49 protein-coding genes and 1 tRNA gene (1 of these 50 running past the window's edge) are annotated in these 57,671 nt (G+C 57.1%); 20 read left to right on the top strand and 30 right to left on the bottom strand.

Features of this window, described 5'->3' with window-relative positions; all coding sequences use genetic code 11:
• The 5 genes from D9N14_RS15015 to D9N14_RS14995 all read left to right on the top strand — a co-directional run.
• Positions 1-224, top strand: the end of a protein-coding gene (locus tag D9N14_RS15015) for an acyl-CoA dehydrogenase family protein (RefSeq protein ID WP_290581125.1). The gene continues 991 nt to the left of window position 1, outside the view; the window shows 224 of its 1,215 coding nt (coding positions 992-1,215); the start codon falls outside the window, past its left edge; its stop codon occupies positions 222-224.
• 20 nt (positions 225-244) lie between these two features.
• On the top strand, positions 245-1,072 hold the full coding sequence (locus tag D9N14_RS15010; RefSeq protein ID WP_290581123.1) for an SDR family oxidoreductase: 828 nt from the start codon (positions 245-247) through the stop codon (positions 1,070-1,072).
• 23 nt (positions 1,073-1,095) lie between these two features.
• On the top strand, positions 1,096-2,169 hold the full coding sequence (locus D9N14_RS15005; protein ID WP_290581121.1) for a phosphotransferase family protein: 1,074 nt from the start codon (positions 1,096-1,098) through the stop codon (positions 2,167-2,169).
• A gap of 13 nt (positions 2,170-2,182) precedes the next feature.
• Complete coding sequence (locus D9N14_RS15000) at positions 2,183-2,878, top strand: histidine phosphatase family protein (protein ID WP_290581119.1); 696 nt, start codon at positions 2,183-2,185, stop codon at positions 2,876-2,878.
• A gap of 62 nt (positions 2,879-2,940) precedes the next feature.
• Positions 2,941-3,711, top strand: a complete 771-nt coding sequence (locus D9N14_RS14995; protein WP_290581117.1) for an SDR family oxidoreductase — start codon at positions 2,941-2,943, stop codon at positions 3,709-3,711.
• Between the two features lie 569 nt (positions 3,712-4,280).
• Here D9N14_RS14995 and D9N14_RS14990 read toward each other — a convergent pair.
• A complete protein-coding gene (locus D9N14_RS14990; RefSeq protein WP_290581115.1) occupies positions 4,281-5,630 on the bottom strand; it encodes an alpha/beta hydrolase in 1,350 nt (449 codons plus the stop codon).
• A 261-nt stretch (positions 5,631-5,891) separates the two neighbouring features.
• On the opposite strand from D9N14_RS14990, the gene xseA reads away from it, so the two are divergent.
• The 4 genes from xseA (at position 5,892) to D9N14_RS14970 (ending at position 11,523) form a co-directional block, all read left to right on the top strand.
• The gene (xseA, locus tag D9N14_RS14985; protein WP_290581113.1) at positions 5,892-7,256 is read left to right on the top strand and encodes an exodeoxyribonuclease VII large subunit; all 1,365 of its coding nucleotides are present in this window, start codon (positions 5,892-5,894) and stop codon (positions 7,254-7,256) included.
• Positions 7,257-7,323: 67 nt separating this feature from the next.
• Complete coding sequence (locus tag D9N14_RS14980; RefSeq protein WP_290581111.1) at positions 7,324-8,286, top strand: LysR substrate-binding domain-containing protein; 963 nt, start codon at positions 7,324-7,326, stop codon at positions 8,284-8,286.
• 66 nt (positions 8,287-8,352) lie between these two features.
• Positions 8,353-10,713 (top strand): efflux RND transporter permease subunit, encoded by a 2,361-nt coding sequence (locus D9N14_RS14975; protein ID WP_290581109.1) that lies wholly within the window; start codon positions 8,353-8,355, stop codon positions 10,711-10,713.
• Between the two features lie 57 nt (positions 10,714-10,770).
• Positions 10,771-11,523 (top strand): DUF2914 domain-containing protein, encoded by a 753-nt coding sequence (locus D9N14_RS14970; protein ID WP_290581107.1) that lies wholly within the window; start codon positions 10,771-10,773, stop codon positions 11,521-11,523.
• Here D9N14_RS14970 and D9N14_RS14965 read toward each other — a convergent pair.
• The 14 genes from D9N14_RS14965 to D9N14_RS14900 form a co-directional block, all read right to left on the bottom strand.
• On the bottom strand, positions 11,511-12,167 hold the full coding sequence (locus tag D9N14_RS14965; RefSeq protein ID WP_290581105.1) for a class II aldolase/adducin family protein: 657 nt from the start codon (positions 12,165-12,167) through the stop codon (positions 11,511-11,513). The two genes, D9N14_RS14970 and D9N14_RS14965, sit on opposite strands and share 13 nt — an antisense overlap.
• 93 nt (positions 12,168-12,260) lie before the next feature.
• Entirely contained in the window at positions 12,261-13,682 is a 1,422-nt protein-coding gene (gene der / locus D9N14_RS14960; protein WP_290581103.1) for a ribosome biogenesis GTPase Der, read from the bottom strand.
• Positions 13,679-14,881, bottom strand: a complete 1,203-nt coding sequence (gene bamB, locus D9N14_RS14955) for an outer membrane protein assembly factor BamB (RefSeq protein ID WP_290581101.1) — start codon at positions 14,879-14,881, stop codon at positions 13,679-13,681. Before bamB ends, der begins: the two co-directional genes overlap by 4 nt.
• Positions 14,881-15,567, bottom strand: a complete 687-nt coding sequence (locus D9N14_RS14950) for a YfgM family protein (RefSeq protein ID WP_290581099.1) — start codon at positions 15,565-15,567, stop codon at positions 14,881-14,883. The genes bamB and D9N14_RS14950 overlap by 1 nt, the downstream gene beginning before the upstream one ends.
• 1 nt (position 15,568) lies before the next feature.
• Entirely contained in the window at positions 15,569-16,849 is a 1,281-nt protein-coding gene (gene hisS, locus D9N14_RS14945; RefSeq protein ID WP_290581097.1) for a histidine--tRNA ligase, read from the bottom strand.
• A 63-nt stretch (positions 16,850-16,912) separates the two neighbouring features.
• Entirely contained in the window at positions 16,913-18,037 is a 1,125-nt protein-coding gene (gene ispG, locus D9N14_RS14940; protein ID WP_290581095.1) for a flavodoxin-dependent (E)-4-hydroxy-3-methylbut-2-enyl-diphosphate synthase, read from the bottom strand.
• Between the two features lie 76 nt (positions 18,038-18,113).
• Entirely contained in the window at positions 18,114-19,184 is a 1,071-nt protein-coding gene (locus tag D9N14_RS14935) for a RodZ domain-containing protein (protein WP_290581093.1), read from the bottom strand.
• Positions 19,185-19,187: 3 nt separating this feature from the next.
• Positions 19,188-19,979, bottom strand: coding sequence for a type IV pilus biogenesis/stability protein PilW (gene pilW / locus D9N14_RS14930; RefSeq protein WP_290581091.1), 792 nt, complete (start codon positions 19,977-19,979; stop codon positions 19,188-19,190).
• 70 nt (positions 19,980-20,049) lie between these two features.
• A complete protein-coding gene (rlmN, locus tag D9N14_RS14925) occupies positions 20,050-21,183 on the bottom strand; it encodes a 23S rRNA (adenine(2503)-C(2))-methyltransferase RlmN (RefSeq protein ID WP_290581089.1) in 1,134 nt (377 codons plus the stop codon).
• Between the two features lie 107 nt (positions 21,184-21,290).
• Complete coding sequence (gene ndk, locus D9N14_RS14920) at positions 21,291-21,722, bottom strand: nucleoside-diphosphate kinase (protein ID WP_290581087.1); 432 nt, start codon at positions 21,720-21,722, stop codon at positions 21,291-21,293.
• Between the two features lie 115 nt (positions 21,723-21,837).
• Entirely contained in the window at positions 21,838-22,986 is a 1,149-nt protein-coding gene (locus tag D9N14_RS14915; RefSeq protein ID WP_290581085.1) for an IscS subfamily cysteine desulfurase, read from the bottom strand.
• Positions 22,987-23,081: 95 nt separating this feature from the next.
• Positions 23,082-23,570 (bottom strand): Fe-S cluster assembly transcriptional regulator IscR, encoded by a 489-nt coding sequence (iscR, locus tag D9N14_RS14910; protein WP_290581083.1) that lies wholly within the window; start codon positions 23,568-23,570, stop codon positions 23,082-23,084.
• A gap of 74 nt (positions 23,571-23,644) precedes the next feature.
• On the bottom strand, positions 23,645-24,439 hold the full coding sequence (gene cysE / locus D9N14_RS14905; RefSeq protein WP_290581081.1) for a serine O-acetyltransferase: 795 nt from the start codon (positions 24,437-24,439) through the stop codon (positions 23,645-23,647).
• Between the two features lie 44 nt (positions 24,440-24,483).
• A complete protein-coding gene (locus D9N14_RS14900; protein ID WP_290581079.1) occupies positions 24,484-25,266 on the bottom strand; it encodes an RNA methyltransferase in 783 nt (260 codons plus the stop codon).
• 159 nt (positions 25,267-25,425) lie between these two features.
• Here D9N14_RS14900 and D9N14_RS14895 point away from each other — a divergent pair, with 159 nt between their 5' ends.
• Entirely contained in the window at positions 25,426-26,223 is a 798-nt protein-coding gene (locus D9N14_RS14895; RefSeq protein ID WP_290581077.1) for an inositol monophosphatase family protein, read from the top strand.
• Positions 26,224-26,542: 319 nt separating this feature from the next.
• Here D9N14_RS14895 and D9N14_RS14890 read toward each other — a convergent pair whose 3' ends face one another.
• The 6 genes from D9N14_RS14890 to queA all read right to left on the bottom strand — a co-directional run bounded on the left by D9N14_RS14890 (position 26,543) and on the right by queA (position 34,887).
• Positions 26,543-29,188, bottom strand: coding sequence for an EAL domain-containing protein (locus D9N14_RS14890; protein ID WP_290581075.1), 2,646 nt, complete (start codon positions 29,186-29,188; stop codon positions 26,543-26,545).
• A gap of 250 nt (positions 29,189-29,438) precedes the next feature.
• Positions 29,439-30,356 (bottom strand): protein translocase subunit SecF, encoded by a 918-nt coding sequence (gene secF, locus D9N14_RS14885; protein ID WP_290581073.1) that lies wholly within the window; start codon positions 30,354-30,356, stop codon positions 29,439-29,441.
• Positions 30,357-30,367: 11 nt separating this feature from the next.
• On the bottom strand, positions 30,368-32,233 hold the full coding sequence (gene secD / locus D9N14_RS14880) for a protein translocase subunit SecD (RefSeq protein ID WP_290581071.1): 1,866 nt from the start codon (positions 32,231-32,233) through the stop codon (positions 30,368-30,370).
• Between the two features lie 72 nt (positions 32,234-32,305).
• Positions 32,306-32,641, bottom strand: coding sequence for a preprotein translocase subunit YajC (yajC, locus tag D9N14_RS14875; protein WP_317622629.1), 336 nt, complete (start codon positions 32,639-32,641; stop codon positions 32,306-32,308).
• Between the two features lie 21 nt (positions 32,642-32,662).
• Entirely contained in the window at positions 32,663-33,784 is a 1,122-nt protein-coding gene (gene tgt, locus D9N14_RS14870) for a tRNA guanosine(34) transglycosylase Tgt (RefSeq protein WP_290581069.1), read from the bottom strand.
• Between the two features lie 56 nt (positions 33,785-33,840).
• Positions 33,841-34,887 (bottom strand): tRNA preQ1(34) S-adenosylmethionine ribosyltransferase-isomerase QueA, encoded by a 1,047-nt coding sequence (gene queA / locus D9N14_RS14865; RefSeq protein ID WP_290581067.1) that lies wholly within the window; start codon positions 34,885-34,887, stop codon positions 33,841-33,843.
• Positions 34,888-35,015: 128 nt separating this feature from the next.
• Between queA and D9N14_RS14860 the strand changes: the two genes are divergently transcribed.
• Together D9N14_RS14860 and D9N14_RS14855 are read left to right on the top strand one after the other, a co-directional pair.
• A tRNA-Leu gene (locus D9N14_RS14860) sits at positions 35,016-35,102 on the top strand.
• Between the two features lie 15 nt (positions 35,103-35,117).
• Positions 35,118-35,615: an RDD family protein gene (locus D9N14_RS14855; RefSeq protein ID WP_290581065.1), complete on the top strand. Its 498-nt coding sequence runs from the start codon at positions 35,118-35,120 to the stop codon at positions 35,613-35,615.
• A 5-nt stretch (positions 35,616-35,620) separates the two neighbouring features.
• Here the strand turns inward: D9N14_RS14855 and lptG are convergent, their stop codons facing one another.
• The gene (lptG, locus tag D9N14_RS14850; protein WP_290581063.1) at positions 35,621-36,682 is read right to left on the bottom strand and encodes an LPS export ABC transporter permease LptG; all 1,062 of its coding nucleotides are present in this window, start codon (positions 36,680-36,682) and stop codon (positions 35,621-35,623) included.
• Positions 36,679-37,803: an LPS export ABC transporter permease LptF gene (lptF, locus tag D9N14_RS14845; RefSeq protein ID WP_290581060.1), complete on the bottom strand. Its 1,125-nt coding sequence runs from the start codon at positions 37,801-37,803 to the stop codon at positions 36,679-36,681. Before lptF ends, lptG begins: the two co-directional genes overlap by 4 nt.
• A gap of 104 nt (positions 37,804-37,907) precedes the next feature.
• Here lptF and D9N14_RS14840 point away from each other — a divergent pair, with 104 nt between their 5' ends.
• From D9N14_RS14840 to D9N14_RS14815, 6 genes are all read left to right on the top strand, one after another.
• The gene (locus D9N14_RS14840) at positions 37,908-39,401 is read left to right on the top strand and encodes a leucyl aminopeptidase (RefSeq protein ID WP_290581058.1); all 1,494 of its coding nucleotides are present in this window, start codon (positions 37,908-37,910) and stop codon (positions 39,399-39,401) included.
• Positions 39,398-39,814, top strand: coding sequence for a DNA polymerase III subunit chi (locus tag D9N14_RS14835; RefSeq protein WP_290581056.1), 417 nt, complete (start codon positions 39,398-39,400; stop codon positions 39,812-39,814). Before D9N14_RS14840 ends, D9N14_RS14835 begins: the two co-directional genes overlap by 4 nt.
• A gap of 16 nt (positions 39,815-39,830) precedes the next feature.
• Positions 39,831-40,760 (top strand): hypothetical protein, encoded by a 930-nt coding sequence (locus tag D9N14_RS14830; RefSeq protein WP_290581054.1) that lies wholly within the window; start codon positions 39,831-39,833, stop codon positions 40,758-40,760.
• A 218-nt stretch (positions 40,761-40,978) separates the two neighbouring features.
• Positions 40,979-43,831, top strand: coding sequence for a valine--tRNA ligase (locus D9N14_RS14825; RefSeq protein ID WP_290581150.1), 2,853 nt, complete (start codon positions 40,979-40,981; stop codon positions 43,829-43,831).
• A 34-nt stretch (positions 43,832-43,865) separates the two neighbouring features.
• Positions 43,866-44,507 (top strand): rhombosortase, encoded by a 642-nt coding sequence (gene rrtA / locus D9N14_RS14820; RefSeq protein WP_290581052.1) that lies wholly within the window; start codon positions 43,866-43,868, stop codon positions 44,505-44,507.
• A 15-nt stretch (positions 44,508-44,522) separates the two neighbouring features.
• Complete coding sequence (locus D9N14_RS14815; RefSeq protein WP_290581050.1) at positions 44,523-45,437, top strand: DUF1853 family protein; 915 nt, start codon at positions 44,523-44,525, stop codon at positions 45,435-45,437.
• Position 45,438: 1 nt separating this feature from the next.
• On the opposite strand, the gene D9N14_RS14810 is transcribed toward D9N14_RS14815, so the two are convergent.
• Positions 45,439-47,307: a 7TM diverse intracellular signaling domain-containing protein gene (locus D9N14_RS14810; protein WP_290581048.1), complete on the bottom strand. Its 1,869-nt coding sequence runs from the start codon at positions 47,305-47,307 to the stop codon at positions 45,439-45,441.
• A 170-nt stretch (positions 47,308-47,477) separates the two neighbouring features.
• Between D9N14_RS14810 and D9N14_RS14805 the strand changes: the two genes are divergently transcribed.
• On the top strand, positions 47,478-47,690 hold the full coding sequence (locus D9N14_RS14805) for a DUF1653 domain-containing protein (protein ID WP_290581046.1): 213 nt from the start codon (positions 47,478-47,480) through the stop codon (positions 47,688-47,690).
• Positions 47,691-47,692: 2 nt separating this feature from the next.
• On the opposite strand, the gene D9N14_RS14800 is transcribed toward D9N14_RS14805, so the two are convergent.
• A complete protein-coding gene (locus D9N14_RS14800) occupies positions 47,693-48,859 on the bottom strand; it encodes a hypothetical protein (protein WP_290581044.1) in 1,167 nt (388 codons plus the stop codon).
• Between the two features lie 138 nt (positions 48,860-48,997).
• The gene (locus D9N14_RS14795) at positions 48,998-49,714 is read right to left on the bottom strand and encodes a TetR/AcrR family transcriptional regulator (RefSeq protein ID WP_290581042.1); all 717 of its coding nucleotides are present in this window, start codon (positions 49,712-49,714) and stop codon (positions 48,998-49,000) included.
• 223 nt (positions 49,715-49,937) lie between these two features.
• On the opposite strand from D9N14_RS14795, the gene D9N14_RS14790 reads away from it, so the two are divergent.
• On the top strand, positions 49,938-51,656 hold the full coding sequence (locus D9N14_RS14790; RefSeq protein WP_290581040.1) for a hypothetical protein: 1,719 nt from the start codon (positions 49,938-49,940) through the stop codon (positions 51,654-51,656).
• 16 nt (positions 51,657-51,672) lie between these two features.
• On the opposite strand, the gene D9N14_RS14785 is transcribed toward D9N14_RS14790, so the two are convergent.
• From D9N14_RS14785 to D9N14_RS14770, 4 genes are all read right to left on the bottom strand, one after another.
• Positions 51,673-53,655, bottom strand: a complete 1,983-nt coding sequence (locus D9N14_RS14785) for a TonB-dependent receptor plug domain-containing protein (protein WP_290581038.1) — start codon at positions 53,653-53,655, stop codon at positions 51,673-51,675.
• Positions 53,656-54,001: 346 nt separating this feature from the next.
• Positions 54,002-54,790 carry a citrate/2-methylcitrate synthase gene (locus D9N14_RS14780; RefSeq protein ID WP_290581036.1) on the bottom strand — a complete coding sequence of 263 codons (789 nt, stop codon included), beginning with the start codon at positions 54,788-54,790 and terminating at the stop codon, positions 54,002-54,004.
• A complete protein-coding gene (locus D9N14_RS14775; RefSeq protein ID WP_290581034.1) occupies positions 54,787-55,617 on the bottom strand; it encodes a citryl-CoA lyase in 831 nt (276 codons plus the stop codon). The genes D9N14_RS14780 and D9N14_RS14775 overlap by 4 nt, the downstream gene beginning before the upstream one ends.
• Positions 55,610-57,349 carry a thiamine pyrophosphate-binding protein gene (locus D9N14_RS14770; protein WP_290581032.1) on the bottom strand — a complete coding sequence of 580 codons (1,740 nt, stop codon included), beginning with the start codon at positions 57,347-57,349 and terminating at the stop codon, positions 55,610-55,612. Before D9N14_RS14770 ends, D9N14_RS14775 begins: the two co-directional genes overlap by 8 nt.
• Positions 57,350-57,671 lie beyond the last annotated feature (322 nt).

Genomic DNA, 57,671 nt, shown 5'->3' with positions numbered 1-57,671 from the left:
TGTCAGGGGCCATGACAGAAATTGCCGCCATCAAAGTGGTAGCGCCAAATGTTGCAACAAAAGTGATCGATGCGGCCATTCAAATTCATGGTGGAGGTGGTGTATCTAATGACTTCCCATTGGCACTGTTATATGGCTACGCCCGGACCCTGCGTCTGGCGGATGGGCCGGATGAAGTGCACCGTGCGTCGGTTGCCCGTATTGAGCTGAAAAAATACAAGTAATCAGGTGTGAGTAAGCAGATATGAGCAATTCAAAGAAAACCGTCGCCATCACCGGTGGTGCAAGCGGATTGGGCAAGGCCATGGCACTGCGTTATGCCCGGGCCGGCTGGGGCGTCGCCATCGCCGATCTGAACGATGAACGGGGTGAGTCCACACTGCAGGAATTGAATGACCTCTGCGGTGACGCCTGCTATCACCATGTGGACGTGCGCGACGCCGGCGCCATCGAAGGCTGGCGCGACGCCATTTTGCAACGCTGGGGCCACATCAATGTGGTCATCAACAATGCGGGCATCGCGTCCCACGGCGGCATCGCGGAAAGCTCCCTGGAAGACTGGGACTTCACCATCGACATCAATCTGATGGGGGTGGTGCGGGGTTGCAAGTTCTTCAGCCAGACCATGAAGCAACAGGGGTACGGTCACATCGTCAACATCGCCTCCATGGCGGGCCTGATCCACTCACCGGAGATGAACAGCTACAACGCCACCAAGGCAGCGGTGGTGGCGTTATCGGAAACCATGCAGTTCGAACTGGCCCCCTTTGGCATCGGCGTCACCGTGGTGTGCCCCGGCTTCTTCCAGACCAATCTGGCGGAATCCACCCGTTCACCGGACTCCCATGCCCAGGCCCATGTGAGTAAAATGTTGGCCACATCCGACATAACAGCGGATGATATAGCAGACCAGGTGTTCAATGCGGTGGACAGTAACCAGTTTATGCTGCTGCCCCACAAGAGCTATCGCAACACCTGGTACTGGAAACGGTTTATGCCGTCTCTGTATAACAACAAAATGGGACAATACGGCGCCAAGCTCGCTGCCATGCGCCGCCAACCTAAAGCGTAAAAGATCAAATTTGGAGTGACTACATGAGCGAAGTGTTAGACCAGGCCGGCAAGGTTCGGGAAGGTGAAGAACTGGACCCGAAGATCATCACGGATTTCGTAAAGTCCGTGGTGCCCGATGTCCAGGGTGAAGCGGTGATTACCCAGTTCCCCGGTGGCGCCTCCAACCTCACCTATTCCATCAAGTTCGACAACAAGGACTACATCCTGCGCCGCCCGCCGTTTGGCACCAAAGCCAAGTCTGCCCACGACATGGGCCGCGAATACAAGGTGATGAGCAAACTGAAACCGGTGTATCCCTTCGTGCCCGAGATGGTGGCATTTTGCGAAGAGGAAGGCAGCCCCCTGGGTTGCGAGTTCTACATCATGGAACGGCTGGTGGGCATTATTCCCCGGGATGAACTGCCTGCGGGCCTGGACCTGACCCCGGAGCAGGTACGCAAGCTGAGCGAAAACGTGGTGGACCGCTTTGCCGAACTGCACAACGTGGATTATGAAGCCGCCGGCTTGCAGGATCTGGGCAAAGGCATGGGTTATGTGGAACGCCAGATCAGCGGTTGGTGCAAGCGTTTTGCCGCCGCCAAAACCGACGACGTTCCGGATTTCGAACAGATCATGGCCTGGCTCAACGCCAATATGCCCGAGCAGGTGAAAGTCACCCTGATCCACAACGACTACCGCATGGACAACGTGGTGCTGAGCGCAGAAGACCCCACTGAAGTGATCGGCGTGCTGGATTGGGAAATGGCTACCCTGGGTGATCCCCTGATGGATCTGGGTAACTCCCTGGCCTACTGGATTCAAGCCGATGATCCGGCTGACGAACTGGCCATGCGTCGCCAACCCACTCACCTGCCCGGCATGCTGACGCGGGAAGAAGTCATTGCGCGCTATCTGGAAAAAACCGGTCTGCAGTGTGACAACTTCCTGTTCTACCACGTGTACGGTGTGTTCCGCCTGGCGGTGATTCTGCAGCAGATCTACTACCGCTATTACCACGGCCAGACCAAGGACGAACGCTTTGCAGCCTTCGGCCCCGGTGTACGCACCCTGGAAAAACAGGCCATGAACCTGTTGCGGGAAGCAGGCCAACTGTAATGGGAAAAGAGTAATGGCTGCCATTTACCTGATTCGCCACGGTCAAGCCTCACTGCACAGTGAGAACTATGACCAGCTGAGTCCCACCGGCGAGCGTCAGGCCGTTGCGCTGGGTGCTGCGTTAAAGCAACGCGGCATCCAGTTCGATGCAGTGTATGCCGGTTCCATGCGCCGTCACGCACAAACGGCGGCCGGCTGTCTGCAGGCCATGGACTGCGCCCTTGCGCCAACCATTCTCGACGGGTTTAACGAATACGATCACGAAGAAGTGATGGCACGCCATCGCCCGGAATTCAGCGATCACCTGAGCCGGTCGGAATACCTGTCCAAACACCCCAATCCCAACAAGGCATTCCAGATTGAATTTGAACTGGCTCTGCACCGCTGGCGCATGGGGGAATACGATCACGAGTACGCAGAGACCTGGCAACATTTCAGCCAGCGTTGCAAAGACGCATTGGACCACGTGCGCTACAACAGCGGCACTGCCAAATCCATTGCGGTGTTTTCCTCCGGCGGCCCGATTTCCATCGCCACTGGCTCGTGTCTGGGCCTGACCGATGAACACATCGCCGAGCTGAGTTGGTCCATCATAAACTGCTCCGTCACCTGCCTATTGTTCAACTCGAAAAAAATGACCCTGCGTTACTTCAACGACTACTCCCATTTTGAATACGCTGAGGATAAGTCGTTGTTCACCTATCGTTGATAGACGAAATATATAACGAAAACAAAGTCCCATTCACATCCATTTCAAGAGAGGCCCAATCCATGGATATGAAGAACCCCTTTGACCTCAGTGGTCGAATCGCCCTGGTTACCGGCGCATCCCGCGGCATTGGCGAGAGCATTGCCAAATTGCTGGCCGGCCAAGGTGCCCATGTCATCATCTCCAGCCGCAAAATCGATGATTGCCAGCGGGTGGCCGATGACATCAAAAACGCAGGCGGCAGCGCTGAAGCCTATGCCTGTCACATCGGTGAGATGGAGCAGATCGCTGCTATTTTTTCTCACATAAAAGAGACTCACGGTAAACTGAATATCCTGGTGAACAACGCCGCGGCCAATCCCTATTTTGGCCACGTGCTGGATACGGATCTGGCAGCCTATCAAAAGACCGTGGACGTGAACATTCGCGGTTACTTTTTCATGTCCGTGGAAGGCGGCAAGCTGATGCGCGACAGTGGCGGTGGCTCCATCATCAATGTGGCCTCGGTCAACGGCATCGTACCCGGCGCCATGCAGGGTATCTATTCCATCACCAAAGCGGCGGTGATCTCCATGACCAAAACCTTCGCCAAGGAATGCGGTGGCGTGGGTATTCGGGTCAACGCGTTGCTGCCCGGCGCCACCGACACCAAGTTCGCCTCGGCCCTGGTGAAGAACGATGCCATCCTCAATCAATTGCTGCCCCATGTGCCCCTGAACCGGGTGGCGCAACCAGATGAGATGGCGGGTGCGGTACTGTATCTGGCGTCCGATGCCTCCAGCTACACCACCGGTACCAGCCTGGTGGTGGACGGCGGTTACCTGATCGGTTAATCCCGCTTGCCAGCCCCAGCCGGATGCGCCGGTTGGGGCTTCCCTCTCCGCACTGTACGATTATTAATCTTTTTATTCCTTTCTGTTGTAGCCAGCACCTGATCATTCGCTTTGGTTATTGACTACAAATCCTGTTACAAAGCCCCCGGTTGACCCTGTGACCGTATAGTCGCAAGATGTTGACTGCCAGCGCGCAATTCTGCCGCTGACCCCGGCATCACGCACAACGACGGGCAAGCATGCCATCGTAAGCGGAAACGTCAAACCGGAAACGTCAAAAAAGGGAGCACCCCATGAAGATCACATTCAACACAGACGTCCTGTTCAGCCTGACCAGCGCGGAAGAAGAAAAAATGCTGGAAGCCCTGCACGAGTACCTGGACAACATGTTTTTTGCGAATTGAAGTATAGAATTCGAAAAAGCTCCCTGACCGTTACCGGCAGGGAGCTTTTTTTGTTTTAACATTCTCCGCTCACTGATCACCTACCCCCATTCCAGGAACCGAAGTCGCAGACCCGGGGTTCTGAAGCCTTGGGTCCAGCAGCAGAGTTTTCTGAGCCGACCGGAATTACAAAGAATCCAGCCAATCCGCAATGGCCGGGAATGCGACCGTGGGTGACGCATTGCCATTGACCACATCAATGTGACCGGAACCGGGCACTTCGATCCAGGCGTCCTTGCTGTTGTAGGTCTTACCGTTGTACAGGGTGTCCACCATGGTGTCGGTGTCCACCAGGCCGGAGGCATCCGAGAACACCGAGAACGCCGGCACCGTCATGCGGGACATGTTGGTATCGAAATAGTAGTAGCCGTCACCGGGGGCCTGATCCGGCGGATTCACCAGATTCTGGTTCTCTGCTCCGTTCTGCCAGAATTCACGGAACACACCATTGGTGCCCCAGTCCGCGTATTGGGCAAACCCACCCAGATAGAAACTGGAGAACGCGATGCGGGCGTGGAAATCCTCCACGTAGCCGTTCATGTTACCCGTGCGCCAGAAGTCCAGAGCGCCAAACAGATCCGCCCAGTGCGGGAAGAAACTGGGGAAGGCATCCGCCAGTTGCGTTACCAGTTTGAACACCAGGTCAATGGCACCGGAGGTGATCACGGGCGGCAACAGGGACATGGCGTAAGGCAGGATGGTATCCAGGTCGATGTACCACTCCAGGGCCAGGATGTCCCAGATCAACGGGTTGTCGATCAGCCATTCATACGCCAGGATCGGCGCACCGGCAGGATCGATCCCCAGGAAGCCCGCCACGTTGGCATTGCGCTGCGCCGCCAGGGCCGCACTGGCGGTGGCGTGAGGAATGTAATCCCCCTGCTTCACGATGCTGGCGTCGAGGGAATAACCCTGCAGATACAGATAGGCACACAGGCCTCCGGTGGAATGACCACCGATCACCGGTTTTTTGCCAGTGACGGCGCGCACCTTGTCCACTGCTGCGGGGTAATCCAGCGCACACCAGACATCCAGGTTGGTGTTGGGGTGGCCTTCATCGCTGTCGAAGTCACCGCGGCCCACACCCCGGTAATTGGCCATCCACACATCATAGCCCCGCAGGTACAAATAGTGGGCCATGCTGAAGTACTTCAGATTGTCATCCTGGATGATGGGATCGTTTTTAGCCCAGGCCGGTGCGTCGGCGGGCAGCTTGTAGTGGTAGCTGTTGAGCCAGGGGGGAGAGTACACATCAAACTGGTTGAAGTTGAGGGTGATGCCCGGGAACAGCAGAATGGGTGTGCTGTTGCGGAAGCTGTGGTTGGGGGTTGGCCGATAGCGCTTCATTTTGATGTCCAGGCCATCTGCCGTTTTGGCTACATACAGTCCTTTGGGATTGCTGTCACCACCGCACCCGGTCAGCACGGTGGCCAGACACAGCACCACGGCCGTGCCCAGCGTTCTTAACGATTTCATAGTTAACCTACCCTAAATATTGTTATCTGATTTGTTGTTATTGAGGTATGGCTCCATCCCGGGAGCCACCATTTGATGCTAACAAAGTTCAATTTCGTGGGTTTGTCTGCGCGGGACAGATGCCAATGGCCGCTGTCCCTTTCCAGCCAAAACCGGGGAAAAGCCGGTAGTTTTTTGTAATCGTGAGTAAGCCCGGGGTATAAGAATGCTATTAATGCAGGTGCTGTAGCTGTGCGGCGGGGAATTCAGTATGATGCCGCCATGACCGATCACCAAGCCCCCACTCAACAGCGCCATATCTTTTCCGTCGCGGAACTCAACAACAGCGTCAAGCGCCTGCTGGAACAGCAGTTTCCGGCCATCTGGCTGGAAGGTGAGATCTCCAACCTGGCCCAGCCCCGCTCCGGACACCTGTACCTGACCCTGAAGGACGACCAGGCCCAGGTTCGCGCCGCCATGTTCCGCGGCAACAATGTTCACCTCAAGTTCAAACCCAAAGACGGCCTGCAGGTACTGGTGCGGGGGCGCCTGAGCCTGTTTGCCCCCCGCGGGGATTACCAGCTCATCATCGACCATATGGAAGAAGCCGGACTGGGAGCCTTGCAGCGGGCGTTCGAGCAACTGAAATCCCGCCTCGGGGCCGAGGGCCTGTTTGATGAAGCGCGCAAGCAGCCAGTACCGAGTCGACCACGCAGAATCGGTGTGGTCACCTCCCCCACCGGAGCGGCCATTCACGACATCCTGTCGGTGCTGCGACGCCGTTTCCCCCTCACGGAAGTGGTACTGTATCCCTCCCAGGTGCAGGGCGAAGGGGCAGCCGCCAGCCTGTGCCAGGCTATTGAAACCGCCAATCGGCGGGCCGAGTGCGAGATATTGATTGTGGGCCGGGGTGGCGGTTCCCTGGAGGACCTGTGGTGTTTCAACGATGAGCGGCTGGCCCGCTGCATCGCCGCCAGCGCATTGCCCGTGGTGTCCGCAGTGGGCCATGAGATCGACTTCACCATTGCAGATTTTGTCGCCGACGTCCGCGCCCCCACCCCATCGGCCGCTGCGGAATTGCTGAGCGCCGATGCCCGGGAGCTGCTGGACAGCCTCAACAGCTACCAGGCCTGGCTCAGTGAGCGGGTCCGACGCAGCCTGCGGGAGCGGCAGCAATCCCTGGACTGGCTGAGCCGCCGGCTCAAGCACCCGGGCAAACGCCTGGAAGAACACGCCCAGCGCCTGGATGAACTGGAGCTGCGCCTGCGTCAGACCGTCCAGCGACGCCTGCAGCTACAACACAGCAGGTTGCAGACTGCCCAAGCCCGCCTGCACAGCCGCAGCCCGCAAGCCCGCCTGCAATCGTTACAAAAAGAAGTGACCAACCTACAGGGGCGTCTCCAGCGCAGCACCCACCAGAGCCTGGCGCAGCGGCAGTCCGACCTGCGGCACCTGGCCTTGCGCCTGAACAGTATCAGCCCCCTGGCCACCCTGTCCCGGGGCTACTCCATCGCCAAAACCGCCGACGGCAACATTCTGCGCCGCGCCGATCAGGTACAGGTGGGTGATCCGATCCAGACCCAGCTCCACCAGGGCACCCTGAGTTGCACGGTCACCGGGGTGGAGGTCGCAGAGAAACCTCAATAGGCCGTTCATGCTGCTATAATCGGGTGACAAATACTCATCCGATCCGGCATCAGCGGGGTACCACTGCATGGCCTACAAAGGCCCTCCTCTCCAACACCTGCGGGTTTTCCAGGCGGCAGCCAGGGAACTGAGCTTCAAACGGGCGGCCACCGAACTCAACGTGACGCCTTCCGCCGTCAGCCACCAGATCAAGGCCCTGGAGGAGCAACTCCAGTTCAGCCTGTTCCGGCGCCTGAACCGGGCCTTGAAGCTGACCCCCGCCGGAGAGGAACTGCTGGAAGCCCTGGACCTGCACCTGTCCCAACTGCAACGGGCCCTGGAGCACCTGAAGCGTCGCCATGGTGCCCCCTCCATCCGCGCCCATATCCTGCCGTTTATGGCCACCGAGATCGTCATCCCCCGCCTGTTTGAATTCCAGCAGGCGCACCCCGAGATCGAGCTGCGCATTGAAACCAGCTACCGCCCCACCGACATGTTTGCCCTGTCGGATTGCGATTTGGGGGTCCGTTTCGGCCTGGGGGACTGGCCTGGACTGGTCTCCGAGAAGCTGATGACTCTGCGGGTGACGCCGGTGTGCTCCGCCGAATTCCAGAGCCAGCACAACATGCAAACCCTGGCGGACATCCGTGGCAAGACCCTGATCAACCTGCCCATGGACCCTAACCCCTGGCAGCGGCTGGCGGAAGAAGCCGGGCTTGCGCCCCTGCCCCCGCACCAGGAGATCACCCTGGACAACTACCTGAGCAACCTCACCGCCGCCGAACAACACCTGGGCATTGCCCTTGGCCTGCTGCCGATGGCCTTTCCCATGCTGCAGAAAAACCGCTTGATCGCCCCGTTCGACGTGCACTTCACCATAGATGAGTCATACTGGGTGGTGTACCGACCACAGGATGCCGAGCGCCCGGAGGTACAGACTTTCAAACTCTGGCTGATGGAGATCTTCTCCTCCCTGCAGAACAGATCAGATGAATTTTATTCATTCGAAGCGCAAAAGGTTTCGTTTGTGGCAACGTCGAAATCCCACTAGCCTCAATAACCTTGTGTTGTGAAAATTCGTACTTCGAATAATGACTTGAATAGAGCGTTTGTATTTATGCTGCAGGATCGTCTGAACCATTACCTGGTCAACCATCCCCTATTGATCGTGGCGGCCTGCATCGTGCTGGTCGGTGTGCTGGCGGCCGGCCTCCCCCCCCAGATCACCACCGACTTCGAAGAATTTTTTCCCGATGAGGATGAAAACCTGGTGGCCTACCACCACCTGCAGACCACCTACACCAATGTGGACAACGTCTATTTCGCCATAGCCCCCAAAAGCGGCGTGGTATTCAGCCAGGACACCCTCAGCATCATCGCCGAAATGACCGAGGCCGCCTGGCAACTGCCCTATTCCCAGCGAGTGGATTCCATCACCAATTTCCAGCACACCATTGCAGAGGAAGATGATCTGCTGGTGGAGGACCTGGTGCTGAACCCGGCCGAGGCCGACGCCGCAACCCTGGCGGCCGCCAAAGCCATTGCCCTGACGGAGCCGCAACTGGTGAACCGGCTGGTAGCCCCCGATGCCAACGTGGCCGGGATCAATGTCATCGTCAACTTCCACAACGCCGGCGACAAGAGCCTGGCCATTCCGGAAGTGGTGGCCGCTGCCCGGGCCTTTCGCGAGCAGTTTGAGGCCCGCTACCCCCAGGCGGACTTTTACCTGGTGGGTAAGGTCATGAACAACAACGCCTTCAAGGAAGCCACCCTGTATGACATGAAAACCCTGGTGCCCATCGCCTTCCTGTTTGCGCTGGGCTGCATCACCATTTTCATGTTCGTGGCCAGCGGCAGCATCGTTACCAGCATCATGGGCACCCTGGCCACCCTGGCGGTGATCATCACCTCGGTGTTGGCAGGCATGGGGGCCATGTCCTGGTTGGGGATTCACATCTCCCCACCGGTGGCCAACGCCCCCACCATGATCCTCACCCTGGCCATTGCCGACAGCATGCACATCCTCGCCACCTACTTCCAGAACATGCAGCGGGGCATGGAAAAACACGCCGCCATGGAGAACAGCCTCAACCTGAACTACCAGCCGGTGATGCTCACCAGCCTCACCACCGTCATTGGTTTTCTGTCGCTGAACTTCAGCGAGTCTCCACCGTTCAGGGATCTGGGCAACGTGGTGGCGATCGGCGTGTTCGCCGCCTGGCTGTTTTCCATCGCCCTGTTGCCGGCCCTGGTCATGTTGCTGCCGTTCAACATCAAACCCCATAAGATCAAGCAAGGTGGCAGCAGCGACGCCCTGGCCAATTTTGTCATTCGCCGGCGGGTGCCCATTTTCATCGTCTCCTCGGCACTGATCCTGTTCTGCACCGCTTTCCTGTTGGACAACCGGCTCAATGATGTCTGGGCGGAATATTTTGACGAGCGTACCGAGGTGCGCGTGCACTCCGATTTCGTGCGGGAAAACCTCACCACCAACAACACGATATCCTTCTCCCTCGACTCGGGCGAAGAAGGCGGCATCAGCGACCCCCGTTTTCTGCGGATCGCGGAAGACTTCGCCCAATGGTTGAACGCGCAACCGGAGGTGATTCATGTGGCGACCTACACCGATATCATGAAGCGTCTCAACAAAACCATGCATGGGGATGATCCCGCCTGGTACAAGCTGCCGGAGGATCGGGAGCTGGCCGCTCAATACCTGTTGCTCTACGAATTCAGCCTGCCCTTCGGCCTGGACACCAACAACCTGCTGGATGCCGGCAAATCCTCCACCCGGCTCACGGCCACCGTGGGGGATTCCTCCACCGATAACATCCTGAATCTGCAGCGCCGCGCCCAACAATGGCTGCGAGATCACGCCCCGGAGACCATGTTCCACCCGGGCACCAGCTCCGACATCATGTTCGCCCACATGGGCTACAGCAACATCCGCAGCATGCTGGAAGGCTCCGCCCTGGCCCTGGTGTTGATTTCATTGATACTGGGTTTTGCCCTGCGTTCATTGAAGTTCGGACTGATCAGCCTGATCCCCAACCTGATCCCGGCTGCCGTGGGTTTTGGCGCCTGGGGCCTGCTGGTGGGGCAGATCGGGCTGGGATTGTCGGCGGTGGCCGGAATGACAATGGGGATCGTGGTGGACTATACCGTGCACTTCCTCAGCAAATACCTGCGGGCAAAACGGGAACAACACCTGAGCGAGCCGGACGCCATTCGCTACGCGTTCCGCACTGTGGGCACAGCCTTGTTTGTCACCACGCTGATCCTGACCGCCAATTTCGGCGTACTGGCGCTGTCCGATTTCCGCCTCAGCTCTGACATGGGCATCCTCACCGCCGGCACTATTATTGTGGCCTTGCTGGTGGACTTCTTCTTCCTGCCACCCTTGCTAATGTTCGTCTCCCGCAAACCGGTTGCCAGGGAAGCGCTGGAACAACAGGTCACCCCGGTGGAAACGTTGTGATCCAATCCCTTTGTGGTTATGCTCTGCGCCTGGAACAGCCGGCACAGAGCACTCTCCATGCGCAAACAGGACACCCCCGACTTCAATCACTACCAACATAACGCCCCGGAGTTCACCGAAGAGATTCTCTGGCACCGGGTATATGCGGCAGGTGCAGCGGCCCTGCTGGTGGTTGCCCTGATCGGCTGGGGTCTGTATGCCGCCCTGGGCGGCGCTTCCGAAGACCGAAGCGAAGCGCCCTTCAATGAAGCCCCCTTCAACGTGGAAGCACTGGCGCCGACGGCGGCCCTGCCTGCGCTTACGGAGGAACCAGAGGTGGTGGAACCGCAAGCCGGTGTGGAACCCGCAGCGGAAGTGGCAACGCCTGGCCCGGCCGAGCAGCCTGCCCCTATCGAGTCTACCTCAGCCCAGCCAGTTGCCCCCCAGTCCGTTGCACCCCAGCCCGGCAATAACAAAGAATTCGCGGTAAAACTCAGCATTCTGAGCCAGGACATCACCGACGCCGCGCTGACCAACGCCATGAGCGATCTGGAGCCTGCCACCAAACTCACCAGCACAGAGGATCTCGGGAACGGGTTTCTCAAACTGTATTTCTATACGGATTTGCAGGGCCGGGCCGGGGATGCCTTACTGTACAGCTGGTACCGGAATGACAAACGGGTGGCCCGGATACGCATTCCGGTGGGCAGTGACCGCTGGCGCAGCCATGCCAGCAAGAACATCAGCGCCAACATGCGGGGGGACTGGAAAGTGGTGGTAACCGATCGCCAGAGCAAAACCCTGGCAACCGCGGAATTCTATTTGAAATAGTGCTCATCAAACTGGTGAGCGTCCATCACTGCCTGTAACAGACGGGCGCCGGCCGCCTCCACATCCGCACCATAGACGATAATGCCATCCTCATGGCCGAGCATGGCAATCACCCCTTCGCTGCCTTCCCCCTCAGCCACCAGCCGGGTGACCGCCTCCGCCATGGCCGGCGTGCCGTAGCTCACCTGCTCCGGGGTGGTGGCCAATTGCAGCTGCCGCGCACGCTGCCAAAGCAAGGGGGAATGCACGTGGATGACCGCCTGAATGGCGTCGCTGGCCAAATACAAAGCGGCGTGGGTGAGGGCTTCCGATGAGGGGGGAATAGGGCCACGGGCGCGCAGGTAATTGTCCTGCACATTGGTGTCCTCCACCAGGACATAGTGCTCTCGGCACAACAATGGCAAATGCCCGGTCTGAGTACCGGAGATCACAAAGGCATCCTGCTCGGCCCGATGACTGACATTGCCGTATCCCAGCCCGTCATAGCGATCCGGGTCCTGACCGATCAGGCCCAGTCGATGCAGATAGCTGCGCCAGCCGTTAAGCGACGCAAACTGGGGGCAATCAATATCGTGGTCAATCTCGAACTCCAGCTGGTACTGGATAACACCTTCTTTCGGGTTGCTTATTGCTTGTGGTCCCATGCCAGCACTCCGCGTTAAATGCTCGTCTGACGGCTAAAGCCAGCCTCTTGGGGTGCGCTTTAACGGCCTGGTTAAGGCACTGAACCACTGACCTTAGCGTTTTTTCTTTTTCTTCTCCAGCTTTTTATGATGGGCCACCATCCGCTTCTTCTTGTGAATTTGCCGTGGCGTCAAAGTGTTACGGCGGCCAGCAAAAGGATTTTCACCGGTTTTGAACTCAATGCGGATCGGCGTGCCTTCGATGTCCATCACCCGACGGAAGGTGTTTTCAAGATAGCGCTTATAGGATTTGGGTACACTTTCGGTCTGATTCCCGTGGATCACCACCAAAGGTGGATTGCTGCCTCCCATATGGGCATAGCGCAGCTTGATGCGGCGGCCATTGACCATGGGTGGCTGGTGGTCCGACAGGGCGTCTTCGAGGATTTTGGTCAAAAACGGCGTGGACAGCTTCTTGAACGCGCTCTCATAGGCTTTCTGGATGGATTTGTAGAGCTCACCCACCCCGGTACCGTGTTTGGCGGAGATAAAATGGATCTTGGCAAAATCCACAAACACCAGGCGGCGCTGAAGTTCAATCTTGATGCGTTCCTTGGCCTCGGCCTCCATGCCATCCCACTTGTTGATGGCAATCACCAGTGAGCGGCCAGTTTCCAGCACAAAGCCCAGCAAATGCAGATCCTGCTCCACAATGTTTTCCCGGGCATCCAGCACCATCACCACCACATTGGCGTCTTCCACCGCCTGCAGGGTTTTGATCACCGAGAACTTTTCCACCGCTTCATTGACCCGTCCGCGCTTGCGCACACCGGCGGTGTCAATGATGGTGTAACGCTGGCCGTGGCGCTCATAGGGAATGTAAACACTGTCGCGGGTGGTGCCGGGCATATCGAACACCACCACCCGATCCTCACCCAACATGCGGTTCACCAGGGTGGATTTGCCCACATTGGGGCGCCCCACAATGGCCATTTTGATGCCCTTGTCCGCCACTTCCTGCGCTTCTGCCGACAACTGCAGGGCTTCCGGCAGCTCTTCAAACACGTGATCAATGAGCTGGCTCACGCCACGCCCATGTGCCGCTGCAATGGCCAGGGGATCACCCAGCCCCAGGCTGAAGAAATCCGCCACCACCACGTCCTGGTTCTGGCCGTCGATCTTGTTGACCACCAGCATCACCGGTTTCTGGCGGGCCCGCAGGATCTGCGCCAGGGTCTCGTCCGCCGCCGTCACGCCGGCCTGGGCGTCCACCATGAACAGTACCATGTGCGCTTCTTCCACCGCCTGCATGGACTGATCACGCATGTAGCTGTCGATGCCCTCCTCATCGCCGGAAATACCACCGGTATCAATGACGATGAATTCCCGCTCACCGACCCGGGCATCACCATACTGGCGGTCACGGGTCAGCCCCGGCATATCCGCCACAATGGCATCCCGACTGCGGGTTAAACGGTTAAACAGGGTGGATTTGCCCACATTGGGGCGGCCGACCAGCGCAATTACCGGTTTCATTTTGCCTCGACAACTTTATAGGCAGCCAGCTCCCCGCTGTTGCCCTGTACATACACGATATCATCATACACCACCGGCTCTGCCCGCAGGCCATCTGCCGGATCCGTTACGTGACGCAGGGACTGCGCTTTCGAATTGGCATATTGATAACGATTGATTCCCACTTTGGCACGCGCCAGGAACTTGCCATCCCGATAGGACAGCCAGTAGAGAAACCCTTCAAAGTCCCCCACCAGAACATAACGATCGTAGGCGGTGGGAGCTCCCAATCCACGCCCTTTGAGGCTCTCCTGCTGCCAGATATCGGTGCCGGACACCGAATCCTTGGCGTACAACACGCTGTCCTCGTCCACCACATACAGCTGGGACAGGAACTCAGAGACACCAGCATAGGAGGATACCGGCTTGGTCCACAGCACCCGGCCGGAAGGAATATCGATGGCCGCCAGACCGCCCTGATAAGTCACTGCGTAGACAATCTTGTCGGATACCCAGAACCGGCCGTCCAGGTCGATCAAGCGTTCCAACTCGGACCGTCCCTTGGGTTCACCAATGAGACGCTCCCAGGCCACAAAGCCGGTTTCAGTGTCCAGTGCCACCAGCTTTCCGTTGGCGAAGCCCGCCAGGGTCGCGCCCCCCATGACCACCGGGCTGCTTTCGCCGCGCAGGGTCAGGATCGGAATGCTGGTATCAAACAGCCAGACCACGGAGCCATCGGTACGATCCAGGCCGTGCAGCCGGCCGTCAATGGTCTGTACCACCAACCGGCTGCTGCCAAATGCCGGCGCCGACAGAATCTGCCCACCCAGGGATTTCTCCCACAGGGTACTGCCGTCCTCTTCGTTCAACACCAGGATTTCGCCGTTGGCGGAACCCACCGCCACCATGCCGTAAGCCGCCGCCACACCGCCGGTGATCCGACGCTTCAGGTCCACACTCCACTCCCGCTTACCGGTGCTACGATCCAGCTTGTACACCAGACCTTCATGGGAGGCCGCAAACACCCAGCGTTCGGTGACCGCCGGTTTGAGATTCAGATAAATCTCCCCGACCCCTTCGCCAACGCGGTTGGTCCACAGTTTCTTGATGTCGATCTCAGCCTTGAACTGGGGTAAGGGGGCAGGCTGGATGACGCTATCGTCGCTGCTGCAGCCCCACAGCAACAGGGGCAGCAGACATAACAGGAACCGGTTGCGCATCAGTTACCCGCCACCAGCAGATTGTCGTATTTGAACTTCAGGATCGGACGGCTCTGGCCTTCATTACGGTCTGCGCTCAAATCCATGGCTTTCTTATAGGCGTCGCGGGCTTTGTCCTGTTCGCCCATGGCCACATAAATATCGCCACGTACCTCTTCATAGGCATCCCCCTGCACGCCAGGCTCAACAGCATCCAGGGCCTGCAAGGCAGCATCGTATTGCCCGCGGGCAGCCAGCACCCGGGCCAGGCGCAGATTGGCGATCAGTCGGGTGGCGTCGCTCACGGTGTGCTCCATGGCCCAGCGCAACTGGGTTTCCGCCGCTTCCGGCTTGCCCTCCATCACGGCCTGTTTGGCCAGCATCAAGGCGCCAAATACAGCGTATTCACTGCTGGCAAAATCGGATTTGAGCTGCTCGCCCAAATGGTTCAGAGTAGCCAGTTGGCCTTCCAGCTCAGCATTATTGCCCTGTAAGCGGTTTTGCTCAGCCTGATTGGCGGCTTCCACCACCTGGCCGTAGAGCACCGCGGCCGCTTCACTGTTTGCCTGCTCATTCTGAGTCCAGTACTGGTAGCCCAGCACCGCCGCAATGGCCAGGGCGATACCGATCAGCACACTGTTGCCATTGGTCTGCCACCATTTTTTGATCGCTTCTATTTGTTGTTCTTCGGTAGTGTAAACGTCCACGTTATGACTCCTGGCTGATCAGGTTTTCTGCAAAAAAGGTTTGAATTTGGTCCTGCGGGATAACCACCTGGTCGCGCTGCTCACGCAGGAATTTGACGGTCACCTGCCGGTTCTGGATTTCGTCGGCTCCCAGCAACAAAGCAATGCGGGCACCGGAATCATCGGCTTTCTTGATCTGTTTCTTGAACTTGCCACCGCCGCAGTGGCATTGGACACGCAGGCCGGGCAATTGGTTTCGTACACTTTCTGCCAACAGTAATCCCTGGATGGCGTCCTCGGACATCACATAAATATCCGGCGTACGACGGATGTGCCCCACCACATCACAGGCTTCCAGCAACAACACCAGACGCTCAATACCCATGGCGAAGCCCACTGCCGGCGTGGCTTTCCCACCCAATTGCTGCACCAGGCCATCGTAACGGCCACCGGCACACACGGTGCCCTGGGCCCCCAGTGCATCGGTCACCCACTCGAAAACGGTTTTGCAGTAGTAATCGAGGCCACGTACCAGATTCGGGTTGATCTCATAGGCCACCCCGGCCGCGTCCAGAGCCGCCCTCAATTGCTCAAAGTGCGTACGGGATTCATCGTCCAGGTAGTCGTGGAGGCTGGGGGCGTCCTGCAACACCGCCTGGGTGCCTGCGTCCTTACTGTCCAGCACCCGCAGGGGGTTGGACTCCAGGCGCCGCTGGCTGTCTTCGTCCAACTGGTCGAAGTGCAGTTTTAGGAATGCCACCAGGGCATCGCGGAATTCGGCACGGGCTTCGTTGGAACCCAGGCTGTTCAACTGCAATGTCACCTGATCGGCAATACCCAACGTTTTCCACAAGCGCGCCGTCATGATAATCAGCTCGGCATCGATATCCGGTCCGGCCATGCCAAAGGTTTCCACCCCAATCTGGTGGAACTGGCGATAACGGCCTTTTTGCGGCTTCTCATAGCGGAACATGGGGCCCATATACCAGAAACGCTGCACCTGGTTATAAAGCAGGCCGTGTTCCTCGCCGGCCCGCACGCAGCCGGCCGTCCCCTCAGGTCGCAATGTCAGGCTCTCCTGATTGCGGTCCTCAAAGGTGTACATTTCTTTTTCAACGATGTCGGTGACTTCGCCGATGGAGCGCTTGAACAGGTCCGTGGACTCCACAATCGGCAACCGGATCTCGCCGTAGCTGTATTGGTTCAACAGCGCACGCACGGTCCCTTCAAAGTACTGCCATACAGCAGAATCCTGCGGCAGGATATCGTTCATGCCGCGGATCGCTTTAATTCGCTTGCTCAATGCTGATGTTCCTAACTGATTTCGCTGACACGGAAGTTTAAAAGCGGCCGATTATATGCCAGATCAGGCGCCGAGTGTTATTTTTACGGGGCCATCACCGCCAGCAGCATCCACCTCTTCCGCCTTGGCCCGGATCACTTTTTCCAGCTCCTCGATCAGGTCGGCGTTATCCACCTTATGGCTGGGTTTACCTTCGCGAAAGATAAGGTTGTTGGGGCTGCCGCCGGTCAGTCCGATATGGGCCTCCTTGGCTTCGCCGGGACCGTTCACCACACAGCCGATGATGGCCACGTCCAGGGGCGTCTTGATGTCCTCCAGGCGGGATTCCAGGGCATTCACGGTACTGATCACATCAAAGTTCTGACGTGAGCAGCTGGGGCAGGCAATGAAATTGATGCCCTTGGTGCGCAGCCCCAGGCTTTTAAGAATATCAAAGCCTACTTTGACCTCTTCCACCGGGTCCGCCGCCAGGGAAATCCGCAGGGTATCACCAATGCCGTCCAGCAGCAGGGCCCCCAGGGCAATGGCGGACTTGACGGTGCCCGAACGCAGGCCGCCCGCTTCCGTCACCCCCAGGTGCAGGGGATTGTCGATCTGGGCGGCGATGAGCCGATAAGCGTCCACCGTCATAAAGACGTTGGAGGCCTTGAGGCTCAGCTTGAAATTCTGGAAGTCGAGTTTGTCCAGGATGTCCACGTGACGCATGGCCGATTCCACCAGTGCCGCCGGCGTGGGCTCGCCGTATTTTTTCTGCAGGTCTTTTTCCAGTGAACCGGCATTGACGCCGATGCGGATGGGAATGTTCTTGTCCCGCGCGGCATCCACCACCGCCCGCACCCGGTCTTCGCGCCCGATGTTGCCCGGGTTGATGCGCAGGCAGTCGACGCCTTTTTCGGCCACGGCCAGAGCAATCTTATAATCAAAATGGATGTCCGCCACCAGGGGCACAGATACCTGTTTCTTGATCTCGCCAAAGGCGTCTGCGGCCTCCATGCTGGGCACGGACACCCGCACGATATCCACCCCGGCGTCTTCCAGGCGCCGGATTTGGCCCACGGTAGCCGCCACATCACAGGTTTCGGTATTGGTCATGCTCTGCACACTGATCGGGGCTCCACCACCCACGGGCACATTCCCCACCATGATCTGGCGGGATTGACGGCGTTTAATTGGTGACTCGATGTGCATGATGAACTCCTACCCGGTTTGCAGGGCGGTATGTTAAGGCTTATTGCGGTGTAATGCCATGCAGGCGGCGGGCAATCTAATCCCCCAGACGCACCCGCACCACGTTATGGGGAGGAATATGGAACGAAACCGGCTGATCATTGTAGCTGAGGGAGACGACATTCCCGTTACCCAGCTTGGCCTCGAGAGGCGGCATGCCCTTGACGGTGAGGGATTCCCCATTGCGCTTGAGGTTGGAATAGATCAGGGTGCCGGCCCCGTCACGAACCTCCACCCAACAGTCCCCGGTGAAATGCATGGTGACATGGCCTTCTGCTCCGGCCGGGTCATACGCCCCTGGCGCCGCAGGAGCCACAGACCCCGCACCGGACGGCAGAGCGCGCTCGCTGGGGGGCAATTCAGCAGCGGTTGATGCAGAGGGAGCCGATGCACCAGCCACCGCCTCTGAAGGCACCGACTCAAAAGGCTCGGGCACCACCGCAGAAGCCGGACCCGAAGTCACCGGCGTAGAGGCAACCACTGGCTCCACATCCACCCATTGGTTGTCCGCCCCCGCATCCCCCGGCAGGTCATGGGGGCTGGGTTCTGCCGAATCGATCGCGGCCTGCTCCAGGTCCGCACCGGACCAGTCTTGGGGGGCCTCCTCCGCTACGGTCACGACCTCCTCCAGCCCACTGCTGTGCGCCTCTGCGGGCTGCGCCGGTTCCTCCTCGGAGGCCGCAGGCCAGAAATACCATACTGCCGCCAGCACCAGGACACCCAGCACACCAAACCGGATCGGCCCGGCAAAGCGGGGCCCTGTGCGCGGTGCTTCGATGGGGGTAACCGGTTGGGGTTTGTTGGTGCCGGTGATCGACTCATAGGTACGCACCAGCTCCTCCCCCGGTATCCCCAGCAGACGGGCGTAACTGCGCATGTAGCCTTTTACGAATGTGGCATTGGGCAGGGACCGAAAATCATCCGCCTCCAACGCCTTGACCACGCCCGGGGACAAATGCAGGGCATCGGCGGCTTCCGTCACACTCAGACTGGCCGCCTCCCGCGCCCGTTGCAAACGCGCACCGGGGGAAGACGCCAACAACTTGTCCATCCCGGTACCATTGTCCGGGGTGGCGTTCGCTGCGGGTTTTCCGGGTAATGCCGTCATGACTTAGAGGGATGCCTTATATGCTTTGTACTCTGCGGAACCGGGGAACATATTCTTTAAGGCTAGTTCATAACTGGCCAGTTTGTTCTTGTCCCCCAGTTCCCGCTGCAGCCGGATACCCAGCCACAACTGGCGCGGGCTGGGCGGGGCGATGGATTCATACTTCTTCAGGTAGCGGGACGCCAGCTTGTTATCGCCCTCGGTGAGGGATAATTCCGCCATCTCCAGCAACGACACCGGCAGGTTGGAATTCAGTTGCAGGGCACGATTGAAAGCGGCCTTGGCCGACTCCGTATCCTGCTTTTTCAGGTAGCAGATGCCCAGGTTTTCATACGCTTTGAAACGACGGGCATAACGGTAGTCCTTGGTGACCCGCTCCAGCTGCACGATGGCTTCGTCGTATTTGCCTTTTTCGAAAAGGTACACCGCATAGTTGTTGCGGGCCTGGGAAAACTCCGGATCCTCCGCCAGGGCTTTCTTGAAGTGGCGCTCCACCTGCTCGTCGTTGCCCTCGATGGAATAGAACAACGCCAATGCATTATTCACCGCAGGGTCATTGGGGGCGATTTCGTGGGCTCGGGTCAGGGTGCGGTTGGCATGCTCCATGTTACCGCGCTGCATGTACATGGTGCCGGCTTCCACGTAGGCCTGGGCGGCTTTCTTGGGATCCCGGTTCTGCGCCAACGGGTCATTGGTTTCTGTGACACACCCGGTCAATCCCAGCAGGACCAACATCCCCAGCACCAGTGCTCGACGGGAGCCGGTGAATATCGCCTTGCCTATTGCTTGGTACAATGCTTCGTGACCTGTCCTCATCTTCAATCTGACTCTATCCTCACGTGTCAAATACAGACGGCCTGAGTGATCAGGAGCCCGTCTGCTGAACCGGTATTTTTTTTCCTTTTGCGGCGACCTTGGCCTGCCATTGCGCCGAGCGTCGAGTTCGATCCTGAACTTTGCCCACCAACTGTCCGCAGGCTGCATCGATATCATCCCCACGGGTGGTGCGGATGGTGGTGACAAATCCCGCCTTCATCAAACGGTCCTGGAAGGCCTTGATGCGCATGCCGTTAGGACGCTTGTAACCCGAGTTGGGAAAGGGATTAAACGGAATCAGGTTGATTTTGGAAGGCACGTTCTGCAGCAGTTCAATCAGCTGCTCCGCATGCTCGTATTTATCATTTACCCCGTCAATGAGCACATATTCCATGGTAACCCTGCGGGTGTCCGGGAACTTGTCCACATATTCACGGCAAGCCGCCATCAATTCCGACAAAGGGTACTTTTTGTTAACCGGAACAAGCACATCCCGCAACGCATCGTTGGGGGCATGCAGGGAGACCGCCAACGCCACGTCAATGCGGTCATACAATTCATACATCTTCGGCACCACGCCGGAGGTGCTGAGCGTCAGGCGCTTTTTGGCCACACCATAACCCAGGTCATCTTTCATCAGCTCCATGGCACTGATGACGTTCTCGAAATTCAGCAGGGGCTCACCCATTCCCATCATCACCACATTGGTGATGTTGCGGATACCCCGGTTGTCCGGTGCGCCGAATGAACGCTGCGCGATCCACATCTGCCCGATGATTTCCGCCACGGTAAGATCACGATGAAAGCCCTGTTTGCCGGTGGAGCAAAAACTGCAGTCCAGGGCACAGCCCACCTGGGATGACACACACAGGGTGCCGCGCTTGCCGTCGGGGATGAACACGGTTTCGACTTTGTTACCCTGATCCAGCTCCACCACCCACTTGCGGGTGCCGTCATTGGAAAAATGTTCCAGAGCCACTTTCGGACCACGGATTTCGGCGGTTTCGGAGAGCTTGGCACGCAGTGCCTTACCCAGGTTGGTCATGGCCTCAAAGTCGTCCGCCCCGAAGAAATGGATCCACTTCATCACCTGATGGGCACGAAAACGCTTTTCTCCGATGGACTCGAAGAAATCCTCCATTTGCGGGCGCGTCATCCCCAACAGATTCACTTTTGAGCTCATTTTGACACCTGTCCTGGCCCCAAAACCGGGCCTTTTAGATACAACAAATGGAGCCATGAAGACTCCATTTGTCATTAAGCGTAGCGTAAATTGCTGTTTTTTAGCAATTATCGCGTGCGTGGGCACAGCTCGCTTTCGGCGAAGAAATAGGCGATTTCGCGGGCGGCAGAGGTTTCGGAATCCGAACCGTGTACCGCGTTCTCATCGATGGTTTGAGCGAAATCAGCGCGGATAGTTCCCTCAGCCGCTTCCTTGGGGTTGGTGGCCCCCATCAGCTCCCGGTTCAGGGCAACGGCGTTTTCACCTTCCAACACCTGCACAACCACCGGGCCGGAGGTCATGAACTTCACCAGATCCCCATAGAAAGGACGCTCTTTGTGTTCCGCATAGAAACCACCGGCAGTCTGCTCAGACAGGTGCACCATTTTGGAAGCAACGACTTTCAGGCCGGCTTTTTCAAAGCGGGTCAGGATTTCACCGATCACATTTTTGGCAACGGCATCGGGCTTGATGATGGAAAAAGTACGTTGTACCGCCATGGTTATCTCCAAATTATATTCAATATCAAAGGGTTAAAAACTGGAACGGAGCACCGCGAACAGCTGGCCCGCGGAAAGCGGCGATTATACGCAGGTTTTATGACGAAGCATACAATCAACCGCGCAGACGGCTGACTGTCTCGGTCACCCGCTGGATGGCGAAGTCGATGTCCTCTTCTGTGGTGAACCGCCCCAGGGAGAAACGCACCGACGCCAACGCCAGATCGTCCTCCAAGCCCAGGCTTTTCACCACATAGGACGGGGCCACCGTCGCCGAGTTGCAGGCACTGCCGGAAGACACCGCCAGATCATCCAATGCCAGCAGCAGGGTCTCCCCGTCCACGCCGGCAAAGGCCACATTCAAGATACCGCACACCCGCTGCTGCGGGTCGCCATTCAGGCGCACGCCGTCGAGGCCCGCCAGGCCTGACCACAAACGCTGTCGCAGGGCCGCAATGCGGGGTACCTCCTCTGCCATCATTTGCCCCGCCAGGCGGAAGGCTTCCCCCATGCCCACGATCTGGTGGGTGGCCAAGGTACCCGAACGCATGCCCCGCTCATGGCCACCGCCATGAATCTGGGGGCTGACCCGTACCTGGGGGTTACGGCGCACATACAACGCCCCCATCCCCTTGGGGCCATAGACTTTGTGGGCAGAAAACGAGATCAGGTCCACCGGGGTTTGCGCCACATTGATGGGCACCTTGCCGGCGCTCTGGGCGGCGTCCACATGCAATAGCACTCCGCGCTCACGGGTCACCCGGGCAATGGCATCCACATCGGTTAATGTGCCCAGCTCGTTGTTCACCTGCATCAACGACACCAGCACGGTATCCGGCTCAATGGCACCCATCACCTGCTGCGGGGTGATCAAACCGTCAGCGCCCGGTTCCAGGTAGGTAACCCGGCACCCCCGCTGTGTTTCCAGGTAACGACAGGTATCCAGCACCGCTTTATGTTCTATGGTGGAGGTGATCAGGTGGTTACCCTTGTCGGAATAGGCTTCCATCACCCCCTTGAGGGCCAGGTTATCCGCTTCCGTAGCCCCGGAGGTCCATACGATCTCGCGGGACTCCGCGCCGATCAGGTCCGCCACCTGACGACGGGCGGTTTCCACGGCCTCTTCCGCCAGCCAACCATACATGTGGGAGCGGGAAGCCGGGTTGGCAAAGAGCCCATCCAGGGTCAGGCAATGTCCCATTTTCTCCGCCACAACCGGATCAACGGGAGTGGTGGCAGCGTAGTCGAGATATACCGGTCGCATGGGAAGTCTTCTACTAACAGGAATGTGGGGCTGGATTATAAGACAGGCCGGTGGACCGGTAAAACCGATCCAAGCAGCCTGAGGTCATTATGGGATCAGTTGATTTCGCTGATGGGCAGCCGCACGGGGCTGGCGGCGCGTTCCTGCTGGTATTTATCCTGGCGCTCAGCCACGTCTTTCACATGCTGGCGATCCACCAGATTCTGCAGGCTGATGCCGGACAGGAAGTCGTGCAGCTGCTGGCTCAGGTCCTGCCACAGGTCATGGGTCAGGCAGGTTTCCCCGTCCTGGCAGTCGCCGTTTCCACTGCAGCGGGTAACGTCAACTTTCTCATCCACCGCGTCAATGATCTGGGCCACATAGACCGCTGCCGCCTCACGGCTCAGGCGGTAGCCCCCACCCGGCCCCCGCACGCTGGACACCAGCTCATTCTTGCGCAATTTCGCGAACAACTGCTCAAGGTAGGAAATGGAAATGCCCTGACGCTCCGAGATATCCGCCAGACTGACCGGCCCGGCTTTGGCGTGCAGTGCCAAGTCCAGCATGGCAGTCACCGCATAACGACCTTTGGTGGTAAGTTTCATAATCAGGGCCTCCCGTTTCGACATCATTGCCAGGCAAATGGCAAACTGGACCCATTTTGCTATCCCCTACTAAATCAGTCAACTTTTGTTGGCGCCACCGCCGGATCGCCCCGCGCCTCTTCTTCGAACAAGTCATCATGAATCTTCGGCAGGGAGCTGCCGCAATCACTGCCCATGGCCTGTAAGGCCTTGTTCATGGTATTGATTTTCTCATCCACCATGTGCATGTGATCGAGCATATTCTGGATCGAACGGGCGATGGGGTCCGGCATGTCCGGCGTCATGCCATAGGCATCGAAGCCCATTTTGCTGGCCATGGCCTGGCGCTGCTGCTCCCGGGCACAGTCCGCATCGCTGTCTTTGCAAATGATACGGCCCGGAATACCCACCACAGTGGCTTCCGCCGGCACGTCCTTGGTGACCACCGCATTGGAGCCCACCCGGGCATTTTCACTGATGGTGATGGGGCCCAATACCTTGGCTCCGGCGCCCACCACCACACCGTTTAACAAGGTAGGATGGCGCTTGCCTTTATTCCAGGTGGTCCCTCCCAGGGTAACACCGTGATAGATGGTCACATCATCGCCCACCTCTGCGGTTTCCCCGATGACAACCCCCATCCCATGATCAATGAAGAAGCGCCGGCCGATGGTGGCACCGGGATGAATCTCAATACCGGTCAACCAACGGGAGAAACTGGACACGCAGCGGGCCAACAGTTTGAAATTCAGGCGCCAGAGCTTGTGGGCCAGGCGATGCAGGAGCACGGCGTGCAGGCCCGGATAGTTCAGCAGCACTTCCAGGCTGGTGCGGGCCGCTGGGTCCCGGTGAAACACCGATTGAATGTCTTCGCGAATACCTTCGAACATGAGGATTCCTTTGGTTACCCTTTGATTAGCCTTAACTTGGCAACTTAGCGATCATTTTCCTTAATACGCTTCTGTACTGTGGACAACACGCCACGCATCAAATTCATTTCCAGTCGGTCCATGCGGGTGCGCATGAACAAGCGCCGCGCCCGGGTCATCAGCTGTTTGGGATTGTTGGGGTCGAAAAAGCCGATATCAAGCAGTGTTTCCTCAAAATGCTTCATAAACCGCTCCATATCCTCTGCTGACACCAGGGGTTCATCCCAATCCGTGATCTCCAGGGGCATCACGGGCTTATCCGATGCCTGCGCCTGCCCGCTGGACGCGGCCGCCTGTGACAGTGCCGCCATGCGCATTTCATAGCAGATCACCTGCACCGCCGCGGCCACGTTCAGCACCGAATACGCCTCATTGCCGGGAATGCAGATGTGATAATGACAGCGTCGCAGCTCTTCATTGTTTAAGCCAGCGTCTTCCCTGCCAAACACAACGGCAATATCCGCACCTTCAGGCTCATTAAGGACAAGCTGCGTGGCCTCCCGTGGGGACATCAGCGGCCAGGGAATGGTGCGCATGCGGGCGCTGGTACCGAACACCATCTGACAGTCGGCAATGGCTTCATCCAGGGTCTCCACCACCCGGGCCTGGTGCAGCAGGTCCGCCGCCCCCGAGGCCCTGGCGGTGGCTTTGGCGGTAGGAAACTCCTTGGGCGCCACCAGCACCAGATCACTCACTCCCATGGTTTTCATGGCCCTGGCAGCCGCCCCGATGTTGCCGGAGTCACTGGTATTGATCATTACGATGCGGATGCGTTGCAGTAATTCCATCGGATTTCGCCAATCTGTAGTGAATGAGTAAAAAAGGGCGTCGATGGTACCAGATTTTGCTCCGGATCGCGGGCGCTTTCTGCTATCATTCGCCGCCACAGCCCCTACGGCCCGCTCTTTAACTTTGATCCGTTCTTTACACGATAAGGTAGTCTATCAATGCACCCCATGCTGAACACCGCTTTGGAAGTGGGCCGCACCACGGCCGAGATGATTTATAAAGCCTATGAACAGGTGGAATCCATCGATGTCCAGGCCAAAGGCACTAACGACTACGTCACCAAAGTGGATCGGGCCTCAGAGGAACGGATCATTGAGGGATTGCGCAAGCGCTACCCCCAGCACTGCTACCTGGGAGAAGAGAACGGCCTGCAGGAAGGCGCCGACAAGGACTACGTTTGGGTCATCGATCCACTGGACGGCACCACCAACTTCATCCACGGTATCCCCCAGTTCGCCATTTCCATTGCCCTGAAGATCCGGGGCCAGCTGGAAGTGGGCGTCATCATCAACCCGGTGACCAAAGACGAGTTCACGGCGGTGAAAGGCCGCGGGGCCTCAATGAATGGCCGCCGCATTCGGGTCAGCAAGCGTACCAAACTGGAAGGCGCCCTGCTCTCCACCGGTTTCCCTTTCCGCCCGGACCAAAGCAAAATCCTGGACAGCTATATGGGCATGTTCCGCGATTTCACCCTGACCACCGCCGGTATCCGTCGGGCCGGTGCGGCCTCTCTGGATCTGGCCTACGTCGCCGCAGGGCGCTATGACGGCTTCTGGGAGTTTGGTTTGTCCGAATGGGATATGGCCGCCGGCGCCCTGATGGTGGCCGAGGCCGGTGGCCTGATCGGCGACCCCAAAGGGGGAATGGACCACCTGAAAACCGGTAATATCGTCTGCGCGCCGCCTAAGTTGTTTAAGGCCATGTTACAGACCATTCACCCACATCTGCCGAAATAGGATTTTTTCGCTATACTGAAAGCAATGCGGCAGGAAACAGCCGTCCACCATGAGGGATTTCAGTATGAATTGGCAAGAAATCAAAGCGTCCTTAACGGCTTTTTTCCAAAGCTTCGCTCTGCCCTTTTGGCAACAGAATGAGCCCGAGTTGAAGCCGATCCCCATCAAGGTGGAGGCGCATAGACAGGACCCACATCGCTATTGAGCATGCCGGTTTGCGGTCGTCGATGAGCGGCCCGAAATCTGCCAGCCCATAAAAAAAGCCGACGCAGGTCGGCTTTTTTTATGGCGCGAAATGAATGCATTTGCAACGGGAGCATCAGAGCCCGGCCATACTGCCCCGGTAAGATTGATCACCGCCCGTGACACGACCTGCAATCCACTTCAGGAAGTCCTGCCCCGGCATGGGGCGGGCAATGTGATAGCCCTGCGCCAGATCGCAACCCATGTCTTTCAGAATACGCAGGGTCGCCTCATCCTCAATTCCTTCGGCCACCACCACCATACTCAGGTGGTGTCCCATACTCAATGTGGTTTTCACCAACAGCTGATCCTCGCTGTTACTGGCCATCTCCATCACAAAACTGCGATCGATTTTCAGTTCGTCCACCGGCAGTTTCTTCAGATACGACAATGAGGAATACCCCGTGCCGAAATCATCGATGGAAAGCCGAATCCCCGCCTCATTGAGGGCATTCATCATGGTCAACGCTTCGTCTGGATCCGTCATGATGGCCGTCTCCGTCAGCTCCATAATAATATCGTGCAAGTCCACGCGCTGCTCCTCTGCCATTTGGCAGATGCTGCGCTTGAACTCCGGATCCTGCAGATTACGGGCGGAAATGTTAATGGAAAGATTTAGCGGGTAGCCTTGCGTCGCCAGCTCCCGCTTAAACTCAAAAGCCTTGCGACAGATCCAGTACGTGAGTGAATGAATCACTCCCGTGCGTTCCGCCAAGGGAATGAACTCATCCGGGGGAATAAAACCGTACTCCGGATGAATCCAGCGAATCAACACTTCCGCCCCACTGACCTGCCCGGACCCCAGTTGCAACTGGGGTTGAAAATACAGCTGCAACTGATCCTGCTCGATGGCATTACGCAACTCCCCGATCAGAGAGATACGGCGCTCACTATAGGGGTCGATCTCCTGCGAATAAAGGGCTGACTTTTCCCGGCGCCCGGAGGCGGCTTCCAGGGCAATATGGGCATTGCGGATCAGGGTTTCACAATCGCGCCCATGGTGGGGAAAACAGGCCAACCCGGCACTGGCATCGATGTCCAGTGTGAGCCCCTGGAACGCCAGCGGCTGCTCCAGTTGACGCAATAAATCCAGCACCGTTTCCTGCACACGACTGACATTGTCCTCACGCACGAAAAACCCAAAGGTGATGCCTTCAATGGCCGCCAGATAATGCACTCCGTCGCGGTGCTTTTCCAGCATCATGATGTGCTCGACGTCACCACAGAAGCGGTTGATTCGTTGGGTCACCTTACGCAAGACTGCGTCGCCATTGGAGTGGCCAAGGGTCTTGTTGATTTCGTGAAAACTGTTCAGGCTGATCAACACCAGCACAAACTCTTCTTCGGCATCATTGAACGCGGCGTCCAGGGCTGAGCGCAGGAAAATCCGGTTGGGCAATCCTGTGATGCCACTGTGTAACGCCCGGTGCATCAACTTGTGCTCGGTATCCTTGAGTTGCAGTGTGGCCGCATGCTGAGCTTCCAGGGCCTGGTATTTGGCACGACGTTCCGTATTGATCCGGTCCGCCAGACCCAGTGAAAGCAACAGGGTTTCCATGGCGGCCCCCACCAACACCGCATTGGTAGTCACCCCATTGGTGGACAACCAGCCCAGCATGCTCAGGGTATAGAGCAGAATCCCCACCAACAGCGCGCCCCAACCCAACAGGAAGAAACCGGCGGAACGGGAGCCTTTGCGGTAGCATTGAAAGGTCATGACCGGCATGGCCGCGCTGATCAGGGCCACGTAGGCGGTTATGACTTCGCTGAGAAAATACGGGGTCAACAACTTGATGGCAATCAACAACCAGCCAACGCCCACCATCAACGAAATAAACTGATCGATATAACGATAATACTGCCGCACATTGATGAAATGCCGCACGAACAACAGCCCGGTAATGGCCGCCAGCGTGGAAGGAATCTGCAGGCTGTATTCGTTAATCAGGGGGAACTCACCCCACACAAACAAATAGCCGTAGCCGGTGGTGGTGAGGAAGGCACAGCCTACCGACACAATGTAAAGAATGTAGTAAAAGTAGGCCCGACTCCCCACCGACAGAAACAGGTAAGAGTTGTACACCACCATGGCCAGCAAAATGCCAAAGAACAGACCGAAAACATAGTTGCTCTCGATTTCATTCAACAGAAAAGCAGAGGGGCGGTACAGCTTGATCGGCAACTGCACACTTCCATTTTTGCGTTGCACATTGATGTAGACCTGATATTCCTTACCTGCGGCCAAACGAATCGGCTGCACAAAAAATCGATTCTGGACATCGCGGGCCGACATACGATGGGCATAGCCGAGGTCGTATTGCTGCAACACCTCTCCGCCCTGCACCACGTAGATCTGCACCCGCTTCAATAGGGGGTAGCCCACTTCCAGAAACCAGGTGTGTTCCGGCTCTGCCTGCGACGCCCGCTCCAGGCTGAGGTCGGCTTCCTGCGATGGAGAGGTCTGAACCGAGAAGGTTGCCCAGACTGAACTGGCGGTATGTCCCAGGTTGATGATGTCCGAAGTGACGGGGGTGAAATCCGTGTTACGATTTGTAGTGACTTGGTAAATCGACAGGGAATCGGTGGGGTCATCCAGCAGTTGCAGGTATTCGCCGGTTACCGCCAACTGGTCAACGCCCTCATCCAGCGAGACCACTGCGGCGGCCACGGCCGTATTGCACAGACACAACAACGCTCCGGCAAGCCCCCAAAAGATGCCCATAACCCGCTGTTTTAACATAGAAACTGGAACTCGATTACTGCTCGCGAAGACCCTTATCCCAAGAGTACGGCACTACCCAATGTCACTGCCCCAAGCTCCGCCGGGGCGACTTCTGATTGTGCCACTCAGTATAGTCCAGCCACGGACTTAACGGATAAGGCCAGGGGCGCCCCCTCCAAACCACAGGAACAAAAAAGCCGGCAGTAACGCCGGCTTGAAATGGATCATGATCAGGTAGGCACCAACGCCCTCAGGGCATATCGTCCAGCACCTTCTCCTGCTCGAGAAAATCGTCGCGACTGATGTTCTGCACCAACAGCAGGTTACTGGCCACGTAGATGGAAGAGTACGTACCCACCACAATACCCACGATGAGCGCCACCGCAAAGGCGTAGATCAGTTCACCACCGAGAAACGCCAGCGCAATCAGTACCAGTAACGTGGTGAAGGATGTCATCAAGGTCCGGCTCAGGGTCTGGTTCAGGGAGTTGTTGATGATCTCCACCGGGGTACCGCCACGATCCGTGCGAAAGTTTTCCCGCACCCGGTCAAACACCACGATGGTGTCGTTAAGGGAATAACCGATGACCGCCAATATCGCCGCCAGGGCGGTAAGGTCGAAGGTCAAACGCGACACGGAAAAGAAACCCAGGGTGATGATGACATCATGGAATAATGCCACCACGGCCCCCACCGCAAACTTGAAACGGAAACGCAAGGTGACATAAATCAGCATCAGACCCAACGCGATGAGCAGGGCGATACCACTCTTGTCCCGCAATTCTTCTCCCACCTGGGGCCCAACGAATTCCACACGCTTTAGCTTAACGCCGGGATCCTGGGCCCGCAGTTGAGCCAGCACCTGCTGCCCCACTTTGTCTTTATCCTCACCCTCGATGGGTGGCACCCGTACCAATACCTCCTCCGGTCGCCCGAAGTGCTGCACGCTGGCGTCGGAATAGGCGCTGTTTTTCAGCACCTCTCGAATGGGCTCCAGCTGGGCAGCGGTTTCATATTCCACTTCAATCTGGGTTCCACCGGTGAAGTCCAGCCCCAGCTCGAGGAAATTAATGGCGATGGAGACCAGGGACCCGATCACCAACAGGATGGAGAGAGCACCCAGGAACTTACGGGGCGCCATGAAATTATAACTGGAAGTTTTCGTCATAGCGGGGCCTCCTAAATGCTCAGTTTCTGCAGCGCACGGCCGCCGTAGATCAGGTTGACGATGGCTCGGGTACCGACGATGGCCGTGAACATGGACGTCAGGATACCGATGGAGAGGGTCACGGCGAAACCTTTGACCGGGCCGGAGCCGAACGCGAACAACACCAGCCCCACCAGCAGGGTGGTAATGTTGGCATCCAGAATGGTGAGAAACGCCCGGTCATAACCGGCGTTGATGGCCGCATGGGGGGTTATCCCGTTGGCCATCTCTTCGCGGATACGGGCAAAGATCAGTACGTTGGCGTCCACCGCCATACCCACCGTCAACACGATACCGGCCATACCCGGCAAAGACAGGGTCGCACCGGGGATAATCGACATAAAGGCCACCAGTAGCAGCAGGTTCAGCACCAGAGCAACGTTGGCAATCAGGCCAAACAGCTTGTAGTAGCCCACCATGAACAACAACACCAGGGCAAAACCGGTTACCAATGACATCAAACCGGCTTCGATATTCTGCTGCCCCAGGCTGGGGCCCACGGTGCGTTCTTCCACAAAGTACATGGGCGCTGCCAGGGCGCCGGCCCGCAACAACAACGCCAGTTCTTTCGCTTCCGCGGGGCTGTCGAGGCCGGTGATGCGGAAACTGTTACCGAGGGCACTTTGGATGGTCGCCACGTTGATGACTTCCCGAGTTTCTTTGGTGAAGACTTTTTCTACTTCTTTACCGTCCACCACCACCGTGCGTTTCTCTGGCTCCAGCTCAATGAACACCACCGCCATGGAATCCTTCACGTGTTTGTTGGTGGTGCGGAACATGCGCTTGCCACCGACACTGTCCAGTTCAATGTTCACCTGGGGGCGTCCGTTTTCGTCATAACCGGTACTGGCACCCACCACCCGGTCACCGGTCACAATCACGTCTTTCTTCAACAGCACACCCTGGCCGGTACTGCGCATGGGCAGGAATTCGGAACCCACCGGCGCCCGGCTGACAGACAGGGGATCGTTTTCCCAATCCACCATGCGGAACTCCAGGTTGGCCGCCCGCCCGATGATCCGTTTGGCTTCTGCAGTGTCCTGGATGCCGGGCAGCTGGATCACAATGCGGTCGGCCCCCTGGCGTTGTACCACCGGCTCCGCCACACCCAACTCATTCACCCGGTTGCGCAGGCTGGTGAGGTTCTGGCTGACGGCATAGTCCTTGATCTCTTTAACGGCCTGCTCAGACAGCGTCAACAGCAGCGTGGTAACATTGTCCGCCTGCTCTTCCTGGATCAGGTAATCACGAAACTCTTTCTGCAGCAGACTGCGCGCCTGGCTGACCCGCTCTTCGGTGGTGAACGACAGCCGCAACTGATCACCTTCCTTGCTGGCCTGCTTGTATCGAACCTTCTCTTCCCGCAACCCGTCACGAATATTATTCAGGTCATTTTTGAGTTTGTTCTCGGTGGCCTTGGCCATGTCCACTTCCATCAGGAAGTGGACACCACCGCGCAGATCCAAACCCAGTTTAACCGGGCCTGCCCCCAGGGAGACCAGCCAGTCGGGAGTATTGGGCGCCAGGTTCATGGCCACCACATAATCGTCACTGACAGCGCTCTGCACCACGTCTTTGGCGTTGATCTGGTCATCCACATTATTGAAGCGAATCAAGGCCGAGCCTGGCAGCAATTCCGAGCGTTTGACGCTGATGCCGGATTTCTCGAGGGCGGCAACGGCGCGCTCCAGCACGTCCGGTGCAGTCTCAGCACCGGCTTTTTTGGCGGTAACCTGTAAGGCTGGATCATCCGGATACAGGTTAGGCAGCGCGTAGATGATTCCGAACAGTGCCACCACGAGCACTAACAGATACTTCCACAGGGGGTACTTATTCATGGGGAAACCCTATTGTTTTTCTTGGTCGGTCCTGACGCGCCACCATCCCTGGCAGCACTCGCTAGATGCAGATCAGATGCTTTTCAGGGTGCCTTTTGGCAAGGTGGCGGTAACCGCCCCTTTCTGGAAGGAGATCTCGGTGTTGGCAGCCACTTCCACCACCACGTATTCCTCTGTCACCTTGGTCACTTTGCCCATCATGCCGCCGGAGATCACCACTTCATCCCCTTTGGCCAACCCTTCCATGAGGGCCTTGTGTTCCTTGTTTCGCTTGGACTGGGGGCGGATGATCATGAAGTAGAAGATCGCCACCATGAAAATCATCATGCCCCAGAAGGTCAGGGGGTTGCCCTGCTGGGCGGCGGCAGCGCCGGGTTCGGCCATTGCTTCAGCGATAAAGAAACTCATATATACCTCAAGTTGATGACATTAATTGGATGCCAGCGGCGGCACGGTTTCGCCCCGCTGCTGGTAGAACTCCGTTACAAAGCGCTCAAATGTACCCGTTTCAATGGCGGTGCGCAAACCGAGCATCAGGCGCTGATAGTAGCGCAGGTTATGGATCGTATTGAGCTGGGCACCGAGGATTTCCTTGCAGCGGTCCAGGTGGTGCAGGTACGCCCGGGAGAAGTTACAGCAGGTATAACAGTCGCAGCCTGCTTCGAGGGGCCCGGTATCGGTTTTGTGGGCCGCATTCCGGATTTTGACCACCCCGCTGCTGGTGAACAGATGACCGTTGCGGGCGTTGCGGGTGGGCATTACACAGTCGAACATGTCCACACCCCGGCGCACCGCTTCCACAATGTCCTCCGGTTTGCCCACACCCATCAGGTACCTTGGGCGATCCTTAGGCATATGGGGCTGTAAATAGTTCAACACGCTCATCATTTCTTCTTTCGGCTCACCCACCGACAGACCGCCGATGGCATAGCCGTCAAAACCGATCTCCTCCAGCCCGGCCAGGGATTCCCGCCGCAGGGACTCGTACATTCCCCCCTGGACAATGCCGAACAGAGCAGATGGATTGCCCTGGTGGGCCTCTTTGCTGCGCCTGGCCCAGCGCAAGGACAATTCCATGGAATCGCGGGCCTGCTGCTCGGTGGCCGGATAGGGCGTGCACTCGTCGAAAATCATCACGATGTCGGAGCCCAGGTCCCGCTGTACCTGCATGGAAATTTCCGGGGTCAACACCACCGGGCTGCCGTCCACCGGGGACTGGAACTTGACCCCTTCTTCGGAAATCTTGCGCATTTTACCCAGGGAGAACACCTGAAAGCCGCCGGAATCCGTCAAGATGGGCCCCTGCCACTGCATAAAATCATGCAAATCCCCATGTTGGCGAATGATCTCGGTGCCCGGACGCAGCATCAGGTGAAAGGTATTACCCAGTACAATGTGAGCTCCGATGGCCTCGATATCCCGGGGCAGCATGGCCTTGACGGAGCCGTAGGTGCCCACCGGCATGAACGCGGGGGTTTCCACGGTGCCGCGCTCAAAGATCAGACGGCCGCGACGGGCCCCGGCATCAGTGCCAATGAGTTCAAATTTCATAACGGGCCTTACTCATATCGAAGGGGTTCATAATATAGGGTCAGAATATAGTGGGCTCAGAGGATCAGCATGGCATCGCCATAACTGAAAAAGCGGTATTCCTGCTGCACCGCATGCTGATAGGCCTTCAGCACCGGCTCCCGTCCGGCAAAGGCACTCACCAGCATAATAAGGGTGGATTCCGGCAAATGGAAATTGGTCACCAGCCCGTCCACCACGGCGAAGTCATACCCCGGATAGATAAAGATATCGGTTTCCCCGGCAAACGCTGCGATCTGCCCATGGTTGGCCGCAGCCGCGGTTTCCAGGGAGCGTACCGAAGTGGTGCCCACGGCAATCACCCTGCCACCGCGGGCACGGGTGGCCTGTATTTTGTCGACGGTTCCCTGGTCCACCTGCAGCCATTCCGAGTGCATAACGTGATCCCGGATGTCGTCGGCCCGCACTGGCTGGAAGGTGCCGGCCCCCACATGGAGGGTGACATAGGCGGTGTCGACGCCCTTTTCCTGCAACTGACGCAACAACGGCTCGTCAAAGTGCAACCCCGCCGTAGGCGCGGCTACCGCCCCCGGCGCCTGGGCATACACCGTTTGATAGCGATCCTGGTCCAGTGACTCGTCGGCGCGGTCAATATAGGGAGGCAACGGCATATGGCCCACCTGCTGCAGCCAGTCCAGCAGGTTACCCTGCTCCGAACGCAGCCGGAACAGATCCCCCTGGCGCCCTTCCATCACCAGGCTGCCAACACTCTGCTCTAGCCCATCCACCTGGCCCTCCACCAATATACGGCTGCCGGGCTTGGGGGATTTGCTGGCACGGACATGAGCCAGACACTGGTTTGGCCCGGTGATCCGCTCCACCAGGACCTCCACTTTACCGCCGGTTTCTTTCTTCCCAAAGACTCGGGCGGGAATCACCCGGGTGTTGTTGAACACCAGCAAATCCCCCGCCTGCAAATACTGGGGCAGATCGGTAAACCGTTGATCCTGCAGGGTTCCACTGCTGCGATCCAGGCACAGCAGGCGGCTCCCCGAGCGCTCCGCCATGGGATAGCGGGCTATCAGGTGATCGGGCAGTTCATAGTGAAAGTCAGCGCGCTTCATCAACAACCGGCTCTGGGCGTCAGCTAAAAAGGGTCGCGATTATAGCGGTTTATGGGTTTCTCTTAAATGCCTTGTTGACGCGCTTGATTGCATTGATATAATCGCGGCTCTCTACAACGAGACACCTTGCCTGGGTGGCGGAACTGGTAGACGCGACGGATTCAAAATCCGTTTCTGGAAACAGAGTGAGAGTTCGAGTCTCTCCCTAGGCACCACTTCTAATAAGTCTGATGAACGATTCTTCCAACGCCATCTCCTACGTGGAATATCCATCGGCCGGCCTGCTTCGACGCCTGGCTTCCATTGTCTATGATGCCCTCATTGTGATTGCACTGTGGTTCTTGATTGCCGTGCTCTATCTGGCGATCACCGGCGTGGACACCCCGCGGGACAGCCGGGATTTGCAGTTAACCCTGTTTCCATTGCTGATGGGCGGCACTTTCCTGTTCTATTACTGGTTCTGGTCCCACGGTGGTCAAACCCTGGGCATGCGCGCCTGGCGCCTGCAGGTGGTGGACGCCAACCTGGATGGCCGGCCGGTTAATTTTCTGCAGAGCCTAAGTCGCTTTCTGATGGCAACACTGTCGTTATGCTGCTTTGGACTGGGCTATCTGTGGGTGGTGTTCAGCCCCAGCAACGACACCTGGCACGACAGCCTATCCAACACCCGCACCCTGGTGCTGCCGAAGGACATCAACAAGCAGGTGCTGCCAGCCAAGCGCAGCTGAAACCGCTACACCCGCCGCAACAAATAGACACCCACCCCGAAGCTCACCACCAACGGCACCATGGCCGCCATGAAGGGCGTGAGACTGAAGATGATGGTGACGTGCCCCAGGAATTGCTGGGCATAGTGGAACAACAGCCCCACGATGACACCCGCCATGATGCGCTGCCCCATGGTCACAGAACGCAGGGGCCCGAACACAAAGGAGATGGCAATAAACACCATCACCAGGGTCGTGAAAGGCTGCAATACTTTTTTCCAGAAGGAAAAGAAGTAGGAGGTGCTCTCAAGCTCCTGGGAATCCAGATAGGTGGCGTACTGATACAGTCCGGTGATGGACAGGTTGTCCGGCTTTAGCACCACCACCGACATCACTTCGGGGGTAATGGAGGTATTGTTCCAGTCCAGGGTTTCGAAATGCTCTGCTTCTGTGCGGTCACCTTGCATGGTGGTCTGGCGTACCTTTTCCAGCACCCAGTGATCCCCGAGATAAATCGCCCGCTCCGAGAAATCCGAGCGGATCAGTATATTGTCCTCGTCAAACAAAAAGCGCGATATGCCGAACATCACCCCATTCGGTTGCACCACCTGGATGTGGGTGTACTGGCCACCCTCCCGATACCAGTAGCCATCGCGGGAGCCAATGCTCTCTCCCTGGTACAGATGGCGGGCTTTTTCGGACTGGGCAAACTGCTCGGTCTGTGGCACCACGAACTGCCCCAGCACCAACCCCAGCAACACAATCCAGATGACCGGTTTGGCCGCGGCATACACAATGCGGGCAATGGACACACCGGCTGCACGAATCACGGTCAGCTCGCTGGTGTTGGCCAGGGTACCCAATCCGATCAGACAACCGATCAACGTCCCCACTGGCATAAAATCGTAGATGCGCCGGGGCAACGTCCAGAGGATGAACAGCAAGGCCTCCTGGGCCTGGTAGGCGCGCTTCAGTTCGTCCATTTCCGCCAGGAAGGCAAAGGAGGCATCCAGGCTGATCAGCAGGAACAGCACCATGGAAACGGACACCAGCACGGTATTCCCGATATAACGGTCCAGCAACATCATGAGGGATTCACCTGCAGCCGATCCATGCGCCGCTTGGAGCGCTTCAAACGAAAGTCAGGCCAGTAATTCAAACCGAAGCCGATCAGCAGAAAAACGCCGTGCACCCAGAAGATGCCCACCTCGGCCGGAATTTTTTCTTTTTCGATGGCGCCTTTCACCGCCATCATCAGGGACAGATAACACAGGTACAACAAGATGGCCGGCAGCATTTTCAGATAGCGCCCCTGACGTGGATTCACTTTGGACAAAGGCACTGCCATGAACACCACGATCGGCACCATGATCATCAGGGACAGGCGCCACTGCAGTTCCACCCGGGCTTTGATGCCTGGGTTCTTCAGCAATTCCGCCGTGGACTGATCTTCAATTTCCGTGGCTTCCACGTCCACCAGTTTGTTTTCCAGTTTGACGGTGTATTCACCGTAGCTGGAGCGCCCGTACTGGGAATTGCCAGGGTCCACTTCAAAGCGCTCACCATCGGACATCACCAGATAACGATTGCCACTGCGATCGATGCGATAGCGCCCTTCCGCTGCCCTTAGCAGGACCACTTTGTCGTATTCATCGGCGCGCCCAGCCCGATCGTAATTGACAATAAAAAGGTTCTTCATTACCTCGGCATGGGAGTCGATGTCCTCCACATAGGTCACCGTGCGCCCGTCTGAGGACGAATGGAAGCGCCGCGGGCTCAACACGTCCAGGCCGGAACGACGTTCCTGCTCCAGGATCAGCGCATTGGCCTTCTGCGATCCCCAGGGGGACAGATAAAAGCTGAAGAAGCCGATCACCAGCGCCATGCAGATGGCGGGAATCATGGACAACCGCACCAGTCGCTTGTCACTGACGCCGCAGGCCTGCAGCACCACCATTTCGTTTTCCAGATACATGCGCCCGTAGGACAACAAAATACCGAGGAACAAACCCAGCGGCAGAATCAGCTCCAGAAAATCCGGCAGGCGGTAAGCCATGATCATGAAGACCGCGCCCCCTTCCAGCTTACCCACCGCCGCCTGGGACAGGTACTTCAGGAAGCGGCTGGAAACCAGGATAAAAGTCAGCACTGAGCTCACCGCCAGGGTGGCCCAAAACAGCTGACGCGAAAGATATCGATAAATAATCATGGAAAAGACAGTGTTTGCTATGGTAAATCAGCAAAATTTTCGCTAGTAATGAACTATTGACGCCATTATCCATTAAACGAATTCTTTTGTCTTGCGGGGTTTGCATGGACTTCAAAATCAAAAAAGCCACACCGGAAAAATTCAAAACAGATGCGCTGATTCTGCCCGTGTTCGAGGACACGACATTAGGCACCAGTGCCGCCACGTTGAGCGCGACCACCAAAAAGGCCCTGGAAAACGCACTGGCTCAAGGCGACATCAAAGGCAAGGCCGGGGAGGTACAAATCCTTACCGCCGTCACAGAATCGGCCGCCAAGCGCATTGTGCTGATGGGTCTGGGTAAAGCCACCGAACAAACCGAATCCGGACTGCGCAAAGCCCTCGCCGCCACCGCCAGCGCCCTGAAAAGCACCGCAGCCAAAGACGCCGCCCTGGCCCTGGATGATATCCAGGTGGGCGAGCGGGATGCGCACTGGGTGGCCCGTCAAGCTGTGGAACTGTTTGAGGCGGCGGCTTATACCTTCAATGCCTTCAAGAGCAAGGACAACCACAAGCTGGTGAGCCTGAAAAAAGTCACTCTGTTGACCACCACCGATCCCAAGGCCGTGGAACAAGGCGCAGTGATTGGCAAGGCCATCGCCAATGGCATGAACTACGCCCGCGACCTGGGCAACACGCCGCCCAACGTGTGCAATCCCAGCTACCTGGCCCAGGAAGCCCGCAAACTGTCCCGCGGCTGCCCCACCCTGACCACCAAAATTCTGGATGAAAAGCAGATGGCGGAACTGGGTATGAATTCCCTGCTGTCTGTGGGCAACGGCAGCGATACGCCCTCAAAACTGATCATCATGGAATACAAAGGCGGCCCGAAATCCCAACCGCCCCACGTGCTGGTGGGCAAGGGCATTACTTTCGACACGGGCGGCATCTCCCTGAAACCGGCTCCGGACATGGATGCCATGAAGTGGGACATGTGTGGCGCCGCCTCCGTCTTCGGCACCATGCAGGCCGTGGTGGAAATGAAGTTGCCCATGAATGTGGTGGGCGTAGTGGCCGCGGCCGAAAACATGCCCAGCGGCAAAGCCACTCGCCCGGGGGATATCGTGACCACCATGTCCGGCCAAACCGTGGAAATCCTGAATACCGATGCCGAGGGCCGGCTGGTACTGTGTGATGCCCTCACCTACGTAGAGCGCTTCAAGCCCGCGTCGGTGGTGGACATCGCCACCCTCACCGGCGCCATCATTGTGGCACTGGGGCCTTTCGCCAGCGGCATGATGAGCAACGATGAAGCCGTGGTTGCGGACCTGCAGGCCGCCGCCGACTACACCCAGGACAAAGTCTGGCGCCTGCCCCTGTGGGATGAATATCAGGCCCTGTTGGACAGCCCCTTTGCCGACATCGGCAATATCGGCAATGCCGGCCCCAAAGCTGGCTCCATCACCGCCGCCTGCTTCCTGTCCCGGTTCACCAAAGCCTACCCCTGGGCCCACCTGGATGTGGCCGGCAGTGCCTTCAACGGGGGGGCCAATAAGGGCGCGACCGGCCGGCCGGTACCATTGCTCACCGAATACCTGTTGCGACAGGTCAAGTCATGACCCGGGTGGATTTCTATATTCTGCCGGAAGATAACCGGATCTCGCCGCTGAATTACGCGGCGAGGCTGGTGGAAAAGGCGTTTCGCCGGGGTCACCAGGTCTACATCCACACCCTGGACGATACCCAGACCCGGCTGCTGAGCGAGGAGCTCTGGCAGCGGCCGGAGTCGTTCCTGGCTCACGGAACCGGCTCCAACGACCCTCATCAGCCGATCCAGATTTCCCACCAGGGGGAGCCTCAGCAGCACGGGGATGTCATGGTGAACCTGGCCGGTACCATTCCGCCCTTTTTTTCCCGATTCCAGCGGGTCGCCGAAATTGTGCCGGGAAAACCGGAATCCAGGTCACAAAGCCGGGACAATTTTCGGTATTACAAAGAAAGAGGCTATGCTTTAAATACGCACAACATTTAGGTGATGGTAGCGAAACATGAGTCAGGGCGATCAAAAATCTCATATTAATCAGGAACAAAAGGACAAAATGCTGGATGATCTGGAGTCCCTGAGCAAGATGCTGGACGAGGATCTGGAAGACGACGAGGACACCCAGGTCATTCCTGAGGACATCCCGGTGTTGAAGAGTTTTGTGGACGATGTGCCGGTACTGAATGAGTCCCTTGAGGAAGCGCCTCCGAAGCCCACCCCGGCCCCCAGCAGCCCGAATCCGGAGCCACCCACCCTGCAGGAAACCGACTCCATTGACCTGAATGCCGCCCAGTTCAGCACCCACCCGGTGAGCCGGCCCGCCGTCGGCAGCGGTGCTGCCTTGGATATGAGCTTCCTGGACAAGGACCCCCTGGACATCAGCGAGCGGGTCCGCAGCTATCGAGACAGGGGCGACATCGCACCGCCCCCACCCCCGCCACAGCATCAAGCCATGCAGCCTCCAGCCCAGCCGGCTCAATCTGCGCCCGCTCAACCCACACACACCCACGCCGCGCCGTCTGTGCCCGTCGTCGCCGAAGCAGCGGCCACAGAGGTTGCCAAAGCGGACTCCAGGGCAGAGGAGGTCACGCGACCGCTGAACCGTTTCCAGACCACCAACAAGACCGAGAACCCATTCCTGCCCCGCTCCACCCTGGATAAGATCCGCGAAAACCATGCCTGGGAGCAAAACAGGGACCGGGATCGGGAAAACGACGCCTCCGCCCAATTACGCCGCCTGCTGCAGGACAATCCTCTCAACAAAGTTACCTTTGATGCCAACTCGAAGGAGGCCCAGGCCCTGCGCCAGAAAGCCAGTCAGATGGTCAACGAGGTGATCCGCGCCAACATGCCCCGCCTGGAAGCCGAGCTGCGCATGAAGCTGGAGCAGGAGGTGGACAGAATGTTCAAAGAGATCAAGAAAAATCCCCGTTAGATCGGTATACTTGTCGGCCGCCGCGGCTTCTTGCTTCGCGATCCGGTCGGCAGACCACCAAAGTCTTCAAAACACGCCGTGAACCCATCCCTGGGGGCTCGACAGCCGCGTCCTTGCGGCTGACGGTTTTGAAGACTTTGGTGGCCTACCTCCCTCGCCTCAGTGGTCGCCCCGGCTCCCTTTTCGTTCGCAGTTAAAGACAAGAGACACCGGTGACCATGGAAAAGACCTTCAACCCAAGCGACATTGAAACCCGTTGGTATCAAACCTGGGAAGAAAAAGGCTACTTCAAGCCCACAGGCCAAGGCGACGCCTACACCATCATGATTCCGCCGCCGAACGTCACCGGCAGCCTGCACATGGGCCACGGCTTCAACAACGCGGTCATGGACTGCCTGATCCGCTACCGCCGCATGCAGGGCCGCAACACCCTGTGGCAGCCGGGCTGTGATCACGCCGGTATCGCCACCCAGATGGTGGTGGAGCGCCAGCTGGCCGCACAGAATGTCACCCGCCATGACCTGGGCCGCGAGAAGTTCCTGGAGAAAGTCTGGGAATGGAAGGAGCAGTCCGGCGGCACCATCACCCGTCAGATCCGCCGCCTGGGCTCGTCCGTGGATTGGTCCCGCGAGCGCTTCACCATGGATGAAGGCCTATCCAACGCGGTAAAAGAGGTGTTTGTGCGCCTGCACGAAGAAGGCCTGATCTACCGCGGTAAGCGCCTGGTGAACTGGGATCCGAAGCTGCACACCGCCATCTCTGATCTGGAAGTGGAGAACGTCGACCAGAAAGGCAGCATGTGGCACTTCCGCTACCCGTTGGCCAATGGCGCCAAAACCGCCGACGGCAAAGATTACATCATCGTCGCCACCACCCGCCCCGAAACCATGCTGGGCGACACCGCTGTGGCGGTGAACCCGAAAGACGAGCGCTACCAGGCCCTGATCGGTAAAACCCTGACCCTGCCGCTGGTGAATCGCGAGATCCCCATCATCGCCGACGATTACGTCGACATGGAATTCGGCACCGGCTGCGTGAAGATCACGCCCGCGCACGACTTCAACGATTACGACGTAGGCAAGCGCCACAACCTGCCACTGGTGAACGTGCTCACCATCGACGCCGCCATCCGCGATCAGGCCGAGGCCTTCAATTTTGACGGCACCGTGAATTTAGAAGTCAGCACCGAGATCCCCGATGTGTACCGTGGCGATGACCGTTTCGTGGCCCGCAAAAAGATCGTCGAGGATCTGGACCAGCTGGGCCTGCTGGAGAAAATCGACGACCACGCGTTGAAGGTGCCCAAGGGCGACCGATCCGGCGTCGTGGTCGAGCCTTTCCTCACCGACCAATGGTACGTGCGCGTGGCCCCGCTGGCTGAGCCCGCCATCAAAGCGGTGGAAAACGGCGACATCCAATTCGTACCCAAGCAATACGAAAACATGTACTTCGCCTGGATGCGCGACATTCAGGATTGGTGTATCTCTCGCCAGTTGTGGTGGGGCCACCGCATCCCCGCATGGTATGACAACGCTGGCAACGTGTACGTGGGCCGTAACGAAGCCGAAGTGCGCGCCAAGCACAACCTGGGTGACGACATCGCGCTGCATCAAGATGAGGACGTGCTGGACACCTGGTTCAGCTCCGCCCTGTGGACCTTCTCCACCCTGGGCTGGCCCGACGATCTGGAAACCCTCAAAACTTTCCACTCCACCGACGTGCTGGTCACCGGTTTCGACATCATCTTCTTCTGGGTGGCGCGCATGATCATGATGACCATGCACTTCATCAAGAACGAAGACGGCACCCCGCAAGTTCCGTTCAAAACCGTGTACGTGCATGGGTTGGTGCGGGACAGCGAAGGCCAGAAGATGTCCAAATCCAAAGGCAACGTGCTGGATCCGCTGGACATCATCGACGGCATCGACCTGGAAACCCTGGTGGGCAAACGCACCACCGGGTTGATGAACCCCAAAGACGCCAGCAAGATCGAGAAACGCACCCGCAAGGAATTCGCCGACGGCATCGCCTCCTACGGCACCGATTCCCTGCGCTTCACTTTCCTGTCCCTGGCCTCCACCGGCCGTGACATCAAGTTCGACATCAACCGACTGGAAGGCTACCGCAACTTCTGCAACAAACTGTGGAACGCCAGCCGCTACGTAATGATGAACACCGAGAACCAGGACTGCGGCATCCACGGTGGTGACATCGAACTGAGCGTAGCCGATCGCTGGATCATCTCCCGCCTGCAACAAACCGAGCTGCAGGTCTGCAGGGCACTGGATGAATTTCGCTTCGATCACGCGTCCCAGGCGCTGTATGAATTCATCTGGAACGAATACTGCGACTGGTATCTGGAACTTTCCAAACCGGTGCTGAACGATGACAACAGCAGCGATGCCGCCAAACGGGGCACCCGACGCACCCTGGTCAAAGTTCTGGAAACCATCCTGCGCCTGGCGCACCCCTTCATGCCCTTCATCACCGAAGAAATCTGGCAACAGATCGGCCCCATGGCCGGCGCCGAAGGCGAAACCCTGATGCTGCAGCCCTACCCCGCCGCCAACGCCGACAAGCAGGACGCCCAGGCAGAGGCCGACATTGAATGGCTGAAAGGCGTAATTGTGGGCATTCGCAACATCCGCGGCGAGATGAACATCTCCCCCGCCAAGCAATTGCCAGTCCTGCTGCAAAAAGGCAACGCCGAAGACGAGCGCCGCGCCAACAGCTACAGCGGCTTCCTGACCTCCTTGGCCAAGCTGGAAAGTGTCACCTGGTTGCAACCGCAAGAGGAAGCACCCATGTCCGCCATCCAGCTGGTGGGCGATATGCAAGTGCTGGTGCCCATGGCCGGCCTGATCGACAAAGACGCCGAAATCGCCCGCCTGCAGAAAGAGATCGACAAACGCGAGCAGGAAATCAAGCGCGTCGAAGGTAAACTCAATAATCCCAAGTTTGTGGATCGCGCCCCGGCCGACGTGGTGGAAAAAGAAAAGCAGAAAATCACCGAGCATCAGGCTGCTTTGAATGAACTGCAAACACAGATGGGCAAGATCAAAGCCCTCTGATGCGGGCTACGACCACCTAACGGGCAGAACCAGCATGTCAGACCAGATTGATCTCAGCCAGGAAGCCGCCGCCCGCAGGAGCTTTAACGAGTTCTTCCGGCAGTGGTGGTTTTCCGTCGCAGTCATGCTCTTGATCTGCTTGACCACCTTATTGCCCGCCAGCACCATTCACGACCTGGCGCTGGTGCACGACAAGGTGAGTGACGGCGAGTTCTGGCGCATCATCAGCAGCCAGTTCGTTCATCTTGGTTTCAACCATACGGTGTTGAATCTGGTGGGCTACCTCATTGTCTCCGCCAGCTTTCGCGAGGATATCACGCCCACAGAAGAAATGACCGCCCTCGGTATCTGCGCGTTGGGTGTGGGGATGGGCATTTACCTGTTCAACCCGGAGATCGGCTGGTACGTCGGTTTGTCCGGCGCCATCTATGGCATTCTCACCCATTACCTGATCATCGGCTGGCGGCGCAGCGCCATTCTCTCCGCGTTCTTTGGCCTGTACCTGATTGGCAAATTCGTTTATGAGCAATTGATTGCCGGCCCGGACACCGTCACCGCAGATCTCATCGGTGGCGCCGTGGCCATCGACAGCCATCTTTATGGCGCGATCACCGGGCTGGTCACCGGGCTGATTTCCCTGTGGCTGTTCCACCGCCCAGCGCCAGCGCAACAATAAGGCCCGGCCCCAGCAATGGAACTGCAGGCCACGCTCCAACAATTTCAATCCCCCCATGTTCGGGATCTGGTGTGGGCCATCCTCAGTCCTGGCCTGATGAAAACCCCGGATCACAACCAACATTTCCCAGACCGGTTTTACCAGCAGGCATTTGCGGGAATTCTCCCTCACCTGATCGAACTGGATCGCCACCCAGCCCCCCTGGAAGCTCATCTGGAACACACCACCAACCACCGCCTGGGCCCCTATTTCGAACGCTTATGGTTATATTGGTTGCGGCACAATCCACGCTATCGAAGCCTGGCGCACAACGTACAAATTCAGGCAGAAGGAAAAACCTTCGGCGAATTTGACCTGATCGTCCTGGACCAGCAAACCGACGAAATCGAGCACTGGGAGCTGGCCATCAAGTTTTATCTGGGGATTCCTCCCCTCAACAACGAAACCCATTGGTTCGGCCCACACCAGAAAGACCGGTTGGACCTGAAGTATCATCACCTGATTGAGAAGCAACTGAGACTGTCCCGGCACAGCCTGGCAAAGGATTACTGCCAGTCCCGAGGCTGGAATATCAGCCGCTCACGGCTGCTGTGCAAAGGCAGGCTGTTCTATCCTTCACACGGCGAACCGGCGCATCCCAGCAACATTGAACGACATCACCTGCGCGGCCAGTGGATGACCGAGGCGGAATTCCGCCACCAATTTTCCAGGCAGGAATCAGTGGGCTTTCATTGGTTGAATAAAGACGAGTGGATGGTGCTGCGCTCCCGTGCTCCATCCAACCTGCAACAGATCCTTGAGCGCTTTAACCAGCAACGCTATCCACATCCGGTGCAGCTTCTGGTCAATCACTGGCAGGAGACCCCCGTGCGACTGTTCGTCGTGCCGGAAAACTGGCTGGACCGAGCCCTGGCAACACTGGCCCGCTGAGTCAGGGCTCCATGATCACAGACTCAACCCGGTTGCCACCGCCACTTTTCGCCATGTACACCGCACTTTCTGCTAACATCAGCAGCTCCCGGTACTGGTCCGGTTGCCGCGGCAGTACCGCCGCGACTCCGACGCTCACGGACGCCTGAACCTGGGCAATACCAAAATCAAAAGGCTGCTCCGCCACGGCCGTCACGATGCGGGCCGCCAGATGATCCGCCCCCTTTTCATCCGTATCCGGCAGGATGATGCCGAACACTTTGTCCCCATAGCGGGTAATGCAATCTGCCGGGCGGGAAATCAAGCGCTCTAGAATGGTCGCCACATTCTTCAGGCATTCATCGGATGCCACGCTGCCGTAATCCGCCAGCACATCCCGATAATTATCCAGTTCCACCACGATCAACGACAACACTTCGCCATCGCGATAGGAACGATCCCACTCCTTGCTCAAATGCATCAGAAAACTGTTCTCATTGCCGACTCCGGTTACAGCATCCACCTGATTCAGCTGTTCCAGACGCCGGTTCATTTGCGACAGATCCGACAGGGCTTTGTGCAGATCCCGGGTGCGGGCCCGCACGTTACGCTCCAATTGCTCAGAGTTCATTTTTTCCAGCTCCAGGGCGTGCTCTTTCGCCACCAGCGCAGCCCGTTCCATTTCTCTGGCATGATTCTCTGATTGTTGCCGTTGGGTGCGTTCCAACTTGATCCGCCCCGCCAGGGCAAAGGCCAGCAAAGCCAGCTCAATGACCGTGCCCACTTCAGCCCCGTGCTCGGTAATCTGGTTACGGGGAATCAAACCCAGCTTGTTCAACGCCAGCAACATGCCCCCCACCAGAAAAGCAAACCAGGCGATGGAAAACAACTTGGCATCTCGTCGACCTTTGCTCCAGGTGATCCAACCACCCACCACCGACAGGATTACCGCCGGAATCACCAGTACCACCCCAAAGCGAATGGTCCAGAACTCATCCATGAACGGAGCCGCGATCAGCGCCAGCACCGACAGGAACACCAGCACACCAAATAGTTTGAAGTTCCACGGCATGCTGTTGCGCATATCCAGAAAGCTGTTCACAAACAAATAACAGGCGATAAGACAGAGGTGCAACAACACGCCGGTGGCTTTACCCTGCCACCAGACTTCAGTGGGCCACAACAACTGGTAGGCAAATCCCTGCTGCACCAGCTGGAACATACCGATTAAAAAAGTGAAACAGACATAAAAAAGATAGGTGCTTTCGCGGGTGGACAGGAACAGAAAGAAATTGTAACACCCCATCACAAGCACAAAGCCAAAGAAGAGCCCATGCAACATTACCGCGAGGGTTTCATACTCCAGCAAGGCGGTGGAGTCCATGATACTCACTGGCAACTGGACTGCATAAGGCCCTTCCATGCGAAAATAAAAACCCAACTGGCCGCCGGTTTCCAGTTCAAACGGAATAATGTAATTGCGGTGTTTAACCGGTCTTGCCTTGAACTCAAAGCGTTCGCCCAGTTGCACAACGTCCACTACCTGCCCGTCCCGCACCAGAAAAACATCCAGGTCGCGAATCAAGGGATAGTCAATTACCAAATTCCACTTCTGGTTTTGCGCCAGGTTGGTCACATCGAAACGAAACCAGACGGGAAAGCGCTGGTATCCCAGATTGGGAATTTCCGCATCGGAATCCTGCCAATCAACCGGGCCATGTAAAACAGAATCAATGGTTCCGACCCGCCCCGAATCGAACCACCACTGCATATGCGTCCCAACCGCCACCTGAGCCGGTGCCCGGCTCAACACCAGATCGACTTCTGCCGCCTGCAGCGGGCCAGTGCCAACGCCAACCACGCTGAGCAACAGGATGAGAAATTGGACCAAGAAGCTACTCCCTGCCTTAGGGTCTGTTCATGCACTCAAACAGGGATCATGTTAACAGGAAACCGGTGCCAATCGCAGCGGCAAATTCCGGCAGCAGTTGCGTCTCCGATGGAATCATGATTCCATTGGTGCTTACTTAATTACCTGCATGGCCAATGGCATTTGAACTCATGTTACAACCTGGACGCTATCGACACTATAAAGGACGGGACTACGAGGTGATCGGTGTAGGCCGGCACAGTGAAACCGAAGAACCCATGGTGGTCTATCGAACCCTGTACGGGGATTACGATCTTTGGGTTCGCCCCCTGGCCATGTTCACTGAAAATGTTGAAGTGAACGGTGAAACGCTGCCCCGGTTCCGCTACCTGGGCGCTTTATAATTTTATAGTTTGTCCAACAGCGTACGCAGCTCTTCCACCGATGCATGGTCACTGGAGCTCAAGGAACTGGTCAGGTAATCAATCAGCTTACGGAAGCTTTCATCTATTTTGACGCCTTCGTTAAAGAGCTCGCTGATGGAGGTAACGCCGGTCTGCATAATGCTGGAAAATGTGTTTTCCTGATCCTCTGTCAGATCAAGAAACAGGATGGCCTCATCCACCCGCACCGCCATATCCTCCACCAACTCAGCACAACGCCGCATCACCTCCTGGTAACGATCGTCCACCTGCTGCATCACGCCCTGCATCTTGTTGGACATGCCTTTCATCAGGTCCCGCTCCATCTCCAGCATGCGACTGCTGTCGATGGACTTGACCCGGGCATCCGCCCCTTGCAGCAAGGCAAACACATTGTCTTTGATGGTGCCAAAGCGCTTGTCATCATCTGGCATATTCTTCACCAGCAACGACACCTGGCCGTAGTTCATAACACAGCGGCGGCCAAAATCCACATACCGTCCACGGTCTTTCAGCTCCCACAGCAAGCGGGATTCCAGATCTTTGGCCAGCCCGTTCTCTTCACTGTTCTTGACTTCGAATTCACTGCGCAATTGCAGGCTGCAACTGAGCTGATAATGCGAAAGAGAACGGAAAAACAACATGGCCAGTTCGTCGAGGTTGCTGCATTCATGGCAATGCACCAGAAACTGGATATTGACACCCAGATCGCTGGTATCGGACATGGCACTGAACGCCATCTCGTTCGCTTGCTTGAGGCGGCTCTTCAATTGCCGGTTGGCAATGGTATGAAAAACGGATTTGTTCAGGCGCGCCAGCAGGTCCTGGTGGGGAATCCCGGCATCAACAATGTCGTCCGCCCCGGCATCAAAAAAGGCCATGGCATCCACCGGTGCCGACGCCTGGCAATAGATCACGATGGGAACGTCCTCAAACCGGGAATCTGCCTTGAGCTGCTGGCACACAGCCAGGCCGGCATCCGCGGCGTCTGTGATTTCCACCAGGGCCAACACCAGCTCACCTGCCTCCGGGTAGAGGGTCTCCACATTTGCCGTCACCAGGACAACATACTGCTCACCCAGGCATTCCGCTAACGGGCTGCTGCCCTTGGCGTTATATATTGCGGCGACTTTTTGGGGACTTTGGGACACTGCTGCCTCCTGCAATCAATCACTCCTATCCATGTACACAGCCGGCCAATCACACCAGCCGGTGCAGGCGCCTGACCTGACGTGCCAGGCACCTAGAATAAGCTTAGACCGATTTTGCCGGGCTGGCAGAAAATAGACTCAGACCTGAAGCGGCATACCCGGTAATGAATCCCATTGCTCCGCATGGGTCATGGCCACCCGGGCACTGATGGCACACATGACGGCCTTGTATTGCTCTACCACGGATTGGTCACAGGGCAAATGGGCCAACAGGTTCATGGAGGCGCTCTCCATCATCCAGATCAGGGAGTAATACACCTTGGGATCCAGGTGCACCCCTTCCATTTCGAAGTATTTTTCATCGAATAACTCGACGATATGGGCCAGCAAGGTTTCCCGGTGTGCCGCCAGGGGTGAACCGGCGCGGCGGGCCTCCTCGGTCATCATGCGCACCAGGGGGCCCAGGTGGGTGTGATAATCAAAGTACAGCTCTACACACTGCACAATGAATTCACTCATGGAGCGGGATTCCTTGCGCACCGCCTTGAACCGAACCACCAACAACTCGGCCGCCACCTGGTAAATGCTCTCGAGCACATCCACTTTGTTTTTGAAGTACTTATAAAACGTTCGACGGGAAATGTTTGCGGCGTCCAACAAATCCTGAACCGTGGTCTCCTCGATACCTTTGCTGGTAAAAACACCGATGGAATTGAACAGGACATCGGCTTTCGCCCCTTGCCCCGGTACCGGAAAATTGAATTTCTCCTTGGCTTGGCCCAGCTCTTTTTGGGTCGCCTTGAGTAAAATATCAACCAGAGACAGATCGTCAGGCTGCTCGATTTGTTGTTCCATTAGTGTTGATCCCCCAACTACTTCTAAACAAAATGGGTTTTGCTAACTATTTTAGGCTGAAATATGAGCCAATAACAGAGCAAACATAATACTCTTATAAATACAAAAAATACACTTTGTATATACCGGGTACATAATGGCCGGATTTGAGACCAGAGCGGTTGTGATCAGCAGATTTCAACAATAAACTCGGGATTCATAACAATAACAACGAGTAGTAACCATGCCGACCTCTTACGCTGGCCGCCGCAACCTCATCCTCTTCCTCACCTTCATCCTGTGTATTCCCGCGTTATTCACGGGCTACATGGGTGATGACTATCTCCACTACGCGTTGCTGAATGCAGATCTTCCCATCACAAAACCGGATGATCTGTCTCTTTTTGGTTTATTTTCGTTCATTAACGGTGATCCTGAGCGCAACCGCCTGCTGATGGACTACAGTCTGATCCCCTGGTGGACCTACTCGGATATGAAATACGCATTTTGGCGCCCCCTCTCCGAGCTGTTTCACTGGTTGGATTACCAACTCTGGCCCGATCACCCCTGGCTCATGCACCTGCACAACGTGATCTGGTATCTGCTGGCGCTGTGGCTGGTCGCGCAGCTGTTTCAGCGTTATCTGGACCAGAAGATCACGGTGTTGCTGGCCCTGTTCCTCTACGCCCTGGACAGCACCCATGGCTTCACCGTGAGCTGGATCTCCAATCGTAATGCCCTGCTGGCGCTGACCTTCGGCCTGACTACCTTACTTCTGCATGTAAAATGGCGGGAAGAGGAACGGGGACTGTTGCTGTTAGGGGCCCTGCTTGCGCAATTGCTGGCCCTGTTTTCGGCCGAACTGGGCATTTCGGTATTTGGTTATATTGGTGCCTATGCTCTGTTCCTGGACAAAAAAGGCCCTGTGAAAGGATGCATCGCCGCGCTGCCTTACTTTACGGTGATCCTGATCTGGTGGGTCGTTTACAAGCAAGCGGGATTTGGTGCCGCCCACGCCGGTGCCTATTATGTGGACCCGGCCTCTCAACCAGCGGCCTTTGTCCTGGCCGCCCTGGAACGGCTGCCCGTGCTGTTGGCGAGTCAATGGGGCATCATACCCGCAGATCTCTACACCCTGACCCCGGGGGACAAACAGCTCTACGCCGTGGCGTGCGCCCTGTTCCTGGTGCTGGTCCTGCTGCCCATCCTGGCCCTGCAGCGAGCGCAGCGCAGCACCTGGTTTTGGGCCTGTGGCATGCTGTTCTCCATTCTGCCGGCCCTGGCGGCGTCACCCTATGACCGCTTACTGCTATTCCCCGGCATCGGTGCAGCAGGCCTGCTGGCGGGGTTCATGGCTAAATTGTGGATCGCAAAAGAGCGCCCGACCAATAAGCTCGTACGCTATTACAGCCTGTCTGTGTTCGGGCTGATGGCCTTGTTTCATTTGATCCTGGCACCGCTGTTAATGCCAGTGATGACCTACAGCACCTATTTCATGGCCAAGGCCGTTTCCGACAAACCCTCCTATTTCCACAACATCGATCACCTGGAGCAAAAAAAGCTCATCCTGTTCTCCCCGCCCCTTGCTTCCTCACTGGCCATCGCCGGATTGCGCTTCTATCGCCACGAGCCCATGCCGGAGCGGATCTGGACCATTACCACATTAAAGGGCGACATCAAGACTGAGGTGCGCGGAAATCAACTGGTACTGACACGGGAAAACGGGTTCATTGATGACCCCATTGAGGAATCAGTACGGGATCTGACGAAATACCCTTTCACCAGCGGGGATACGGTGGCTCTGTCCGGGCTCACCATCGAGATCAGCAAAACCGACCCCGACGGCAAGCCCATGGAGTTGACCTTGCATTTCGAACAGCCTGTCCTCAGTGAGGACTATGAGTTTTTGCGCTGGAACCCTGAGCGGGAAACCTATGAACCGCTGGCATTGAGTCAGCGGTAGAAGCATCCTGCCGGGCTCAGAAGCTATAACGCAGGGTCACGTTACCGTTTCGTCCTGGATTGGGGTAATCATACTCCACCCGGGTCCAGCTGGGGCTACGCCAGTCTTTATCGAACAGATTACGCAGGTTAAGCGCCAGCTCAACCCCGCCCCAAAGGTTGGCTCTGCGGATGGTAAGGTTCCAGACCGATGCGCTTTTTACCGGCGGCCGGTCGTCCTGGGATGCTCTTTGAATTCGCCCAAACCAATGCATTTCCACGTTGGCATGCCAATCGGAATGCACATTCCAATTCAACTGCGCATAGGATTGATTGTTGGGCGCATATCCCACGTCGTCGTCCAACCGGGTATTCACCGACTCCTGATAGGAGTAGTTGGCATTCAGTCTCAATTGATCGGTCAATGGCTGAATCAGCTCTAACTCCACGCCTTTCCCGGTACGCTCACCGACGTTGGCCGCGACACCATTGCCGGAGGTGTCGTAAAGAATCATGTCCTTGATTTTGTAGTAGAAGAAATTGAACCCATAGGACTGGCCATTTTCCAGTTGATGATTGAAGGCCAGTTCATAGGTGTCGATGACTTCGGGATCAAGATCGGGGTTGCCGAGGGCAACCGGATTGGAAATGGTATAGAGCTCCGACAGGCTCGGGGCCCGAAAGGCACGACCATACAAAAGGCGGGTGGTCCAGTCCGGCGTGGTCGCCCACACCAGCGCCAACCGCGGATTCACCGTGTCCCCAAAATCGGAGTAGTGATCGTAACGCGCTCCCAGCACCAGCTGCCAATTCGGATCAAGCTGCCACTCATCCTGCAACGACAGAAAATACAGGGTCCGATCCTTCTCCGGCAACCAGACCTCATCAGTGTCACTGACATCCACCAGGCCCTCCGGCTTCGGTGTAATCAGATCCACCTCAAAGTTCTTTTCCTCCGTCGTTTCATAGACATCGCCGTAGGTGGCGCCGATCCCCAACCGCAGCCGGTGGCTATCCCAACCGCTATACACTGCGAACTGTTGCAGAGTGGTCTGGATTTCCTTATGACCAGGGTTGCCGATATATCCATCCGGGAAAGAGCCAACAAAGGCCCCCGCAGGGAACAAATAATTGGTTTCCACGGGTTCCTGTGACGCAAAATACGCACTGAGTTGTGTCACCAGGGACAATTCACCATCCCAAAGCTCCTTGGCATAGGTGAGGTCAAAGTTCGCGATATCGGCGCGATAGGTCGACCCGATCGGGTCCAGCGCGCCAGCCAAACCGTCACCGGTTTCCAGATTGTTGCGGTTCTGGTATCCAAAGCGGATCTGCCACGCATCCCGCTGCAGGTCCACCCTCAAATCCACATGATCATAACCGGCATTGATGGGTCCGGGCGCATAGGAAATCGGTTGATAACCCGGGATGCTAGAAAAGTCCTCATCAAACTGCGTCTGGGCATCGGATTCGATGATCTCCCGGTGGCCCCCGGTCGACCCGGCTTCCAGGCTGAACATCACACTCCATTCAGCCACCTGACCGCCGTACTGTGCCCAGGCATCATAGGTGTCAAAGCTGCCGGCACGCACGCCCAGCTTTGTTCCATCAACGTCCTCTGCGGTCTTGGTGATCACATTGATCACACCGGCAAAGGCATCAGCACCATAGAGCGCCGAACCGGGGCCACGGATAATTTCGATTCGTTGCACGGACTCTACCGGCATACCACCCCATACATTGCCCTTATTCCCGATGGGTAATGATTTCTGGGGGAAGCCGTTGATCATCAGCAGCGCCTGCGGATTCAGGCTGCCATAGATGCCTCGGAAGATATAGGTGGGAGCGTATCCCGGTTCCGAGCGGCCTACATACAAGCCAGGGACCGACATCAACGCATCTTCGATATTGCGAGCACCCGTTTGCCTCAAATCCTCGGCGGTGATCACCGTTACAATGGCAGCGGCCCGGTTAAGGGGCGTGGGGCTGCCCGTGGCGACCCGGGTAATCTGAACATTCATTAATTCTGCGAGCGACAGATCCCATAAATCGGAATCCGTGTTACAAATTCCAACACCTGGCAGCGAAGTTGCGAGCACCACTGCGGTTAAACGCTTCATAGATAACTCCCTGAAGCCATATTCGACAAGGCTGGAAGTTCAATTACTATTCATCCGTGAAAAAACCGAACCGTATTCCAATTGTCAACTTAGAGGCACGTCCCAATCGTGCCCACCCTTGGCTCTGCGCCCACACAGCAATCAGGGCGCTTTTATTATTCCCTTTGAACAATCTAGCAGTAAAACCTTGAAATGCAACGCTACCTAATTAAGTTTTGTAATAAATTGCACAAACCCTCTTATTGACCTACCAGGAACGGGCACCGACACCCGAGTACACCAGATTTTCACAAGCCACCGGAAAAAAGCCCCCTTCCGGTCTGCGCTTGGCATCCAGATAACAGGGAACCATCCCGGCGGAGAAGATCAGGGTCAGGAACAATTGGTACTCCTCGGTGGTAAAGCCCATATCCGCCATGACGCTGGCGTAAACAGCGGCAATATTAATGGACAGGCCACGGCCCTTTAAATAACGATGCACATCCAACGCAATGTTAAAGTGACGGCCCTGGTCCAACCCCAACTCCGCCATGAATTGCAGCGTATGCGCCACCCGCTCATCCAATCGTGCCAGCGGCCTGCCATAACCAAAAATCACCTTGCGCTCCGCGATCTCCTCGTCAATCACCTGCTCCAGCGTAGCACCTTGATCCAGCTTGGCGGCGGCTCGCTGAAAGAAGTCCATGGAACGTCGATCCGGCTTGCGCCCATATAGCCGGGCTTCTGACACCGCAAGCCCCGCCACCAGGGATAAGGACGGTGTCGTTCGCGCCGTACCCGCCAGGGAGGCAACCTGATTCGGCCAAATGCTGGCGTCCGGATAACTGGTGGCAACCCACATAAAATTCATAAAACGAAGCTGTTTTTCGTCAAACTCCCGGCCGGTGATGGCGTACACCAACAACCCTAACCAACCCTGTTTACCGAGTTCGTGGTGTAGATCCTTTCCCCGCATCACCACTCGCTCAGAGAGAAACGCCTTGCCTAGGGCACCTTCCAATCTATTTTGTGCTGCCAGTAAATCTTCGATACTCATAACTCGAACCTACTCACATCAGGGGTGCCCAATGCACCGGGATCATCGCTCAAGTGAATCGCAGGGCCGTAGGCCGGAAACCGCTTCCAGCCCAGTTTTTCCTGCTCCAGGGCATGAACCGCTGCGCCGGGAAGCCGCAGCATCAAATACAACATAATGGCCTGGCTCCCACTCAATCCAAGATCTTGAAACGCCGCTGCCGCTACCGCTGACATGGCAAGAGGCAGACCGCATTGGTGTTCCAGTTCAGATCTGTGTACACATAACCATGCCAACGCGGACCCGGGGGAAACCTCAGCCAAAAAGGTGAGCGATTGCAAGACCGGCTTGGCACAATGAACACCATGGGGGTCAAACCCAGGGGCATGTTCGATTGGGCTCCATACATCCTCACGATAACCCTGGTTGGGCTGGGCCAGGTAACGTTTCCAACCATCCAGATCAGCGCCCAGCCGATTCCAGGTTTCTACCAACAAATACACTTCGTGGGATCCACCATATTGACCAGCCCCGACCGCCAGGGCTGCGATCAACGAGGCGGCATCTACCGAGCCGCCTACACCGCCATTCATGGCCGCCCGGACGCTCGGTTCCCTGGGCCCGGGATTGGCCAATGCGATTGCCAGTTTCTCCAGCAGCATCGCTGCCTCCGCGGTTGGGCGCTCACCCGTGAAGAGCAATAACAGATACTCCGGCCAACTGCTTTTTGGCAACACATCACCATAAACATCATAACCATAAGCAAAACAACGCTCGGCCGTGAAGGGGTTCTCTGCCTGAGGCTCCTCACGCCAGATAGATGAATGCAACTCAAATGTGTCAGACATGTACTTCCCCCTGTGAAGATCCCACCAGAACTCGCATACGATTACCCATAGGTGGTATCTCCGAAGAGTCCACATGAATATCCAACAGACAGGGCCCCGGCTGCATCATCAGATGCTCAAGATCGACCTGCTCCAAATCAGTGAAGGAATGCACCGAATAAGCCTGAACCCCCATGGCTTCAGCCATCAGCGCGAAGTTGACCTTGGGAAGCTCAGTGCCTATAGCTTCCGCACCACCTAACGCCTGCCCATGCTTCACCATTCCCAGGCAGGAATCGTTGAGCACAATGAACAGGACATTGAGATTTTCCTGTAGGGCGGTCGTCACTTCCTGCCCGCTCATCAGAGCGCTGCCGTCACCGGTAATACAAATCACGGGCTCGCCTTGCGCACCAGCCGCCGCACCCACCGCGGCTCCGATAGCCCACCCCATGGAAGAGAAGCCAATACCGATGTGGAACGGGCTGCGACCATTTTCGAGGGACTTGTGAACACGCCAGTAGTGAATTGCCCATAAATAACTACTGCCGCTGTCTGCATAGACGCGGGTAGTGTCACCAACAATCTGGCTCAAGTACCAAAACAAGGCTTGCGGTTTGATCGGCCTGCTCTTGTCGATACAGGCAATTCCGGAATCCAGTGCATAGTTAGTTGGCAGGCCACTGGCCGACAACTCACACAAATCCCAACGCTCAGGCTTCTTAACGTTAAGGCGCCGGTTTAGCCGCTTCAGCAGTAACCGCGGAGAACCAAGAATACAGCGCAATGCGCTGGTGGATCGACTCAGGTGATCCGGGTTATTGGAGATGTGAACCAGACGCTTGCGATCCAGCCCGGTAGATTGATCCCAGCCTCCGGTGGTCACTTCATCCAGCGCAGTACCGATAACCAGGATCCGCTGAGCATTGTCTTGCAACATCGCTCCACGGGCGCTGAAATGACCGGCAAACCCAAACACTCCTCGATACAGACGGTGATTTTCCGGAATTAACCCCTTGGCTCTTGGGGTGGTTACCAAGTTCCATTGGCGATCTTCCGCCAGGGCCAGTATGTCATCGATTGCGCCGACACAGCCTTCACCCACCAGAATCGTCACGAACTTCTTATCATGCAGCTCATCATAAAGCAGACGTTCAGCCTCATAGGTGGGTACAACTTCATGATCGATGAACGCCCATAAGTTCCCACTGCATTCCACCGACTGGACTTGTGTACGCATGATATCCACGGGCACACTCAAGTGCACCGGGCCCGGGTTGTTCCCCATGGCATGACTGATAGCCATGACAAGCTTTCGTTCTAACTGGGCCGGGTGCGAAATCAACGTATTGAATCGCGTACAGTCGTCAAATATCTGGACTGTATTAATGCCCGTACAGGAGCCCTCTTGCAGCGCCCCCATGCCAAATGTTTGTAAAGATGGTTGGCCTGTAATGGCCAATACAGGTGTTGAGTCAGCGTAAGCGCTCGCTACGCCCGTTAACAAATTGGTCGCACCTGGGCCAGAAGTGGCACAACACACTCCCAGCTTACCTGTCTCCCTGGCATAACCTTCCGCCATAAACGCAGCACCAGTTTCATGACGCGCTATGACAGCTTTTGGACCTCCATTTCGTTCACTTCGAGCAAGGGCGTTGTATAAAGGTTCGATCGCCCCCCCAGGTACACCAAAAATGAACTCAACACCTAATCTCTCCAAGTAGCGGAGAATTAGATCGCCGTTATCATTCATGATGGTTTTCCTACTACGTCTAACCAGACAAGGAAGCGCTACATTACTCTGATAAAGCTAAATAAACTTGAAAAGGAAATTAAAATAAACAAATTAGTGCAGTTTTCGCACAAAAGACACACTCTAGACTTATTAGTCTTACAATGTGAACAAGTCGACATTGAGCGCTGAAAGACCTGCGCGAAGGTTGAGCTTTAAACTAAAAAAAACCCACGCAGAGTCCTGGGTGGAGTTTTAGGATTAGGAGCCTGACGATGACCTACTTTAGGTGGCGAGCATACTCGCCATCGCTGCGCGACGCCTTTGGCGCCTCAAACCCGCA

It is taken from the genome of Ketobacter sp. (assembly GCF_003671495.1).
Lineage (GTDB): Bacteria > Pseudomonadota > Gammaproteobacteria > Pseudomonadales > Ketobacteraceae > Ketobacter.
Note: the sequence above shows the minus strand (reverse complement) of the source record. Positions and strands in the feature narration are given on the sequence as shown.

Excerpts from the sequence above, each read along its gene's own strand:
- D9N14_RS15010 (WP_290581123.1), top strand. The coding sequence starts at position 245 with ATGAGCAATTCAAAGAAAACCGTCGCCATCACCGGTGGTGCAAGCGGA.
- D9N14_RS15005 (WP_290581121.1), top strand. The coding sequence starts at position 1,096 with ATGAGCGAAGTGTTAGACCAGGCCGGCAAGGTTCGGGAAGGTGAAGAA.
- D9N14_RS15000 (WP_290581119.1), top strand. The coding sequence starts at position 2,183 with ATGGCTGCCATTTACCTGATTCGCCACGGTCAAGCCTCACTGCACAGT.
- D9N14_RS14995 (WP_290581117.1), top strand. The coding sequence starts at position 2,941 with ATGGATATGAAGAACCCCTTTGACCTCAGTGGTCGAATCGCCCTGGTT.
- D9N14_RS14990 (WP_290581115.1), bottom strand. The coding sequence starts at position 5,630 with ATGAAATCGTTAAGAACGCTGGGCACGGCCGTGGTGCTGTGTCTGGCC.
- xseA (WP_290581113.1), top strand. The coding sequence starts at position 5,892 with ATGACCGATCACCAAGCCCCCACTCAACAGCGCCATATCTTTTCCGTC.
- D9N14_RS14980 (WP_290581111.1), top strand. The coding sequence starts at position 7,324 with ATGGCCTACAAAGGCCCTCCTCTCCAACACCTGCGGGTTTTCCAGGCG.
- D9N14_RS14975 (WP_290581109.1), top strand. The coding sequence starts at position 8,353 with ATGCTGCAGGATCGTCTGAACCATTACCTGGTCAACCATCCCCTATTG.
- D9N14_RS14970 (WP_290581107.1), top strand. The coding sequence starts at position 10,771 with ATGCGCAAACAGGACACCCCCGACTTCAATCACTACCAACATAACGCC.
- D9N14_RS14965 (WP_290581105.1), bottom strand. The coding sequence starts at position 12,167 with ATGGGACCACAAGCAATAAGCAACCCGAAAGAAGGTGTTATCCAGTAC.
- der (WP_290581103.1), bottom strand. The coding sequence starts at position 13,682 with ATGAAACCGGTAATTGCGCTGGTCGGCCGCCCCAATGTGGGCAAATCC.
- bamB (WP_290581101.1), bottom strand. The coding sequence starts at position 14,881 with ATGCGCAACCGGTTCCTGTTATGTCTGCTGCCCCTGTTGCTGTGGGGC.
- ispG (WP_290581095.1), bottom strand. The coding sequence starts at position 18,037 with ATGCACATCGAGTCACCAATTAAACGCCGTCAATCCCGCCAGATCATG.
- D9N14_RS14935 (WP_290581093.1), bottom strand. The coding sequence starts at position 19,184 with ATGACGGCATTACCCGGAAAACCCGCAGCGAACGCCACCCCGGACAAT.
- rlmN (WP_290581089.1), bottom strand. The coding sequence starts at position 21,183 with ATGAGCTCAAAAGTGAATCTGTTGGGGATGACGCGCCCGCAAATGGAG.
- ndk (WP_290581087.1), bottom strand. The coding sequence starts at position 21,722 with ATGGCGGTACAACGTACTTTTTCCATCATCAAGCCCGATGCCGTTGCC.
- D9N14_RS14915 (WP_290581085.1), bottom strand. The coding sequence starts at position 22,986 with ATGCGACCGGTATATCTCGACTACGCTGCCACCACTCCCGTTGATCCG.
- iscR (WP_290581083.1), bottom strand. The coding sequence starts at position 23,570 with ATGAAACTTACCACCAAAGGTCGTTATGCGGTGACTGCCATGCTGGAC.
- cysE (WP_290581081.1), bottom strand. The coding sequence starts at position 24,439 with ATGTTCGAAGGTATTCGCGAAGACATTCAATCGGTGTTTCACCGGGAC.
- D9N14_RS14900 (WP_290581079.1), bottom strand. The coding sequence starts at position 25,266 with ATGGAATTACTGCAACGCATCCGCATCGTAATGATCAATACCAGTGAC.
- D9N14_RS14895 (WP_290581077.1), top strand. The coding sequence starts at position 25,426 with ATGCACCCCATGCTGAACACCGCTTTGGAAGTGGGCCGCACCACGGCC.
- D9N14_RS14890 (WP_290581075.1), bottom strand. The coding sequence starts at position 29,188 with ATGGGCATCTTTTGGGGGCTTGCCGGAGCGTTGTTGTGTCTGTGCAAT.
- secF (WP_290581073.1), bottom strand. The coding sequence starts at position 30,356 with ATGACGAAAACTTCCAGTTATAATTTCATGGCGCCCCGTAAGTTCCTG.
- secD (WP_290581071.1), bottom strand. The coding sequence starts at position 32,233 with ATGAATAAGTACCCCCTGTGGAAGTATCTGTTAGTGCTCGTGGTGGCA.
- yajC (WP_317622629.1), bottom strand. The coding sequence starts at position 32,641 with ATGAGTTTCTTTATCGCTGAAGCAATGGCCGAACCCGGCGCTGCCGCC.
- tgt (WP_290581069.1), bottom strand. The coding sequence starts at position 33,784 with ATGAAATTTGAACTCATTGGCACTGATGCCGGGGCCCGTCGCGGCCGT.
- queA (WP_290581067.1), bottom strand. The coding sequence starts at position 34,887 with ATGAAGCGCGCTGACTTTCACTATGAACTGCCCGATCACCTGATAGCC.
- D9N14_RS14855 (WP_290581065.1), top strand. The coding sequence starts at position 35,118 with ATGAACGATTCTTCCAACGCCATCTCCTACGTGGAATATCCATCGGCC.
- lptG (WP_290581063.1), bottom strand. The coding sequence starts at position 36,682 with ATGATGTTGCTGGACCGTTATATCGGGAATACCGTGCTGGTGTCCGTT.
- lptF (WP_290581060.1), bottom strand. The coding sequence starts at position 37,803 with ATGATTATTTATCGATATCTTTCGCGTCAGCTGTTTTGGGCCACCCTG.
- D9N14_RS14840 (WP_290581058.1), top strand. The coding sequence starts at position 37,908 with ATGGACTTCAAAATCAAAAAAGCCACACCGGAAAAATTCAAAACAGAT.
- D9N14_RS14835 (WP_290581056.1), top strand. The coding sequence starts at position 39,398 with ATGACCCGGGTGGATTTCTATATTCTGCCGGAAGATAACCGGATCTCG.
- D9N14_RS14830 (WP_290581054.1), top strand. The coding sequence starts at position 39,831 with ATGAGTCAGGGCGATCAAAAATCTCATATTAATCAGGAACAAAAGGAC.
- D9N14_RS14825 (WP_290581150.1), top strand. The coding sequence starts at position 40,979 with ATGGAAAAGACCTTCAACCCAAGCGACATTGAAACCCGTTGGTATCAA.
- rrtA (WP_290581052.1), top strand. The coding sequence starts at position 43,866 with ATGTCAGACCAGATTGATCTCAGCCAGGAAGCCGCCGCCCGCAGGAGC.
- D9N14_RS14815 (WP_290581050.1), top strand. The coding sequence starts at position 44,523 with ATGGAACTGCAGGCCACGCTCCAACAATTTCAATCCCCCCATGTTCGG.
- D9N14_RS14805 (WP_290581046.1), top strand. The coding sequence starts at position 47,478 with ATGTTACAACCTGGACGCTATCGACACTATAAAGGACGGGACTACGAG.
- D9N14_RS14795 (WP_290581042.1), bottom strand. The coding sequence starts at position 49,714 with ATGGAACAACAAATCGAGCAGCCTGACGATCTGTCTCTGGTTGATATT.
- D9N14_RS14790 (WP_290581040.1), top strand. The coding sequence starts at position 49,938 with ATGCCGACCTCTTACGCTGGCCGCCGCAACCTCATCCTCTTCCTCACC.
- D9N14_RS14785 (WP_290581038.1), bottom strand. The coding sequence starts at position 53,655 with ATGAATGTTCAGATTACCCGGGTCGCCACGGGCAGCCCCACGCCCCTT.
- D9N14_RS14780 (WP_290581036.1), bottom strand. The coding sequence starts at position 54,790 with ATGAGTATCGAAGATTTACTGGCAGCACAAAATAGATTGGAAGGTGCC.
- D9N14_RS14775 (WP_290581034.1), bottom strand. The coding sequence starts at position 55,617 with ATGTCTGACACATTTGAGTTGCATTCATCTATCTGGCGTGAGGAGCCT.
- D9N14_RS14770 (WP_290581032.1), bottom strand. The coding sequence starts at position 57,349 with ATGAATGATAACGGCGATCTAATTCTCCGCTACTTGGAGAGATTAGGT.